Source organism: Tenacibaculum sp. XPcli2-G (assembly GCF_024124505.1).
GTDB classification, from domain to species: domain Bacteria; phylum Bacteroidota; class Bacteroidia; order Flavobacteriales; family Flavobacteriaceae; genus Polaribacter; species Polaribacter mesophilus.
In genome coordinates, this window is record NZ_JAMXSH010000007.1 from 57,672 (window position 1) to 107,279 (window position 49,608).

A 49,608-nucleotide genomic window follows, 5' to 3' on the forward strand; every position below is an offset into this window, starting at 1 on the left:
GTTTCGTGTGTAAAACATCAACGAATGGCTGGTTCTGATTTAGGAGATGATCATAAAACATTTTTTGCAGGAGATAAAGCGTTAAAAGCTAGTGGAGAAAAGAATACATCTAATCAATTTGAAGTAGGGGCAAAAGATAAAGGGATAGAAGAAGAAAGTGCCGTAGCAGTATAAAAAATCTTAGTTGTTTGTAAACTTCCTGTTATGTTTGGTTTGTTTCAATTGTTTGTTTGCATAGCAGGAATTTTACTTACTAATTTGATAGTATGAGTTTATAATTAGCAGTTGTAAATTTTATTTTGATGTAGTTAGCTCTCTTTTTAAAAGAGAGCTTTTTACTTTAATGAAAAAGCCTTTATAAGGGCTTTAATATTTTTGATTATCAATAGATTTAGTGATAGGAGTTATTACATCACCAGTGTGTTTGGTAGATTTTGTTTCGATAAGCATAATTAAACAATCTTCCGAAGAACTAACTCTGTGATTTACACCTTTAGGAACTACAAATAAATCACCTTTTTTCATCGTAAAACTAGGTTGATTTTCTATTTCCATTAAAAGACTTCCATCGATAATATAAAAAAGCTCATCTTCGTTTTCATGATTATGCCACGGAATATCTTCCCCTTTAATTTTGGCGAGTTTAACATATTCATTGTTAACTTCAGAAATTATTTTAGGAGAAAAGTATTTTTTTATTTTTTCAGCTTCCTGTAAGATGTTAATTGTTTGAGTAGTATCCATATCGTAAGTTATCAAGACTTTGTTTTTAATTCCATTTTAATATTACAACGTTCGTATGGGCAGTCTTCTTCCACAGGAATTTCTAAAAAGCCGAATTTTCTATAAATGTAAATAGCGTTTTCAAGTTTCGTGTTTGAGTATAAAACCAATTTATCAAACTGTTTGTCTTTTGCAAAATCAATACAATGTTGCATGAGTTGTTGTCCTATTTTGTAACCCCTGTGTTTTGGTGAAACAGCCATTTTTGTTAATTCATAAATATTAGGTTCACTCATAGGCATTAAAGCAACAGTACCTACAACTTCATTATTTAATTTAGCAAAGAAAATATGTCCTCCTTTGTCAATAATATATTTGTGAGGATTGCTTAAAACTTCCTCATCATAAGGTTCTACGTAGAAAAATGTTTGTAACCATTCAATATTCAGGTTATAAAAAGATGAGCTGTATTCTTCCTTAAACGTGGTAATTGCTATAGTATTTTGTGTTGTATTCATTTTTATGTGTTCTATAATAGCTTTGCTGAAAGACTTTTCATTAAACTTAGCCTCTAATTCATTTATAAGTTCAGTTAGTGATTCAGACTTTATATTAGTGTACTCTTTAATAGTGTGTTCAATGCTGTTCCATATAGGAGTTACATTTTCTATGAGTTGCTTTCCTTTGTTAGAAACAAAAACAACTTTTTTTCGCTTATCCAATTTGTCTTCTTTAAGGGAGATAAGTCCTTTTTTATGAAGCTTATTAATAGCTTGAGTAGTAGCAGGCTGCGATGTTTTTAAACTGTTGGTAATCTCAGTATTAGTAACACCATCTTTGTTTTTTATAATTTTAAAAGTAGGGAATAGGTAAGGGTCAAAATCAATATTAAACTCATCGTACACCAATTGTGTTTCGCGCATCATGTATTCGCTAGTCCTTTTTAACCTAGAACCTAATCCAATTTCTCCTAATCCTTTAAGTGCGTCCATTTTTAATAAATATAAGTACTTATATAAATACAAATATATGTTTTTTTTGATTTATAATCCTTGTGTATTATTATTGATAAATGTCTAGGTGATATTTACCATGGAAAATAATAAAAACATTTTTATATATTTGTAAATGAATTTTAATAACAAACAAAATGAAAAGAGATAAAATTATTTTTTATGTAGCTACAGGGTTATTAACATTATTAATGTTTTTTTCAGCAGGAATGTATTTTTTTAATCATGCAGAAGTAGCTAAAATGTTTACAGCATTTGGGTACCCAACATACATTATTTACCCATATGCAGTAGCTAAGCTGTTAGGTTTAATAGCTTTATGGTTTTTTAGAGGAAAGTTTTTAAATGAATGGGCGTATGCAGGTTTTTTCTTTGCATTTATTCTAGCTTTTTTTGCTCATTTTATGATTGGTGATGGAGAACAAACAGGAGCTGTAATAGCAATCGTACTATTAATAGTTTCGTATATTTATAGTAAAAAAATATAATGAGCAACAATCCAATAGCAACAGTTACTTTAACTGACCGAAATTACTTAGCAGAAGCAAAAATGAGAAATCATTTTGCTGTTATTGATGAGCCTTTAGACAAAGGAGGAGACGATAATGGACCAACTCCAGTAGAATATTTACTAACTGCAATTGGTGGATGTGTGTCTATTACTTTGAGAATGTATGCAGAGAGGAAAGGATGGGACTTAGGAAAAGTTACAGTAAATGTTAGCCAAAAAGAAGAATTAACTCCAGAAGGAATTAAAAAATCATTAGTAGAAGAAATTTCATTCGAAAAAGAAGTTACAGAAGAGCAGCATACTAAACTATTAGAAATAGTAGGTAAATGCCCAGTAGCTAAAATGGTGAAAGGTGAAACAGAAATTGAGTCAAAAATAACAACATAGATGAAAAAAATAATCGCTTTCGCAGGTAGTAACAGCAAAAAATCAATAAACAAACAATTAGTAACATATGCTTCTAGCTTATTAGGTGGAATTGAAGTTTCAGTATTAGATTTAAACGATTATCCATTACCTATTTATGGAATTGATAAAGAAATAGAAGAAGGTGTACCAGAAAATGCCGCAATATTTCTAGAAAAAATTAAAGAAGCAGATGGAATAGCTGTATCGTTAGCAGAACATAATGGTAATTTTACGGTAGCTTTTAAGAATATTATAGACTGGATGTCGCGTATAGAACAAAAAATATGGCATAATAAACCAATGCTATTATTATCAACTTCTCCTGGAGGTAGAGGAGGGGCGTCGTCAATGGCAATAGCTAAAAATGGTTTTCCTCATATGGGAGCAAATGTTATAGCAGATTTTTCTTTACCGAAATTTTATGATAACTTTAATGACGGAAGGATTGTAAATGAGGAGTTTAATGAAGAAATAAAAGAAGCAGTTACAACTTTCCAAAAAGCAGTATAAACATAAAATTTTAAGTTATGTCAGAAGCAAAGGAAATTGTAAAGAACTATAGTAATAATGATATTACTGTAGTTTGGAAGCCAAACAAATGTATCCATTCAAAAAAATGTTGGAAAGGTTTGATACAGGTTTTTAATCCACAAAATAGACCTTGGATTAAGATGGATGGAGCTACTACAGAAAGAATTAAAAAGCAAGTAGAGGAATGCCCATCAGGAGCTTTATCATACATTTCAAAAAGAGAAGGGAGTCAAGCAGCAGCTCATACAGAAACTAAGGTAGAAGCATTAGAAGATGGTCCTTTATTAATTTACGGAACTCTGCATGTAACTAATCCGGATGGTACAACAGAAAAGAAAAATAAAACAACTGCTTTTTGCAGGTGTGGGGCTTCTCATAACAAACCATATTGTGATGGTACACATGTAAAAGTTGAGTTTAAAGGGTAATTATGAAAGTACAGCAAGAAGACAATGATAAAAAAGGAGAGTTCTATATTGAAGTTGAAGGGAATAGAGCTGCTTTAATGACGTATACTTGGGCAGGTAAGGATAAATTAATTATAGATCATACTGAAGTAAATAACACTTTAAGAGGAAAAGGAGTAGGATATAAGTTGGTAGCAGCCTCGGTAAATTTTGCTAGAAGTAAAAATATCAAAATTCTTCCATTATGCCCATTTGCTAAATCAGTTTTTGATAAAAAGCCTGAATACTCAGACGTTTTAGCTTAAATAAAATTCCTTTTCAATATTTGTAAAGAATTTATATTCCTTGGTATATAAATGTGTGTTTTGTACTTTTGTACTCAAAATAAGGAGGTTAAAAATGAAGATAGTTTTATATGGTAGAAAAGGACATGCACATACAGTTGCATATAAAAACTTTTTAAAATCTGCAGAAGTACCATTTGAATATAAAGATGTTTCTGTTGATGATGAAGCAAAAGAACACACGAAAGAATTATATGAAGGTCAAGTTAAATATCCAACGCTATTTGTTGATGATGAAGTGTATCTAACACCATCATCAGATACTTTCAACAAATTAATGCAAGACTTAAAGTTAAAAGGATAATCTTATTTTAATAAAAAAGGCTAATAGCTAACAGCTAATTACCAAAGCAATGGGAGATATTTCAAAAGATATTAATTCAAAGTTTCCAAATAATAAAATTAAAGCGTTTATAAATATTAAATACACTGCTAACTGGATAAACAGTCAAGAAAATGAGTTTTTTAAGCAGTACAGTATTTCATCTCAACAATTTAATATTCTTCGTATTTTAAGAGGAGCAAAAGAAGCGATAAAAGTTCAAACAATAAAAGATAGAATGATTGAACGAGCTCCAAATGCTACGAGATTAATGGATAAATTATACGAGAAGAATTTAATAAATCGTGAAAGATGTAAGCATGATAGAAGAGTAGTTTATATAAGTATTACGCAACAAGGAAAAAAGTTATTAAAAGCAATAGATGATAAGTTACATTTAGATTTTATTGAAAATTTAACGGAAGAAGAAGCTACACAACTTAGTGGTTTACTAGATAAAATTAGACAATAGATTTTGTGTTTATAGTTAATAAAAGGGAAATATAGATTAAAAAATACGCCTTTTAAGAAATAGAAATTACATGAGTGTATAAAAAAGTTATTATCCTTTTAAAAATAAGAGGTTTATCTTGTGTTATAAGTAGTCTTTTACCTAGGTATTCCTAAATAATGCTTAGATATATTTGAGTTGATTAATTAACCCAAACTCAATTTTATGAAGACTTTAAAAAACCTAATGTTTGTAAGTATCTTTTTTATGGTATTTACATCATGTCAAAATGAAGAAACTGTATTATTAGACGAAACTCAAACAGAAACTTTAGATACTAAAGCAGCAAAATCAGCAGAAGACTTAAAGCTAGATTATCATGAAGATTACGGAGTAGTTAGAGCAGATGAATACCCAATGAATCCAAATGGGCTAGAAAAACCTACTTTAGATTTATTTTTAGAAAGAGGAAACCTTAAAAAAGAAGATTTAAAAAGTTACCGTATCGTAAAAGATGAATTTTCAGGTGTTGGTTTGGCAGAGCACAGAATGAAAGATGGTAATGTGATACAAGTACCTCATGAGTATCAAAGACAACCAGTTTACAGGTTTGAAGCCGAATTAAACGATGGAACCAAAGTTAGGATTATTATAATCATTATATGTTCAAATGGTTTAATCATAATATTTTGGTGGTAAAAATACCCTAAAAGCATAAAAAGACCCTATACATTGTATAGGGTCTTTTTGTATAAAAAAAATATAATAAAAAATATGTATCTTGCAATTTGTTATGCATGCATAATATTTTATAAAAATTCAACAATGAAATACAAACATATTTTTGAGCCGTTAGATTTAGGTTTCACTACTTTAAAAAATCGAGTGTTAATGGGATCTATGCATACTGGTTTAGAAGAAGAAAAAAATGGAATTAAACGCATTGCTTCTTACTATGCAGAGCGTGCACGTGGTGGGGTAGGTTTGATTGTTACAGGAGGAATTGCACCGAATATTCAAGGATGGACAGCACCTTTTTCTGCCCGTATGAGTACAAAAAAGCATGCCCGTGAACACAAAGTAATTACAGAAGCAGTTCATAAAGAGGGCGGTAAAATATGTATGCAAATTTTACACTCAGGACGTTATGGATACCACCCATTTAATGTGGCACCTTCAAAAATCAAATCACCAATAACGCCTTTCAAACCATTTGCATTAAAGCAATCGGGAATACGAAGAACAGTAAAAGACTTTGTAAACTGTGCTAAATTATCACAAGAAGCAGGATATGATGGTGTAGAAATCATGGGGTCTGAAGGATATTTAATTAATCAGTTTATAGTAACGAGAACTAATAAAAGAACCGACGATTATGGAGGTAAGTATGAAAATAGAATTCGTTTAGCAGTAGAATTGGTTCGTAAAATTAGAGAAGCTGTTGGAGAGAACTTTATCATTATCTATCGTTTATCGATGCTAGATTTGGTAGAACAAGGAAGTTCTTGGGAAGAAGTAGTACAGTTAGGAAAAGAAATAGAAAAAGCTGGGGCTACTATTATCAATACAGGTATTGGATGGCATGAAGCACGAATTCCTACTATTGCAACCTCAGTACCTAGAGCTGCGTTTACTTGGGTAACCAAAAAAATGAAAGAAGAACTATCTATTCCATTAGTTACTTCTAACCGAATAAATATGCCAGATATTGCTGAAAAAGTTTTGGCAGAAGGACATGCAGATATGATTTCAATGGCACGCCCATTTTTAGCAGATCCAGAATGGGTAAACAAAGCTAAAGAAGAAAGAATAGATGAAATAAATACTTGTATAGCTTGTAATCAAGCTTGTTTAGACCATGCATTTCAAAAGAAAGTAGCAAGTTGCTTGGTAAACCCAAGAGCATGTCACGAAACAGAACTTAACTATAATCTAACTTCAAAAAAGAAAAAAATAGCAATTGTAGGAGCAGGACCAGCTGGTTTAGCAGCTTCAACAGTAGCAGCTCAAAGAGGGCACGATGTAACCTTATTTGATGCCGATAAAGAAACAGGAGGTCAGTTTAATATAGCAAAACAAATTCCAGGAAAAGAAGAGTTTTATGAAACCATTCGTTACTTTAATAAGCAATTAGAATTGCATAAGGTAAATGTAAAGTTAAACACAAGGGTTACTGCTGAAGATTTATACAATGGTAATTTTGATGAGGTTGTTTTAGCAACTGGAATTACACCGAGAACCCCAAGAATAGAAGGGGTTGATCATGAAAAAGTATTGAGTTATATTGATGTTGTGAAATTAAAGAAACCTGTAGGTAAACGTGTTGCGGTTATTGGAGCGGGAGGAATTGGTTTTGACGTTTCAGAATATTTAGCTCATGAAGGAGAGAGTACTTCTCAAAATATAGATGCTTGGTTAAAGGAATGGGGTATTGATAAAACATTAAAATCACGTGCAGGAATAGAAGGTGTTACTCCTGAAGTTCATCCTTCACCAAGAGAAATATATATGTTTAAACGTAGTTCAGGAAAGTTTGGAGGAAATTTAGGAAAAACTACAGGATGGATTCATCGTTCAGTATTAAAAAGAAAAAAAGTACAATTTATAAATGAAGTACAGTATACAAAAATAGATGATGAAGGTTTACACTATGTTCAAAATGAAGAACAAAAAGTATTACCAGTTGATAATGTGATTATTTGTGCAGGTCAAGTTCCATTTAAAGAATTGTTAGAGCCATTAGAAGCCAAAGGAATGAAAGTACATGTAATTGGAGGAGCTGATGTTGCGGCAGAATTAGATGCAAAGAGAGCCATAAACCAAGGAAGTAGGTTAGCTGCTGAACTCTAGTATGTATATAAATTTAAAATCACTAAAAAGTCTTGCATTGGTAAGACTTTTTTTATGCGCAAAACTACAGTGAATAAGTCTAAATAATTACCGATATTTGTAGCTCACATTTTATTGAAAAAAGTAAATTATGGCAATGAACAAAAACACTGTCCTAGGTTGGGCAACGCTTATAATGGTATTAATGGGGGTTTTACTTATTGGATTAGCAGTATTTAAATATGATGAAATAGCAGGGTATGGATTTGGAGCTGTTGGTTTAGGTTTTTTTGCAAATGCATGGGTGTTTAATGCCCTAAAAGGAAGAGTTTAATTAAAGAAAATATAGAGAAATGAGCGACGATAAAAAAGTCATTTTTTCAATGAATAAGGTCTCTAAGACCTACCAAAGTACAGGAAAACAGGTTCTTAAAGATATCTATTTAAGTTTCTTTTATGGAGCTAAAATTGGTATTTTAGGTTTAAACGGTTCAGGTAAGTCTACTTTGTTAAAAATTATAGCAGGAGTAGAAAAAAACTACCAAGGAGATGTTACGTTCTCTCCAGGTTATAAAGTAGGATATTTAGAACAAGAACCTCAGTTAGACGAAGATAAAACCGTTTTAGAAGTTGTTAAAGAAGGAGTAGCAGAAACAGTTGCTATTTTAGATGAATACAACAAAATAAACGATATGTTTGGCTTAGAAGAAGTATATTCTGATGCAGATAAGATGCAAAAGTTAATGGATCGTCAAGCTGAACTACAAGATAAGATTGATGCTTCTAATGCATGGGAATTAGATACCAAGCTAGAAATAGCTATGGATGCGTTACGTACGCCAGAAGGAGATAAGAAAATAGGAGTATTATCAGGAGGAGAGCGTCGTCGTGTTGCTTTATGTCGTTTATTATTACAAGAACCAGAAATTTTATTATTAGATGAGCCTACCAACCACTTAGATGCAGAATCTGTACATTGGTTAGAGCATCATTTAGCACAATATAAAGGAACGGTAATTGCAGTAACACACGACCGTTATTTCTTAGATAACGTTGCAGGTTGGATTTTAGAATTGGATAGAGGTGAAGGTATTCCATGGAAAGGAAATTATTCATCTTGGTTAGACCAAAAATCTAAACGTTTAGCTCAAGAAAGTAAAACAGCCTCTAAGCGTCAAAAAACTTTAGAACGAGAGTTAGAATGGGTACGTCAAGGAGCAAAAGGTCGTCAAACAAAGCAAAAAGCACGTTTGAAGAACTACGAAAAGTTAATGAGTCAAGATCAGAAGCAGACGGAAGAAAAATTAGAAATATACATTCCTAATGGTCCTCGTTTAGGAACGAACGTAATAGAAGCTACAGGTGTTTCTAAAGCTTATGGAGACAAATTATTATACGAAAATTTAGAGTTCAACCTACCACAAGCCGGAATTGTAGGAATTATTGGTCCGAACGGAGCTGGTAAAACCACTATTTTTAGAATGATCATGGGAGAAGAAACTCCTGATGCGGGAAGCTTTAAAGTAGGGGAGACAGCTAAAATAGCTTATGTAGATCAGTCACATTCTAATATTGATCCAGAAAAATCTATTTGGGAGAACTTCTCTGAAGGTCAAGATTTAGTGATGATGGGAGGTAAACAAGTAAATTCAAGAGCTTATTTAAGTCGTTTTAACTTCTCGGGAAGTGAGCAAAATAAAAAGGTAGCAACCTTATCAGGAGGAGAGCGTAACCGTTTGCATTTAGCAATGACGTTAAAGGAAGAAGGTAACGTATTGTTATTAGATGAGCCAACAAATGATTTAGATGTAAATACTTTACGAGCTTTAGAAGAAGGTTTAGAAAATTTTGCAGGATGTGCTGTGGTAATTTCGCACGATAGATGGTTTTTAGATCGTATTTGTACACATATCTTAGCTTTCGAAGGAGATAGTCAAGTGTATTTCTTTGAAGGTTCTTTCTCTGATTATGAAGAGAACAAGAAGAAGCGTTTAGGAGGAGATTTAATGCCTAAGCGAATTAAATATAAGAAGTTAATCAGGTAAATAAAACATTTATAAAATAAAACTCGAAGCTATTAACTTCGAGTTTTTCTTTTTCAATAACAATCATCCCCTCAAATTGCAAAACTGTTTTAGTAGATAGTTTTCCATAGTAGTAGTTATTATGTTAATGTTTTGTTAGTAACAACTATTATGCCGAAATAAAAAATATTCAATAAAAATAGAATTAAATATTTTTTTTAAATGTTTAAGAGGATTTTAAATGTAAAAAAAACAAATAATTAACTAAGTTTAACAAAATTTAAAATTTGCTGTGATAAAAAAAACAATAAAAATAATTGTAATAATAGTAGTCCTATTTTCGGTCTTAATTTTGAGTCTGAACTATATAGCAGCAGGTAAAATTGAAAAAAAACTGACAGAAACCTTAGTTAAAAAACATATTAATTATACAGGAAAAGTAAAAGCTAATGTATTATTAGGTAATATTAGTATTGATGATTTTTTTTTAGAAAAAGATAGTATACATCTTAAAATAAATAACTTAAGTGTAAAAGGAGTTTCTTATTATGCTTACTTTATTAAAGATAAACTATCAATCGATAAAATAGTCTTAAATAGTTCTATTATAAAAGGAAAAATACCTAAAGATATATTAAATGCTAAGGAAAAAGATACCATACATAAAAAAAAGAGAATGCCAATAACTATTGATGAGTTAGAAATTAAAAATTCAGCTTTAGCTATTGTAAATGATAAAAATTACCCTATTACTATAGATAACTATAGGTTAAAACTTACAAAATTAGAATACTCAAAAGATTTAAAAACGACATTTCCTTTTCTATATGAAAAAATTTCATTGAAGCTTAATGCTTTTGATGCACAGGGTTCAGAAATTCAATCTTATAGCATAGCTAATCTTAAATTGGAGGATAATTTTCTTAAACTTGATAGTGTGAAAATTACTCCTCTTAAACCTAGAAAGAACTACATATATCATGTTCCTTATGAAAAGGATATATTAGATTTATTTATTAAAAAAATAGAAGTACCTAAAATAAAATTAACAAATAAAAAAAAGTTACTTTTTACTATTGACAAAATATTAATAAGTGATGGAGACTTTGGTGTGTACTTAGATGCAACAGTTCTTAATCATAGAAACAAAAGAAAAGACTTATATAGTAAGAGTCTAAGAGAACTACCAATTAATTTTGTAATTGATAGTATTAAAATAAAGGATACTAAAATTACTTATGAAGAGCTAACTAATAAGGAAAGAAAAGCAGGATTGGTAAGTTTTGAAAACATTGATGCAATTGTAACTAACTTGACAAATGTTAAAATAAAAGATAGCATTCCAACTACAATTGTTAAGATTAAAAGTGACTTTATGGGAACATCTCCTTTATCAATTGATTGGAGATTCAATATAGCAGATGTTAATGATGCTTTTACAATTAAAGGAAAACTTTATGAAGTAAGTTCAAAAAATATAAACTCATTTATAGAGCCTGCACTAAATATAAAGTGCGAAGGTAAAATAGATAAGCTGTTTTTTAATTTTTATGGTAATGATAATTTTTCTAATGGAGATTTTGCTATAGCATTTAAAAACCTTGAGTTGAAAATGCTCAATAAGCAAAAAGGAGTAAAAAAAGTAGTTTCTTGGTTAGCTAATTTATTTGTAAAAAATTCTTCAAAAAATAAATTAGAAAAGGTAGAAATAAAAAACTTTGAAAGAGATCAAACTCGTTCTTTTTGGAATTTTTTGTGGAAGAATGTAGAAGAGGGGTTAAGAAAATCACTTATTTAGCTAGAAAATAGGGCTCGTATTAAAAAGTAACTAGAATTCAAAGGAAGAGAGTTTCATTTATTATAATGGAATTATAAATACTTCACTATTAACAGTATTTTATTATGGATAATACTTGTATATGAACAATAGCTATAGGTACACTTCATAAAAATCAATAACAAAAAAGTAATTATAGAGAACAAAAGATAAGACATATAAAAAACAAAACCTCATTATTATATGAGGTTTAAAATATTATTTTTTAACTATGAAAAGCAGCGTTATGAACTAGCTTTCCACCACAACTCTTACATTGACCTGAATTATCTGAACCAATAGTACAACCGTTAGAACAAGTATAATGATATTGTCCTGCTGCATTTGGACCAGAAGTGGGGGGCGTTACAGGTGTTGATATTGGTGAGTTCGAAGTTTTGTTTTGGGTATTATGAAAGCCTTGGTTATGAGCAAGAGGAGTTTTACAAACAGGGCAAGAGGTGCCTTGAACACTTGAAGTTCCTCCTTTACATTTGTTAGGGCATATATAATGTGCACCTCCAATAACATTAGTAGAAATATTTCTAGTATTTGGAAGTTTTGGTATAGGACGTTCGTTTAAGGGAACCGTTAATGGGTTTAAAGGAGTTTTTTTTTCTTCTGTTTTACAAGAATAAAAACAGCATAATAAAACGAATATTGGGAGTATTTTTTTCATATTCAAATATAAAAAAACCTCGCCAAAAATGACGAGGTTATAGTTATATAAAGTTTGAGAATTTTATAAGTGGATTACTTCATCATAAGCGTCAGCAACAGCTTCCATAACAGCTTCACTCATAGTTGGGTGTGGATGAATTGCTTTTAATACTTCATGACCAGTAGTTTCTAATTTACGGCCTAAAACAGCTTCAGCAATCATATCGGTAACACCAGCACCAATCATATGGCATCCTAACCATTCACCGTACTTAGCATCAAAAATAACTTTTACAAATCCGTCAGGAGTTCCAGCAGCTTTAGCCTTACCAGATGCAGAGAAAGGGAATTTACCAATCTTTAATTCGTAACCTTTTTCCTTTGCTTGCTCTTCAGTTAAACCAACAGAAGCAATCTCAGGAGTAGCATAGGTACAACCAGGAATGTTTCCATAGTCAATAGCTTCAGTATGTAAGCCAGCTATTTTTTCAACACAAGTAATTCCTTCTGCTGAAGCAACGTGTGCTAATGCCGGACCAGGAGTTACATCTCCAATCGCATAGTATCCTGGAATGTTCGTTTGGTACCAGTCGTTTACTAAGATTTTATCTCTATCAGTAATAATTCCAACATCTTCTAAACCGATGTTTTCAATATTTGTTTTAATTCCAACAGCAGATAAAATGATATCAGCTTCTAAAACTTCTTCTCCTTTTTTAGTTTTTACAGTTGCTTTTACCCCGTCACCAGACGTATCAACAGACTCTACAGAAGAACTTGTCATTACTTTAATTCCCGCTTTTTTGAAAGAACGCTCCATTTGTTTAGAAACATCTTTATCTTCAACAGGAACAATTGTTGGCATAAATTCAACAACAGTTACATCAGTTCCCATTGAGTTATAGAAGTGAGCAAACTCAACTCCAATAGCACCTGAACCTACAACGATCATCGATTTAGGTTGTGTTGGTAAGCTCATAGCCTCACGATACCCGATAACTTTTTTACCGTCTTGAGGTAAACTTGGTAACTCACGAGAACGAGCTCCAGTAGCAATGATAATATGATCTGCCGAATACTCAGTTACTTTACCATCTTTATCAGTAACATCTACTTTTTTTCCAGGTTTAACCTTTCCAAAACCGTCGATGATATCAATTTTGTTTTTCTTCATTAAGAACTGAACACCTTTGCTCATTCCTTCAGCAACACCACGACTACGTTTAATAACAGCTTCGAAATCTTTATCGATAGCTTCTGCTTTTAAACCATACTCATCAACATGTTTTAAATAATCATATACTTGTGCAGATTTTAATAATGCTTTGGTAGGAATACATCCCCAGTTTAAGCAAATTCCACCTAAGTTTTCCTTTTCAACTACAGCGGTTTTAAACCCTAATTGAGATGCTCTAATTGCAGTTACATAACCTCCAGGACCACTTCCAATTATTAGTACGTCGTATTTCATGTTGTTTACTTTTTACTTGTTGTTTGTTAATTTATTACATTCTTTCAGGAACTTGAATTCCTAATAATTTGAATGCAGATTTTATAGTGTCAGCTACTTTTTTAGATAACTGAACTCTAAATACTTTTTTATCTTGATTTTCTTCTCCTAAAATGGATACATTTTGATAGAATGAGTTGAACTCTTTTACCAAGTCGTAGGTATAATTAGCAATCACAGCAGGCGAATAATTACTTGCTGCTTGCTGAATGACTTCAGGATATTGTTCTAATTGTTTGATTAATTCTTTTTCTTTCTCGTGTAATTCTACCGATACTTTAGCTGAATAATCAAAGTCGGCTTTACGCAAGATAGACTGAATTCTTGCATACGTATATTGTACAAACGGACCTGTATTTCCTTGGAAATCTACCGATGCTTGTGGGTCAAACAAAATCCTCTTTTTAGGGTCTACCTTTAAAATGAAGTATTTTAAGGCTCCTAATCCGATAATTTTATATAATTCCTCTTTTTCCTCAGTAGAATACCCTTCTAACTTACCTAACTCTTGCGAAATTTCACGAGCAGTGTTTGTCATTTCATCCATTAAATCATCGGCATCAACTACAGTACCCTCACGAGATTTCATTTTTCCTGAAGGTAAATCTACCATTCCGTAACTTAAATGGAATAATTGTTTCGCCCAAGAGTATCCTAATTTTTGTAAGATTAAGAATAACACTTTGAAATGATAATCTTGTTCGTTACCTACGGTATATACCATTCCGTTTACATCAGGAAAATCTTTAGAACGTTGAATAGCAGTTCCAATATCTTGTGTCATATATACTGCAGTTCCGTCTGAACGTAACACTAATTTTTCATCTAGTCCTTCGTCAGTTAAATCACACCAAACAGAACCGTCTTCTTTTTTGTAGAAAACTCCGTTTTGTAAACCTTCCTCAATAATATCTTTTCCTAATAAATAGGTGTTACTTTCATAGTATAATTTATCAAAGTTAACTCCGATGTTTTCATAAGTAACGTCGAAACCTTTGTATACCCATCCGTTCATCATTTCCCAAAGAGCAACAACTTCCTTATCACCAGCTTCCCACTTACGTAACATTTCTTGTGCTTCAACAAATAAAGGAGCTTGCTTTTTAGCATCGTCTTCAGAAACACCAGAAGCGACTAGGTTGCTAATTTCTTTTTTATATTCTTGATCGAATTTTACATAGTAATTTCCAACCAGTTTATCGCCTTTTAATCCAGTAGATTCAGGAGTTTCTCCTTCTCCAAATTTTTTCCAAGCCAACATAGACTTACAAATATGGATACCACGATCGTTGATAATTTGTGTTTTGTAAACCTTATGTCCCGCAGCTTTTAAAATTTCTGCAACTGAATATCCTAACAAAACATTACGAACATGTCCTAAGTGCAAAGGTTTGTTCGTGTTAGGAGAAGAATACTCCACCATACGTGCATCTGTTTTGTCTTCTTTTACAAAACCATACCTTGCATCTGATGCAATTTCATTAAAAAAGTTTACGTAGAAAGAATCATCAACAACTAAGTTTAAAAAACCTTTTACGACATTGTAGCTAGTAATTTCGTTGATGTTCTCGACTAAATATTTTCCTAAATCTTCACCAATTTGAACAGGATTTCCTTTTTTGTACCGTAGTAATGGGAAGACAACTACTGTAATGTCACCTTCAAAATCTTTACGGGTTGCTTGAAATTCTACACTAGGAATTTCTACATCATACAAGGCTAAAAATCCTTCTTTTACTTTCGTTTCTATTAACGATTGAATATTCATTGGTTCTTTTTAATTGTCGCACAAAATTAGTGTTTTTAATTTTTTCTTCCCACGATTTGCCTTATGATTTTTTAAGACAGAATAATGTATGACTTCAAAGGTGCTTTCGTACCTTTGCACCATGGATAAAGACCTTGAAAACTTACCAAAATTAGCCAAAGACGCTTTACAAGAAAATAAGAAGTATTTTCAACGATTAAAAAAGCGTACCCCTAAACGCTTAGATTTATTAATGCAAGAATTGCATGAGGAAGAATTTGAGCGTACCGACTGTTTAGAATGTGCTAATTGTTGTAAAACGACTTCACCAATTTTTACTGAAAAAGATATAGAGCGCATTGCAAAACACTTAAAAATGAAGGTGATTGATTTTACTAATCAATATTTACAGCGAGATGAAGATAATTTCATGGTCTTACAATCTGCTCCGTGTACTTTTTTAGATGAATCAGATAATACGTGTTTTATTTATGATGTGCGTCCAAAAGCTTGCTCAGAATATCCACATACCAATCGTAAAAAGTTTATCCAATTAGCAGATTTAACTATTAAAAATACGGAGGTCTGTCCTGCAACTTACCGAATAGTAGAGGAGTTGAAAAAGAGATTACCACAATCGGGAAGTTCTAAGAAATAAGTTTTTATAGATATTTTTTTCTATTTTTAGGAAAAATATATCATAGTGGAAACTCTTATACATTATTTTGAAACGATTCCTTCTAGTCATAGAAGTATTATTTTAGTTGGCGGAATTACTTTCTTTTGGTTATTGGAAGGCGCTGTACCATTATTTAGTTTTAAATACAATAAATGGAAACACGCATGGCCTAATTTATTTTTTACTGCAACTACGGTAATTATCAATTTTGTATTGGCATTCTTATTATTAAAGACAGCCGATTGGGTGCAAGCAAATGACTTTGGATTAATCAACTGGCTACCCGAAATGCCATTGTGGTTGTACGTACTGTTAGGTGTGTTGTTTTTAGATTTCTTCGGAGCATATTTAGCACATTTAGTTGAACATAAAGTAAAACCTTTGTGGATGGTACATTTAGTTCACCATTCTGATCATAAAGTGGATACCACAACAGCAAACAGACATCACCCGATAGAAAGTGTAATTCGTTTTACATTTACTTTAGTAGGTGTTTTTTTAGTCGGGACTCCAATAGCTATAGTAATGTTGTACCAATCAATATCGTTAGTGTTTACGCAGTTAACACATGCTAATATAAAAATGCCTAAAAAGTTAGATAAGGTATTGAGTTATGTGATTGTATCACCCGATATGCACAAAGTACATCATCATAATTTATTACCTTATACAGATTCTAACTACGGAAATATCTTTTCTATTTGGGACCGTTTATTAGGAACGTATATGGAGTTAGATAGAGAAAAAATAGTGTATGGAGTAGATACATTTCCAGATGAAGAAAAAAACTCTAGTTTAAAAGAGTTGTTAAAACAGCCGTTTCAAGGCTATCGAAAACCTACGAATTTAAAGGAGTTATAAGAAGAAAAGGAACTGTAATTTTAAAAATTTTACAGCTCCTTTTTGAGATAATTATGCAGTGAACTTTGTTATTGCTGAGGCAGTAACTTCTGCGTTAGGTGTACAATGAATACCAGCGTCTGGATAAGAAGCATCTATTGTAGAATCATAAAGTGCACCTGTTTTATCCCAACATGTATATTGAAGATTTCCAGTATAAAGACCTCCTTGAGTTTCTTTTAATTGAGTGTTATTTAACTCATTAACACCTTTTTGTAGTAAAATATTTTTTAACATAATTTAAAATTTATTTGGTTAATAATTTTTCAGTTTATATGGGGGTACCCATGCCATAATTAGTACCATTTGTTGGAGCTTTATAAGTGTTATCGTACGCATAACAAGAAGTAGTTGGAGATGAAAGGTCTACAGGAGATAAAAAAAATGTACTACCTGAGTTGTTTCGAAAACACTTCCATGTAATGTGTGATCTAGCTTTGTCAATGTTAACTATATGACCACCTACTAGTTCCTTTTGTTCAACTGTGTTTAATTTTTGAACACCGTTTAACTTTAAAATGCTTTTTTTCATAATAATATAAATTTGATTGTTAATAATATTAAAAGTTAAAGAATAACAGTTTTTATAAAAAATTAGAATACTTCTAGTAATCTCACAATACTTAACGTTCTCATTTTATATTGAAAATAAAAGAAGGTTATCTACCTTATTGAATTACAGGTTGACAATATTCATACCCTTGAAAGTCTTCAACACCAGGATTTCCAACGTTATAAATAATATCATATTGAGAAGTAATTCTGTTCCAACATCTCCATGACACTACAGTTTTAAGAGGAGTAAGAGGAGTTGTATTTGCCATTCCTCCATTTAGAGGAATTTTAGCTCCACCATATATGTTTTTTTGTTTTTTTTTAGATAATAGCTGAAAACTTTTTAAGTTTAAAGTGCTTTTTTTCATAATAATATAAATTTGATTGTTAATAATGACTCAAACCTAAAAAGTTTTTAAAAAAGGTTACGAATTAACTTTGTAAAGGATAGGAATTAATTTATAAAGAGGTATTTTTTAGGTTAAAAAAGGGTTTTGCCTGTGTTTTAAATAGCTGTTTAACTGGTGTTTGTGTTTTTTAGTTCATGTAAATTTGATTTCATAATTAACCCCGAAAACTATTATTTTATGAAACAACTACAAAACTTTGTATTAGTAAGCGTCGCCTCTGATACTACAAGCATGGCAAAAAGAAGACACTGCAAACGAACTGTTAAACAACAAAAACTTAGAGTTAAAAGAGATTTTCTCGAAACTTAGGGAAGGGAATAACGATGAAGATAATGGTATGATAGCATTCAGAAATGAAGGCGAGTCATTACGATTGGTATTTTCTAGAAGTTTAGAAGAAGATTTCATTATCTCAGAAGATATATCTCTAAGAGACTATATTGCAAAGGAATTAGGTAAAACTAATATTACTTTACAAGCAAATAAATACGTTGTAGATTATTCTCGTTTTAAAAACGAAGAGGTTTTAATACCTCTAAAAAAAAATAAAAAACTAACTAATCAAACGAATAAATTCTTAGTAGATGCTAAGGATTTCAAAAAATAAGAAAAAATGAAAAAACAAAATTTTTTATGGATGGCAGTAATGTGTTTTACATTACTTTTTAGCTGTCAAAGTGAAGAAATAATTGAAAATGAATCAAAAAAAGAAGAATTACAATTAGCAAAAGGAAGTACAGTAACTATTAATCATACGTACGATTATTATGGAAAACAATTTAAAATATCTTATGTATATAATGAAGAAAGTGGAGAAGTATTGAAGGCAGATGGAGATATAGATTTTGCTCAAGAAATTTTTGGTAACGAAGAAAAAGCTCCAAAATCATTGTTTTTTAATAATCCAGAAGAAGGAAGCACTGATATTGAAGTAAAAGTTTTCGATAATACAGAAGACTTAAAAAAATACACCTCAAAAGTAGCAGAAGGTTTCCCAGGAGATCAAGTTTCAACAGAAGGGAAGTCATCAAAATGTAATAGCTATGATGTGTATGGCTCGGGTAACTTTTATTTCTATAAACATGCCTACTATAACACAGAAATGACAGGCATGAGAAGGCAAAAACGCTATTATTACAGAGACCATTGGGTTGGGTCAGGAAATAACGACCAATTATCTTCTTTAAAAATTAGAAAACCAACTTATAGACGACAAGTAGTATATTTATACCAACACTCTTGTTATGGAGGAAAAGTTATAGGCTTTTATTCACCAACAGGTTATTTAGGGTTAAACGTAGGGAATCTTAAATGGTACACCATGTCTGGTTGGTGGTGGTGGAAGAAGTCTTGGAACGACCAGGTTTCTTCTACATCAGGCTGGGCTTGGTAATAAAATAAACGATATCGTATTTAGTTGCTTGTAAAATAATAAAAGAACCTCAGAAGATTTTTCTTCTGAGGTTTTATAATTGTTTTTGGTCTTTATGTTTCTCAATCAACTCCAATACTTTCTTCCCTCTGGCTTTACAACCTTTACTTTCATGAATCACTTTTGTTCGAATAATATGTTCCAGTTCAGGATGTACCCAGTCTTTTTGTAAACCAAATAAATATAAAGTATTCATGGTGTAGGCTTTAACTGCTATTTTTTGATCGGTAATTAACCAATCGAATCCAGTTTCTATAATTAAATCGATATCAGTTTCTGTTAACTGTTCTTTTATACCATTGGTTGTTTTTGAGGAAAAAGCAGTTGCTAAATGTTCACAAATTTTAGCACAAGGTCTTATAGCGCTATCAAAGTGTACTCTATATATATTTTTTGTAAAAATAGGGAGATAAGGAATAATATATTCAATTCCATTATGTGTACAAATCCATTCCAGTACCCAAGCAGCTTTAATAGATAGTTTATTATCAACATCGAAAGTAACATCAACTAAAAACTTTACTAATTCAGGTTGCTTTAATACAATATTTGCAGCATTATTTCTGTTTACTCTAGCAGGATTATCAACATTTTCTAGCACAGAAATTAAAAAATCAAGACTCATATTGGTATGGTTTATGTAAATTTGAATTGTAAAAGAAATTATAGTATGATAAATATAAAAAGGATATTTTCAACAACACTTTTGTTATCGGTATTTTTTATAACAGCTACTCAAGCACAAAAAATAAATAAATTTGATACTAATGGAAAGAGGCATGGAGTTTGGAAAAAATATTATGATGATAATAAAAACAAAATAAGATATTCAGGAGAGTTTAAAAATGGAAAAGAGATAGGTACATTTAATTTTTATGAACCTAATTCTTACGGAATTCCTTCTATGACTAAAGAGTTTTCTGCCAAATCCGATAGTGCCTTTGTGCAATTTTTTACGCCTAACGGAAAAATAAAAACAAAAGGATGGATGATAGGAAAAAAACGAGTAGGAAAATGGACGTATTATTTTTCAGACGGAAAACTTTTTTCAGAAGAAGAATATACTAACGGTAAATTAGATGGAGTTTTAAAAAACTACTATAGAAATGGTAAGTTAACTGAAGAAAGTATTTATAAAGATGGTAAGAAAAATGGACTTTCTAAGATTTTTACTGAAGAAGGAGTGATGATTGAAGAAGTGTATTATGTAAATGGTAAATTAGAAGGAGAAGGGAAATACTACGATTTAAAAGGAGATTTAAAAGAAAAAGGGATGTATAAAAATGGTAAGAGAGATGGTAAATGGCAATTTTACATGGATGGAGAAGTAGTTACCGACAAGAGAAAGAAAAAAGCGTTTTCAATTCCTAAAAATTAAATTATAAATATTAATAATTTAAATAACACTAGAAAAGAAAATAAACTGAGCCTTATCAGAGATTAGAATTCATCAATTTTAGTAATGAAGCCATCAATTATTTCCATAATATAAACATTTTTTATTTCGTAAATTTGTAGCTTCAAAAGTATAAGATGAAAAGAGTAGTAGTAGGACTTTCAGGAGGCGTAGATAGTAGTGTAACAGCGTATTTACTAAAAGAACGGGGATACGAAGTTATTGGATTGTTCATGAAGAACTGGCATGATGATTCAGTAACCATTTCTAATGAATGTCCATGGTTAGAAGATAGTAACGACGCCATGATTGTTGCAGAAAAATTAGGAATTCCATTTCAAACAGTTGATTTAAGCGAACAATACAAAGAGCGTATTGTTGATTATATGTTTAATGAATATGAAAAAGGACGTACACCTAATCCTGATGTATTATGTAATCGAGAAATTAAGTTTGATGTGTTTATGGATATCGCGTTAAGTTTAGGAGCTGATTATGTAGCAACAGGGCATTACTGTAGAAAAGCAGAAGAAATAATTGATGGAAAGCCTGTATACAAGTTATTAGCAGGAAAAGATACGAATAAAGATCAATCATACTTTTTATGTCAATTATCACAAGAACAACTGTCAAAGGCATTGTTCCCAATTGGAGAATTGACAAAACCAGAAGTTCGTGAAATAGCCAAAGAAGCAGATTTAATTACAGCTGATAAAAAAGACAGTCAAGGCTTGTGTTTTATAGGAAAAGTAAGACTTCCAGATTTTTTACAACAAAAACTACAACCGAAAGAAGGAGATATTGTCCGAATTCCAGATGAATTTGAGCAGTACAATCGTTTAGTTCCAGAATTTGAGAATAAAGAAGCGGAGTTAGCATATTTTTCAACGAAGTTCTCTTATAATAAAGAAGATGGAAAAGTAGTAGGTAAACATCAAGGCGCACATTATTTCACCAAAGGACAACGTAAAGGGTTAGCAGTTGGAGGTACCAAAGAACCATTGTTTGTGATTGAAACCGATGTAGATACCAACATTATTTATACAGGAGAAGGAAAAAATCACCAAGGATTGTATCGAAGTGTATTATTTGTATCAAATGAAGAATTGCACTGGGTACGTGAAGATGTAGCTTTACAAACTGGTGAGTCTATGGAGGTAGAAGCACGTATTCGTTACCGACAACCGTTAGAAAAAGCTACTCTGTATAAAGTAGATAACGGAATTTATGTTGAATTTGAAAATCCACAATCGGCTATTCAAGAAGGGCAGTTTGTTGCTTGGTATAAAAATGAAGAGCTATTAGGTTCTGGTGTGATTTCTTAAAAAGGGAAAAAATAAAACTATGAAAAAGATATTCTTATTATTGTTGGTGTTCATAAATATTAATGGATATTCACAGAAAGACTCTATTATAAACTATTTAGACGAGAAAGGTAATATAATCAACAATAAGGAGAAAGCAATGTCTTTTGAAATTATTACTAAGAGTGCAGATTCATTATGGTTGGTAAGGAAGTATAAACGTAGCGGAAAACTATATAATTATACACATTATCTAACAAAGGAGAAAAAGATTAAAATAGGAGAGTCAGTTTCGTTCAATAAAAATGGAAAAATATCAGCATTAACTTTCTACAATAAAAAAGGTAAAAGAAATGGGAGAATACAAACATGGTTCGATAATGGGAATAAGGATATTGAAGGAGTTTATATAGATGGTAAGAGAGAAGGAGTATGGAAAATTTACCATTATAATGGTAAATTGGCAGGTAGAGGAATCGCCAAAAGCGATTCGATAATTAAAACAACTTATTATAATGACAAGGGAGAAAAGATTGATGATTTAAAAAACATTATAAAAGAAAAGAGACCAACTTTTAAAGGGGGTAAGGATAAATATTACAAGCAACTTAAAAAGTTAACAAGTAAGATAAGTTACAAAGTTAAAGGTCAGATTATAGTTGAATATGTAATTGATATAAAAGGAGCAGTAAGAGATGTTACCATCAATGAAAAGGTTCCTAAAAAGTTAGAAAATGAAATTGTTCGTTTTTTTGAAAACTTAAAAGGGTGGGAGCCAGCGATACATATGAATAGAAAGATTCCTTTCAACTTTTCTCAACCATTAAACTTCAGAGGATAAAAATGCAAAACAGAATTACCAAACTATTTAATATACAGTATCCAATTGTTCAAGGTGGAATGATTTGGGTTTCAGGATGGAAGCTAGCTTCTGCAGTGTCAAATGCAGGTGGATTAGGGTTAATTGGAGCAGGATCTATGTATCCAGAAGTACTTCGTGAACACATTCAAAAATGTAAAAAAGCAACCGATAAGCCTTTTGGGGTAAATGTGCCAATGTTGTATCCTGATATAGAGAAAATCATGGATATTATTGTTGAGGAAGGGGTGAAAATTGTGTTTACTTCCGCAGGTAATCCAAAAACATGGACCTCTTTTTTAAAGGAAAAAGGAATTACGGTGGTGCATGTAGTAAGTTCAGTAAAATTTGCCTTAAAAGCAGAAGCAGCTGGAGTAGATGCTGTGGTATGTGAAGGATTTGAAGCAGGAGGTCATAACGGACGAGAAGAAACTACTACGTTTACGTTAATTCCTATGGTTAAAGAACAAGTGAAAATTCCAGTAATTGCCGCAGGAGGTATCGGATCGGGTAGAGGAATGTTAGCAGCAATGGTGTTGGGAGCAGACGGAGTGCAAATAGGAAGTCGTTTTGCAGCTACGGTAGAATCTTCAGCACATGATAACTTCAAGAAAACTATTGTAGATGTAAAAGACGGTGGTACACAACTAACGTTAAAGGAATTAGCTCCTGTACGTTTGGTAAAAAACAAGTTCTTTCAAGAAGTACAGGAATTATATCAACAAAACCCAACGGTAGAACAATTAAAAGAATTGTTAGGACGTGCGCGTGCTAAGAGAGGTATGTTTGAAGGAAACTTGGACGATGGAGAACTAGAAATAGGTCAAGTAGCAGGGCTTATCCATGAAATTAAACCAGCAAAAGAAGTGTTAGAAGCAATTGTAGAAGAATATCAGCAAGTGAAAAAAGAACAGTTGTTTTAATCGCAGAGCGATTGCCAAAAAAAATAGAAACGTCATTCCGACGAGGTAGGAGTAGGAATCTTATAAAGATGAGTTATAAACATGCTCTTCTCGTACTAACGAATGAAAATTAAGGTAAAACAAAATAATAATGCTTAAACAATTAATCAGTATTCTGTTTTTAATTATAGGCATTTACCAGCTATTTAAGTTAGTTAATTTAATTGAAAGCAATAAGGAGTCTTTTAAGATATTTATAGGTTATAGTAAAAATAAGTTATCCTAACCAAAAGGTTCAGAGATGTTCTTCAAGTTATTTTTTAGATACTTTCTACTTTTTTTAATTAGCATGTTTATATTTGGTCAACTTGTTTAGCTTTTCCTAAAGGAGACGAGAATTAGTAATTAGATTTTTTTAATCAGTACTTTACAAGAATAAATCTAATACTATTTTCAACACTTTTGAGAACTAACAAATTTCTCTTTAATAATTTGTGCCACAGGTTTATTTTCAATCTTACTTTCAAGCCAAGAAAGGATGTCTAAATATAAAAAAGCTCTTTTTTCATAAGGATGATTCTCATAAACCTTAAGGCGACTATGTACTTTTTTTAACTCCTTTTTTATTTGGTGCGGATATACATCTCCCAATGCTTTTATAGAAGAAATAAACTCTTTTTGAACCTCTTGTAAATTTTCCATTTTTAGTAAAAAACGATAGGTATCTTTAAACTGTCGCTCCAAATCATAATCCAAGCCACATTCGTAATGAGCAATTAAAGAGAGTACTCTAGCAAAACACTGTAAGTCGTTAGCTACCTGAATATTTTTAGGTTTAATGATCTTATTTAAATATAAAATACACTCTTTGTTTTTTCCCATTCCAAAGTACAAACAAGCAATTTTATAGTAAAATACCACGATATGATGATTATCAAGACGACTCTTATAACTATTAATCTTATCATTAATAATAGTCACTAAATATTCACCCTCAGAAAAACTACCCTCTAAGAAGTGTAAGTGCAATTTGTTAGCATAATAATATAGAAAAGTTAAGATTTCAGTATTGCTATTTTGCGGAATACTTTTTTCTTTAATTTCCTTTTCAAAAACAGAAAGCTCTTCTTTAAACTTATCATAATGTTTTATAAAAAATAAGCTTTCTAATAAGTAGTTTTTTCCTTTTAAATAAAAAACAGGATGCAAAGAAATATTCTTAGTATCATGCTTAAATAAATCTACCCATTTATTAGCATACTTATAACTCTGTAAAAAATCTTGAGTTAAAAAGCTATGCCACAAATGTGCTTTGTATAACCATAACTTTTCTCTAAAACCCAATTCTTCATACGTATATTCAGGAAGCTTAGAGTAAAAATAAGTATTTACTCGTTGTAGCTCCTCGTCATTTTTTACGTAGCCATTTTTCAGCAACGTTCCATAGAGTTGTAGCGACAAGTTTGACAATTTACTGGCGGTAACATTTTGCATACTAAGCTCTTTTGCTTGAATAGTTAATTCGTCAGAACGTGTATCAATACTTCGGGTTATATACTGACTTTCAATAACCTTTTCAAGCTCAACAATTTCATAGGCAACATTCTTTTCTTCATTTTCAACCGCCATATTCTTTGCTTTGTCAAGCAACTTTAAACTTTGCTTGTACAACCCTTTTTGATATAAAACAGTAGCAAAATCTAATTGTTCACGTATTTGAATTCGAATGTTTTTATGAGCAGGATTCATACGGAGACTAGTAAGTATTTGCTTGTATAAATGCGCTTTTAAGTTAGATAATTGCTGTTTACTAACCACACCGCTATCTATAATGGTCTTTTCGTTATAACTCTTTTGTTTTTCAAGCAATTTAAAAAGCGCAAAAAATTTAGCATCTACATTACCTCCTAAACGACCAACATATAAATTAAACTGACGTTTTTCTGACTTTGATAAAGACTTTATCAAAACAAACAAAGCGTCATTTTGTTGATTGGAGAATGTAATTTTTTTGCGCATAACTTTTTGTTTTTCAGTATTTTGTTTTTGTTTTTTGTTGTTTTGATATCGTAACTAACCCATTAAAAAAGAGCTTGCTAGAAAAGCCAATATATACATTTGGTTTTTATTTTGATAATCATAGTTAGATTTATGCAAAGCGATAAAATTCAAATTTTCGATACCACATTACGAGACGGAGAGCAAGTCCCAGGATGTAAATTAGATACCCAACAAAAACTAATTATTGCTGAAAGACTCGATTTTTTAGGAGTTGATGTAATAGAAGCGGGTTTCCCTGTATCAAGCCCAGGAGATTTTACATCAGTACAAGAAATAGCTAAATTAGTTAAAAATGCTACTGTTTGCGGATTAACAAGAGCCGTTAAAAAAGATATTGAAGTAGCAGCAGATGCTTTAAGGTTAGCTAGCAAGCCTAGGATTCATACGGGGATTGGTACCAGTGATTCACATATTCAGTATAAATTCAATGCATCGAAAGAAGAAGTAATTAGGCGAGCAAAAGAAGCTGTTTCGTATGCTAAAAACTTTGTAGACGATGTAGAGTTTTATGCAGAAGATGCAGGTAGAACCGATAATGCTTTTTTAGCCAAAGTTTGTGAAGAAGTTATAAAATCAGGAGCAACAGTATTGAATATTCCTGATACTACAGGATATTGTTTACCTGAAGAATATGGAGCGAAAATCAAGTATTTAAAAGAGAATGTAAAAGGTATTGAAAATGTAATTATTTCATGCCATTGTCATAACGATTTAGGATTGGCTACAGCAAATTCTATTGCAGGAGCTATCAATGGAGCACGTCAAATAGAATGTACGGTTAACGGAATAGGAGAGCGAGCAGGAAATACAGCACTAGAAGAGGTGGTGATGATTTTAAAGCAGCATCCATACTTAAACCTTCAAACAGATATCAATACCAAATTACTGTACGATACAAGTATGATGGTTCGTGAACGCATGGGAATGCCTGTACAACCTAACAAAGCCATTGTAGGAGCAAATGCTTTTGCACATAGCTCAGGAATTCATCAAGATGGAGTTATCAAGAATCGTGAAACCTATGAAATTATCAATCCAGCAGATGTAGGAGTTACAGAAAGTGCTATTGTATTAACCGCAAGAAGCGGAAGAGCAGCCTTAGCATATCGCGCAAAAAAAATAGGATATGAGCTAACTAAAATTCAGTTAGATACAGCTTATAAAACATTCTTACAGTTTGCTGACAGACAAAAAGAAGTAATAGATGAAGACATTCATCAGATTATGAAACAAGTAAATAAAATTTCAAAAATAGCCATAGCTTAATGGGAAAGACATTATTTGATAAAGTATGGGATGCGCATGTGGTAGACACTGTTAAAGACGGACCACAGATTTTATATATAGACAAACACTTAATTCACGAAGTAACCAGCCCGCAAGCATTTAATGAGTTAAAAGAGCGTAAGATTCCAATTGCACGACCAGACAAAACAGTAGCAACAGCCGATCATAATACGCCAACCGTAAATCAACATTTACCAATCAAAGATGAACTGTCAAGGAATCAACTAGAGCAGTTAACACAAAACTGTAAAGAAAATGACATTACTTTATATGGTTTAGGACATAGATACAACGGAATTGTGCATGTAATGGCTCCCGAGTTAGGAATTACGCAACCAGGAATGACCATGGTTTGTGGAGATAGCCATACATCAACACATGGTGCTTTTGGTACTATTGCCTTTGGTATTGGAACAAGCCAAGTAGCCCAAGTATTTGCAAGCCAATGTTTGTTGTTAGAAAAACCTAAAAGTTTACGTGTAAATGTAAACGGTAAGTTGAAAAAAGGAGTGTTGCCTAAAGATGTAATCTTGTATATCATAGCACAATTAGGAACAAATTCAGGTACAGGATACTTCTGCGAATATGGAGGAAATGTGTTTGAAGAAATGTCTATGGAAGGACGTATGACTGTGTGTAATATGAGTATTGAAATGGGAGCAAGAGGTGGTATGATTGCTCCAGATGAAACTACTTTTGAGTATGTAAAAGGACGTGAGTTTGCACCAAAAGGAGAAGAGTTTGATAAAAAAGTAGCCTATTGGAAAACATTAAAAACAGATACAAACGCAGTATTTGATAAAGAGTATTCGTTTAATGCGGAAGACATAGAACCAATGCTCACTTACGGAACTAACCCTGGAATGGGTATAAAAATTTCAGAGAACATTCCCCAATTTGATGATGCTTCCTTTGAAAAGTCATTACAGTATATGAACTTTAAAAAAGGAACATCATTAATAAATACGCCCGTTAACTATGTATTTATAGGAAGTTGCACAAATTCAAGAATAGAAGATTTTAGAGTTGCAGCAGACTATATAAAAGGAAAGCAAAAAGCAGCGAATGTAAATGCGTGGTTAGTACCAGGTTCACAACAAGTGGCAAAACAAATAAAGCGAGAAGGTTTGCAAGAAGTTTTTGAAGCAGCAGGATTTCAATTACGACAACCTGGATGTTCAGCGTGTTTAGCTATGAATGACGATAAAATACCAGAAGGAGAATACTGTGTATCAACTTCAAACAGAAACTTTGAAGGACGTCAGGGACAAGGAGCAAGAACCATTTTAGCAAGTCCGTTAATGGCTGCAGCAACAGCAGTAGAAGGAAAAATTACTGACTTTACAAAACAATTAAACTAATGGAGAAATTTGTTAAACTAATAGATACCGCTGTACCACTATCAACCGAGAATATAGATACCGATCAAATTATACCCGCACGATTTTTAAAATCAACCAATAAAGAAGGATTCGGAGATAATGTATTTAGAGATTGGCGTTACAAAAAGAACGGAAGTATAAATGAAGACTTTGTCCTAAATAACCCAAATTATGCAGGAAGTATCTTAATAGCAGGAGATAATTTTGGTTGTGGTTCAAGTAGAGAACATGCTGCATGGGCATTAGCGGGTTACGGATTTAAAGTAGTAATTAGTAGTTTTTTTGCGGATATATTTAAAGGAAATGCACTTAATAACGGAATATTACCAGTACAAGTACCCAAAGAATATTTAGCAAAACTGTTAAAAAAAGTAACGGAATTACCAGACACAACTATTATAGTTGATTTAGAAAATCAAAAACTAAAAACCCCTATAGGTAATGTAGATTTTGAAATAAACCCGTACAAAAAACTATGTATGATAAATGGTTATGACGATATAGATTTTTTAATCAGTAAAAAAGATACAATAACGGCTTTTGAAGCAACAATGATATAAAAAGTAAAAAGATGAAGTACAATATAGCGGTAATACCAGGAGATGGAATAGGACCAGAAGTAACAGAGCAAGCAAAAAAAGTGCTTAGAGCTGTTGGTAATGTGTTTGATCACACATTCTTATTTAAAGAAACATTAATGGGAGCCTGTGCTATTGATAAAACAGGAAACCCGTTGCCAGATGAAACCATTGAGCTGTGTAAAAAGAGTGATGCTATTTTATTTGGTGCTATTGGAGATCCAAAATACGATAATGACCCTACAGCAAAAGTACGTCCAGAACAAGGATTGTTACGTTTACGAAAAGAGCTGGAGTTGTTTTGTAATGTACGTCCAGTAAAAGCATATGATACGTTACTTCAAAATTCACCGTTAAAGAAAGATAGAATCGAAGGAACCGATATTACTATTTATAGAGAACTGACTGGAGGAATCTATTTTGGAATTAAAGAATTAAGTGATGACGGACAGCATGCTTTTGATGGTTGTTCATACACTGTAGAAGAAATTGAAAGAATGGCGCATTTAGCTTTTCAGGCAGCTCAAAAAAGACGTAAAAAATTAACATTGGTAGATAAAGCCAACGTATTAGAAACGTCAAGGCTGTGGCGTAAAACTGTTGGAGATTTAGCAACTCAATATCCTGACGTTGAAGTAGACTATTTATTTGTTGATAATGCAGCGATGAAGTTAATTTTAAACCCAAAAGATTTTGATGTTATTTTAACCGAAAACCTTTTTGGAGACATTCTTTCTGACGAAGCAAGTGTTATAGGAGGTTCTATAGGTTTGTTAGCTTCCGCTTCAGTAGGAAAAGAAAATGCATTATTTGAGCCTATTCATGGATCTTTTCCTCAGGCTAAAGGAAAAGATATTGCCAATCCGTTGGCGTCTATTTTATCTACAGCAATGTTATTAGAGCATTTAGGTTTGATGCAAGAAGCGAAAGTAGTAGAAGTAGCCGTTCAAAAATCATTGGAATTAGGAATTACTACAGAAGACATCAATTCAGAAAACCCATTTTCGACTAGTAAGGTAGGAGATTTTATTGCAGACTATATCTATAATCAAGAAGATAGCGATATGAATTTCCAAAACATACACATGGGACAAAGCACTATTATATAAGTTAACACCGTACATTAACTATAAACTTCCTTTAACTACCGTAGTTAAAGGAAGTTTTGTTTGTAAGTATTTGGTAGTGTGTTGGTTAATTGTTTAAAAACTCACCTCATTGTTTGATATTTAATATTTTATGATTTTTCTGTTTAAATATTCTTTTTTTTAACGTTTTTTTTGATTTTATTTTAAATGTATGAATCTAAAGTGTAGATTTACAGTGAATTATAAAACCCTTCATATCATGAAAAAAACAAAGTTAGCCCTAATTATGGGCTTGTCTGTAGGTGTGTTCTTCACCTCATGTTCAAGTGAAAACGAACAAGTTAAAGAGTCGGATGTTATAGAGCAATCTAGCGATAATCCAGGACTTAAACCTGTACCTCAAGAGGTTGTTGATGCTGCAGCTAAATTAGAGTTAAATGTAGATCATATTCGTTATGATAATTTTTACTTTCCTGACGGAACATCAGAAGTGCGCATATTTTTAGAAGAAGATGTAGTAATGACAGAACAAGAGTTGTTTACTTTAGCAAAGGCTAAGGATGATAATCAATCTGGACGTCAATACTCAACCAATAACTTAGTATCTCAAGGTAGAAATATTTCTATTATCGGATATACAGGTGGTGGTGGATATGGTCTTTCTAGTAAAGAGCAAACAGCACTACAATGGGCGGTAGACAATTACAATAATTTAAGCGGAGTATCTATTAGCTTTACTTTAAGTTTTGGAACTGATTATTCCAATAAAGATATGGTAGTATACCGTAATCCAAATCAATCTGGATCAGGTGGTAGCGCAGGTTTTCCAAGTGGAGGTTTACCTTACAAGTGGGTGCAAATCTACGGATTATCAGGGTACACAACAAATGTAAACGAGCATGTAATTACACATGAAATAGGACATTCAGTAGGATTTAGACATACTGATTGGTTTAGCCGTCAAAGTTGTGGACAAAACACTAACGAAGGAACTGCTGGTGTAGGAGCTAACCATGTATCTGGTACACCAACAGGATACGATTCAACTTCAGTTATGTTAGCTTGCTTTAGCTCTAACGAAGACGGAGAGTTTAATGGTAACGATATTACAGCATTACAAAACATGTACTAAGAAATAACTAACCTTAATACATATTTTTAAACCACCGAATTAAAGTCGGTGGTTTTTTATTGTTTATATTCCTTAGTTTATCATTTATTTTCCTGAGTTTATAAAAAAGACGTTTTAAAGAATGTAAGCCTTAAATACTTTTGAGGTATCTAATTATAAAACATACCATGATGAACCCAAAAAGAGAACTTATTTTTTTAAGAACATTTGCAGTAAGTATAACAGCACTAATAGGAGTTTTAACTACTGTAGCCTTTAAAAATAAAGGAAATACACAATTTGATACCATTGACGTAAAAAGAATTAATATTATTGAAAATGACGGAACGGTAAAAATGCTTATTACTAACGCAGCAAACTTTCCTGGCAAAGGCGATAAGATTAATGGGAGAGTATATCACGAAAGAAAAAAGAGAGCAGGAATGCTTTTTTACAACGAAGAAGGTATAGAGTGTGGTGGATTTATTTATGATGGTAAAAAAACTGAAAAAGGACATAGTTCAGGATTATCATTAACGTTTGATCAGTATGATGGAGACCAAGTAATGCAACTCATAACTACCGATGCTAAGAAAAATGGGAAAAGATACAAAGCAGGTAGGTTAGTGTTTAATGATCGAGGAGACAACGAAACCCAAGAAATGTCCCTAAAAATAGGAGAGGAATTAAAAGCAATCAATGATTTGGAAGAGAGAAGAGCTAAGTTTAAAGAATATCAACAAAAAGGAATGATAGGAGGAGTACCTAGGGTAGCTTTAGGACAAACACTAGGAAAACAAAATGGATTGTTTTTATATGACACTAATGGAAAAACAAGAGCTAAGTTCATTATAGACGAGGATAATAAAATAAAACTAGAAGCCTATGATGAGAAAGGAAACACAGTAAGTACTTGGCCAGAAGATAAATAGAAATACTAGAGTTTGCGGTGAGATTCTTCTAAAGATTTCATCGCAAATTTGATATATTTGTGAGTACTGATATGAAAACAAACACATCCTTTTTTAGAGAAAATGCTACATTTTTAATCTTTCTCTTTACCTTTTGCTTAATATTTATTTTAAAAAATCAATTTGGGAATTCAGATTCTTGGAAAGATTTTATCTTTTACCCTGATGCTCCTTTTTGGTATTTCTTTAAAGCAGTTTTTATTTTTTGGTGGATTAGTTTTATTAAAAAGAGTATTAATAAAAACTCAAAAAAGCAGACTTCATTAAGTAGGAGATATGTGCGTTTTTTTGGAATAGGCTTGTTAACATATTTAGTGATAGGAAATAGTTTTGGATTAATTGTAGCGTTCATTTTTGATACCTATTCCAGAAACTTTGGTTCTGTTTATCATATAATATACGTCAATATAAACTCTGTAATTGACTTTATTATTTTTGGTGGATTTTCATTAGCCTACTTGTATTACAAAGAAAATTTAGCGTATCAAAAACAGGTAGCTGCCTATGAAATAAGTAAAGCTAAAAACGAGATTACACAATTAAAAAACCAATTAAACCCTCACTTTCTATTCAATAATTTAAATGTTTTAGATCAGCTTATTGATGAAGACACGGAAAGAGCTTCTCTGTTTTTAAATCGATTTTCAGAGTTATATAGGTATAGTTTACATAGTGCAGATAAGCAATTGGTTTCATTAAAAGAAGAGTTGTTTTTTGCTGAAGGATATTTTAAGCTAAAGGAAGAAAAATATCAGGGGTATTATCAACTACACATAGCACCAGCATTGTATACAAAAAATAGTGTAGTGCCACCATTTTGTTTACAAGTTCTTATAGAAAATGCCATTACTCATAATAAAGGAACCTTTGAATTTCCTGTACAAATTACCATTGCAGAGGATAATGGAATTAAAGTAACGAATAACAAAGCGTTGTATTCTAAAAAAAGAAAAGGTAATGGAGTGGCATTGGCTAACCTATCAAAACAATTTGAATTGCTTGCTGAAAATACTATTAAGATACGCGAAACTGAAAAAGAGTTTGAAGTTGTTTTACCATTAATACTACCTCATAAACCTGTTTAGAAATGATAAAAGCACTTATAGTTGAAGATGAGTTACCTGCTAGAAAAAAGCTGAAGAAGTATATAGAAAGTTATCATAAACCTATTACTGTGGTAGAAGAGTTTGAAACGGTAGAAGAGGTGCTTCAGTTTTTTGAATCAACTTCTGATATTGACTTGATTTTTTCTGATATAGAGCTACGAGACGGTAATGTTTTTGATGCCTATAAAAAGCTAGCAATTCAAACACCAATTATATTTATAACAGCCTACAACCAGTTTTGGATGCATGCTTTTGAAACCAGTGGAATAGAGTATTTATTAAAACCGTATTCGTTTGAACGGTTTGAAAAAGCGGTAGGCAAGTACTCAAGCTTAAAAAACTCAATGAAGGTTGAAAGCGATCATAATGTTTTACAAAAATTAGATGCTTACTTAGCAAATCAAACAGCTCAAGCTCCTAAAAACTATCAAGATTTTATCGCTGTTAAATCCTCTCAATATACCTATTTCTTAAAGGTGGATGAGGTAATGTATTTTCAAGCAGATTATGGAATTGTAACTGCATACGATACAAGTAACAAAAAACATGTATTAAATCAATCTTCTTTAAAAGTATTAGAAGAAATGATAAATCCTAGTGTGTTTTTTAAAATTAATAGAGGCGAACTACTCAATAGAAACTATATAGAAAAGATAAGTAGGTACAATAAAAATGTTGTGGCTATTAATCTAAAAAACAGCCAAACAGTTTTAAAAACCAGTCAAAACAAAACAGCAGAGTTTACAAAATGGTTAGGGTTATAAAAGCTAGAAGATTTAAGAGGTGTTTATTGGTCACAATTTAGTGTTCAAAACCCTGCAATTTGATTGCAGCACTTTCAGTAATAAAAAAAATCAAGTTCTTTTGTGTATTGAAAAACTTATAGGAGAGGGAGGGTTTTCTTAAAAGAGAAATGAATTCAAGTAATTCTAATTTTATATTAGAATAAACAAGGGGGAATTTCAGTCCCCAGTGTAAAGAAACCTCTGTACTTTCAGTACAGAGTGATTTAGTCCCTAATTTTAGTTAGTAAAATGTATAAAGAGAGTAAACTTTATAAGAGTTGAAGAATAAGTACGCTCAAAATTTATGTTATTGAAAAGGAAGTTGGTTTATTACTCTATAGTGTTTTCGTTTATAAAACTATAACCATCATCCATTAACTTTTTTAAGAAATCGTCGAAACTATCAGCAATTACTTTTAATTCGTCAGGATCGTGTAAAAACCGTATTATTTGCCCTTTTTTTCCTGTTGACGAAGGACTAAAATCTATAAACAACTGAGAGGTTCCACCATTATTCATACAGTCTGAAAAATGAAGCCATCTAGTATTGGAATCAGCTTTATTTATGATTTTATCATCAATTTCAACACCTTCGTATGCTCTTTCAATATACTCAGAGTAGTGGCGGACTACATTTTTGTTTTGTATTATTTCTTCAGAGGATAATAGGTAATAAGGGTATTCGGAAACATCAGAACCTAAAACAAAAAATGAAATTGTTTCATCAGCATATTTTCTCCAATAGGTTCCATCTACATATTTCAGAAAGTCTATTAATGTTTTTGGTGTGTCTGGAAAAATTTGCGTTAATTCATCAATATGATTTTTTTTAGCTCCTTGTATATTTTTTTCAAAATATCCCCAGCTTTCTTTTCCATTGTGCTTTAAATAAGCATTTTTAAGTCCTTCTAAGTACTCTTCTAATATTCTGCTCATAGATTTTTTTTAGAGTTTTTGTTTTGATAGTTGTTATAACGTTTCATCAAATTTTAGTTTTTTATTCTTCATAGCATCTTGCCAACCATGCGGAAAAATTCCATGACTATTTTCATTTATACTATGGATAATATCTGTTACGCTATTTTGTATTTCTTTAGGTAATTTATAGAATAATTTATCAACTTGAGTATTTCTTTCATAATCAAGAGTACCATTTTGATGTCTAATAGCTCTTTTTTTGCCGTGGTGATATATTAAAATTTTTATTCGGCCATCACCTTTTCCATTCATTCCAAGTGTTCCGTATACTATTACGGGCTCAATAAGTCCGTCATTGTCAAAATCTTTTAGTTTTAGATATTTAGTCCAAAAATAAATGGCGTGCTCTTTAGGTACTTCGTTATCTTTTGGAAGTATAAAATCATTTAATTTCCATTTTGTACTAAACAGACCGTTTTTATAGGAAAAGCAATATGCCTTTATAGCATCGGAACATTTTTTACTTCCTTTACAGTTAAGGTTGTTTTCTATCATAACTATAAAGTGTTTTCCTTCTCTGTCATTATACTCGTAAGTCTTATAAATAGTATTCTCAATTTCTAGTTTCGTTTTTACACTATTGGTAAAAATTGAGTAGACTTCTTTCTTGGTTAATAATTTACTTGAAGTAATTAAACTTTGACTAAAGCCTATGCTTGATAGGTAAAGTACGAAAATTAGAGATAAAATAGATTTCATTTTTTTCTTTATAATAATAGTTGATATTTTTTGAATAAATTATTATGAGTAATTCTCAACAATACATTGTCTTTCTAAGAAGTCTAAAGAAATATAATGCAGATAAGTTTTATAACTTTATAAGTTGTAATTTTAAAGCCTAAAATATATTAATTACAAAAAAACTCGCCAATTGGCGAGCTTGATGTTTTTAAAAAAGTTTAGCAGAAAAATTACTTCATTTCAGCAATAAACTCTTTGTTCATTTTCACATAATCAGCATTTCCAGCTTTTTCAGCACCTGCTAATGAAGCTTTAGCAGCTTTAAGAGCTCCTTTTTTATCACCAGCTTTAGCTAAGATTAAAGATTGTTGACGTAAGTACCAAAAGCGAGGTTGGTCTTTAGTCATGTCAACCGCTTTGTTAATCCAATTTTTAGCTTTGTTAATGTCTTTTCCTTCTTGTAAATAGTAAACAGCAGAAGAAAAATAATCGTTAGCAGAAGGACCTCCCATTACTTGAGCAATGCTTTTTTCTACCGCTTTATCAGTAGGAGTATTGAATTTTACACCAACGTAAGCATTTTCCCATAAAATACCTAATACGGCAGAATCGTTTGTTAAATTGTCAAAAGAAATTGTAAACGTTTCAATTTTCATAGGCATAGCTTCAACTTTTGCAGTCGTAGATACAGCTACTTTAGAGTCATCCCACTTTTTTGGAGTTCCCCAGTTATTAGTATCAGAATAAAAAATTACTTCCCAAGAATCTTTTCCTGGTTTTGTATACAAAGCATATGTGCCTTTTTTTAATATTTTACCGTCAATAGTAACATCATCGCTAAAACTAACTTTAGTATTTTGATTAGCTCCTGTTCTCCAAACTTTTCCATAAGGAACCAAATCTCCAAAAATAGTTCTTCCTTTCATACTAGGTCTAGAGTACTCAACTGTTACACCTGTTAAACCAACATTTTGCTCTAATTTAGCAGAAGGACTAGGTGCTGGGGTTTTTAATTGCGCATTAATACTTGTTGAAATTGCAACAACAAATAAACTTAAAAGTATTTTTTTCATGATAAAGGTTTATTTAGAGTATAAAATTACCATCTTATATTATGGTAAAATGTTAACAAAAACTTAAATTTATTGTTTATAAACATGTTTAATCGTAATATTGCAATGTTATAATAAAACGATAAAAATGTTAACAAAAAAATTAAGCTTTTTAGATAAAAATTTAACGTTATGGATTTTTGTAGCTATGATGTTAGGAGTTAGTATAGGATATATATACCCTGAAATATCCGGTAAAATAAATGCATTAAGTACTAACTCAACTAATATACCCATTGCAATTGGGTTAATTTTAATGATGTACCCTCCTTTAGCAAAAGTGAATTATGCGTTATTACCAAAAGTGTTTACAAATAAAAAAATACTACTAACTTCACTTTTACTTAATTGGGTAATTGGCCCTGTTTTAATGTTCTTTTTAGCGTTACTTTTTTTACATGATTATCCAGAGTATATGACTGGGTTAATTTTAATAGGTTTAGCTCGGTGTATAGCTATGGTTTTGGTTTGGAATGATTTAGCTGAAGGAAGTAGTGAGTATGGAGCAGGTTTGGTAGCTTTAAATAGTATATTTCAAGTATTTGCTTATAGTTTTTATGCGTGGATGTTTATTACTATTTTGCCCCCTTATTTTGGCTTTGAAGGTGCCGTAGTAGACATATCTATTTTAACAATTGCAGAAAGTGTAGCTATTTATTTAGGTATACCATTTATTATGGGAATTTTAAGTAGATATATTTTAGTGAAGTTAAAAGGTGAAGAATGGTATAATACCAAATTCATACCATCTATATCTCCATTAACTTTAATAGCTTTATTATTTACTATAATAATAATGTTTTCCTTAAAAGGAGAGTTAATAGTTAAAATACCTTTAGATATTTTATTAATAGCAGTTCCTTTATTACTGTATTTTGCTCTTATGTTTATTATCGGCTTTTTTATAACCAAAGCTACAGGAGCTACTTACGACAAAACAACAGCTGTAGCTTTTACTGCGGCAGGTAACAATTTTGAGTTAGCAATTGCTGTAGCAATTGCTGTATTTGGATTAAACTCAGGAGAAGCTTTTACAGGAGTAATAGGGCCTTTAGTAGAGGTTCCAGCATTAATTTTACTAGTAAAAGTATCTTTTTGGCTGAAGAAGAAATATTTTAGTAAAAATTAAATAGAGATTAAAATATCTTACATCCTTAAATAAAAAAATTAATACTTAGAAGTATTGATTTTTTTATTTAAGAACTATAATACAATTAAGAGTATTTCTTCTTCCTCCAGTAATTAAACCCAAAGCCAAACAGAGCTAATAAAACTAAGGGAATACCAATATTCATAAATTGCCAAAAACGTTTTTCAGTAAAAGCACGTTGTTTATCCAATAAGTTAATTTGAATGGTTTTATTGCGTAATTGGATCAATCCAGAATCGTCTAATAAATAATCAATAGCATTGATTAAAAACTCTTTATTACCAAACTGTTCTCCTGTCCATTTATCTAAGGACAAATCGTGAGGTTTTCCTTTTAAAATCTGATTTCTACCTACATCACCATCAGCAATTACAATCATTTTATTGTTTGTACTCTCAGCTTTAAAATCAGGAGCGTCAAAAGGTTTCATTCTGTTTTTATAAGCAGAAGGAATGTTACCTTCTATAAGAACAGCTAATAATTGTGGACCTGAAGCAAATTCATTTTCTTTTGGTTCTTTGGCGATACTTTGTAACTCAATAAAGTTGGGAGTTCCTGTTTGTTTGGTAAGTACAGAAGTTACTAATAACGGAGTCTTTTTTAAGTTTCCTTTCAAAGTATCTATTTGAGTAGCAAAACGAAAACGAACAGGTGCAACATTTTTAGTAATCGGGTGGTTCGGATTGCCACTAACTAGTGGATGATAAAACCAATTTAAGTGTTGAAACTGTGTTTGATTTCCTACATTTCCTGTGGCTAACGGAATTTTAGCTGAATATAAATCTTGAATGAGTTTATTGTTTACACGAACTTGATACCCAAACAATAAATCCGTTAAATTCAAATCACGAGGAAATGCTAACATTTTTCCTTCATTGTATAAACTATCAGTATCCGCATAGTTATTATCTAGCATCCATAAACTTTTACCACCGTTTGCTATAAACTGATCAACGGTAAGCTTTTCCTCTTCTGTAAAACGCTCGGTAGGTTTAGCAATAATTGCTAAATCGTATGCTCTTAAGTCTTTTAAGGTTTTTTGCGGATTATTAGCAACACTATCTAATGTAAACTTAGCTAAACGATATTTTTTACCAACTTCACTTAACAAACTATATTGATAAATATCTTGCAACTCACCATTACCAGCTAATACCGCTATTTTTTGTCTTTCTTTTAAAGTAACATTATGTAATGCATTAGCAAAAGAATACTCTAACTTTTCAACAGCATTTTGTAGCTGAGCTTCTTGTGTCTTGGCAATTGAGTTAGGAAGTAAAGAAATTAACTCTACTTTTTTACCATAAGTGATTTCAGCCCAAGGAAAAATAATAGCTTCAGATAACTTTCCATCTTCTTCTACAGTTAACTGACTAGGCATCATTCCTCTTTTTACCAAACGTTCACGAATATTATCAGGGTTGATAAAACGGAAACGAATATTGGCGTTTTTAGCTTGTAATTCTTCTAAAAACTGGAGTGTCTCTATTTGTAAACGTTTAAATTCCGCAGGAAAATCACCTTCTAAGAATACATGAATGGTTAGTGGAGTATCTATTTTATAAATAAGACGTTCACTTACTTTAGATAAGGTATAACGTTTGTCTTGTGTTAAATCGAAACGTTTGTAAACTGAATTAGCGATGTAATTAACAATTAACAGTCCGATAAGGGCTAATGCAATATGTTGTAATTTCTTATTCATTTTTTAACTGTTGTTTAGTGATGAATAAAAAGAAGAATGTAACACTGATAAAATAAATTAAATCACGACTATCTACTACACCACGACTAATGCTTTTAAAGTGTTCGTTAATACCAAATTGCCGTAAGGTGTATCCTGAATTTCCTAAAGAAGAACCTACAGCATCAAAACCATAGAATAAAGCAAAAGTGATAAATACACTTAAAATAAATGCCACAATTTGATTTTTGGATAGGGTAGAAGTAAATAATCCAACAGCTGTATAAGTTGCTGCTAAAAATAATAAACCTAAATACGAACCTATAGTACTACCTACATCTAAATTTCCAACAGGACTTCCTAATTGATATACAGTAAATGTATAGGTTAATGTTGGTAATATGGCGATGACAACTAACAAAAGAGAAGCGAAAAACTTACCCAGTACAATTTGCCAATCGGTAAGCGGTTTCGTTTTTAGAATTTCAATAGTTCCACTATTAAATTCATCAGCAAAACTTTTCATTGTAATAGCAGGAATCAGGAATAAGAACAACCATGGAGCTAAATAAAAAAAGCTATTTAAATCGGCAAACCCCGCATTTAAAATGTTGAAATTGTCTTTAAATACCCATAAAAATAAGCCATTTACAAGTAAAAATACCCCAATAACCAAATAGGCAATGGGAGAGGCAAAAAATGAGTTAAATTCTTTCTTTAGTAGTGGTAACAATGTATAACTATTTTAGTTGTTTATAATATTTAGTTATTTTCAGATAGGTATTGACTAAGGTAGCGATTCAACTTTATCTACACTCCAAACAAGTGGTTTATCATTAAATAGTATTTTGGTTTGTGCCCAAATTCCTTTAAATAAATCAGAATTTCTGTAGTTTTCTAAATCTTGCTCAGTATTCCAATAACTATAAGTGAAAAATATATTTGGATTCGTTTTGTCTCTATACAACTCTAATAAACGGCAACCAGGTGAATTTCGTATAAACTCTTTTTTGGAATTAAAGTTGTTTAAAAATTCTTTAATTTTTTCTGGCTGAAAGCTCATTTTTACAATTCGTACAAACATATATTTAATTAATAGGTGTAAATTCTGGCTTAATAGGGTTTTCAAACTCAACAGTAATAGTGTCGCGATATTCCAAACCAAGTAGGGTAGAAGCGCCACCAACCGTTTCTAAATTACTTCGGTAAATAGCAATTTCTAAAAAGCCAGCAGAATTAAAAATAGCGAGCTTTTCACCATCATACTGTCGTTTATCAGTTACCGAAAAATCAACAATTTCGTTATATCTGCTGTAAATTTTAGAAAAAGTATAACGTCTAGCCGTAACTTTATAATCACGGCCTTTTCCAATAGTATTAAATTGTTTTTTACTAATGTTAGTAATTACATTTCCATAATTATCAATGTAAATAACACCACCTGCAATAATAGTTTGTTGCTCGTTTACTTTAGGCTTAATTTCAACAATCTTTTTATACGTGTCAACCTCTCTACCAATAACGCTTAAACTACCACCACGAGCAATATGAGAAGCTACTTGCACAAAAACGTCTAGCACAGGAAAACTACTCTCAATACGATCGTGAATATTAATTTCAAAAATTTTAGTAGGTTTAATTTCAGAAGCAATCATTGAAATTAGTCCGTTATCAGGACAAATAAAATAATGATTATCCAATTCTAAGGCAATATGCTTATTGTCCACACTTAATTCTGAATCTACCCCAATAACATGAATTGTTTTATCAGGAAAGCTTTTATAAGCATTCTTTAAAATATAAGCAGTTTCAGTAATGTTGAAAGGAGAGATTTCATGCGTAATATCAACAATCTTAGCATCAGGTAACTCAGAATAAATAGCTCCTTTTACAGCCCCTACAAAGTGGTCTTTCGTTCCAAAATCAGTAGTTAATGTAATAAGAGACATTAATTTAGGTGTTTGTTAATTAATTTGTGAAAAATTATGCTGAAATTTTAAACAAAACTACGTAATTCAAGAAAAATAATCATTATTTTTAGTGTGAATAATATTAAAACTTTTATCATTTGAACGAACGCGTAATTGAATTAACAGAAATCAACCCAAACGATTTTTTTGGAGCTCAAAACAGCACTATTACTCAGTTAAAAAGCTTCTTTCCTAAAATAAAAATAGTTGCTAGAGGAAATAAACTTAAAATTTTTGGTGAACCTGAATTATTAAATGAATTTGAAAAGCGATTAGAAATGCTTATCAAATACTTTAATAGATACAACAAGCTAGATGAAAATAGTATTGAGCGAATTTTAACGTCAACAGGAAAGGAAGAAGAAATACGAAAATCTGGAAATGCAAAAGACGTTCTAGTACACGGTGTTAGTGGAAAGTTAATAAAAGCTCAAACAGCTAATCAGCGTAAAATGGTTGAGTTAATGCAAAAAAATGATATGTTATTTGCTGTAGGACCTGCGGGTACTGGTAAAACATACACAGCAGTTGCTTTGGCTGTAAAAGCATTAAAAGAAAAAGAAGTAAGACGAATTATATTAACAAGACCTGCGGTGGAGTCAGGTGAAAACTTAGGATTTCTTCCTGGAGATTTAAAAGAGAAGTTAGATCCATACATGCAACCTTTATATGATGCCTTACGCGACATGATTCCGCATGAAAAACTTGAATCACATCTAGAAAAAGGAGTCATACAAATAGCACCTCTGGCTTTTATGCGTGGTAGAACTCTTGACAATGCTTTTGTAATTTTAGATGAAGCACAAAACACAACGCATTCACAGATGAAGATGTTTTTAACACGTATGGGAATGCACGCAAAGTTTATTATAACCGGAGATCCAGGTCAGATAGATTTACCAAGAAGACAAGTTTCTGGATTGAAAGAATCGTTATTAGCGTTAAAAGATATTGAAGGAATTGCGCAGGTGTATTTAGATGACAAAGATGTAATCCGCCATCGATTAGTTAAAAAGATTATTACAGCTTACAAAAGCATAGAAACGGAATAGAGTATGTTAAAAAACTTGGGATTTCAAGAATATTTATCGGTAGGGTATATATTTTTGATTGCTTTAGGCTTAGTTAGTGATACCATTTTTTATCGTTATCTAGATATAGATTATTTACAATACATAACTATCACAGATACACTTTTGTCTCCTATTTCATTATTAGCTAACAATTGGGCGTTGTCAGTAATTCTTATAGTATTTTCCATGTCTTTGTATTTCCTTATTAAAAACTCAGTTAAAATAGAAAAAATACTAAAGAGAGTAAAATGGTTGAAAAAGAGAATTGAAGCAAATAAAAAAGCAAAAAGAAAAGAGTACGACAACAAGTCAGCTTTTATAGTTTCTGTTTTTATTATGGTGTTTTCTTTATTGTTAGGGTTTAGGCTAGGAATGGGGATAAATTATAAAAAACGTTTAGCAGAAGGTAGGCTTAAGAATAATATGACATTAGTTTTTAAAGATGATTCTCAACTAAAAGCTAAAAAAATAGGTCAAAATAGTGCTTATATTTTTTATGTAGAAGAAGGGAATACATTCGTAACTGTAACACCTATTTTAGAAAATATAAAACAAATAAAAACTATTCAAAAAGAAGAGTAGAATACTTACATTTGCGGGCAACAACACAACAATATACTAATGAATACAATTAACGAAACAAATTTCCAGTTTCAAGGGCAAAAAGAAGTTTATAAAGGAAAAGTAAGAGAAGTATATAATATCAATGATGATTTATTGGTAATGATAGCTTCTGATCGTCTTTCCGCTTTCGATGTAATCTTACCACGCCAAATTCCTTTTAAAGGACAAATTCTAAATCAAATTGCTACAAAAATGATGAACGATACTGCGGATATTGTTCCAAATTGGTTATTAGCGAATCCAGATGAAAATGTAGCAGTAGGTCATTTATGTGAACCTTTTAAAGTAGAAATGGTAATCCGCGGATATTTATCTGGTCATGCAGCTCGTGAATATGCAGTAGGAAAAAGAATGCTTTGTGGAGTAGCAATGCCTGAAGGAATGAAAGAAAATGATAAATTCCCAGAGCCAATTATTACACCATCAACAAAGGCAGATAATGGAGAACACGATGAAGATATTTCTCGTGAAGATATTTTAGCAAAAGGAATTGTTTCAGAAGAAGACTATTTAGTATTAGAAGATTACACAAGAAAGTTATTTCAAAGAGGGACTGAATTAGCTGCTAAAAGAGGATTGATTTTAGTAGATACCAAATATGAGTTTGGAAAAACTAAAGATGGTAAAATTGTATTGATAGATGAAATCCATACACCAGATTCTTCTCGTTATTTTTATGCTGATGGGTATGCTGAGCGTCAAGAAAAAGGAGAGAAGCAAAAACAATTGTCAAAAGAGTTTGTACGTCAGTGGTTAATTGAGAACGGTTTTCAAGGAAAAGAAGGACAAGGAATTCCTGAAATGTCTGATGAAAAAGTTATTGAAATTTCAAACAGATACATTGAATTATACGAACAAATTACAGGGGAAACTTTTGTAAAAGCGAATACAGAAAACGTACTCGAAAGAATAGAGAAAAATGTAAAAACATTTTTACAAAATAGATAAAAAAGAGAGGCTCAAGCCTCTCTTTTTATTTAAAATTATCTTAAAAGAATCCCATTAACAAACAAGCATTTATATTTTTTGTAACTTACACGATACAAACAAAAATTAGCAAAAATGCCAAATTATACATTAAAAATTAACGGAAAGTCGGTATCCTTTGAGGCAGATGCTGATACACCATTGTTGTGGGTTTTACGAGATGAACTCAATATGGTTGGAACTAAATTCGGTTGTGGAATAGCACAATGCGGAGCCTGTACTGTTCATGTAGACGGAACAGCAATGAGAAGTTGTCAATTACAAATTTCTATGTTAGACGGTGAAGAAATAACAACCATTGAAGGGCTATCAACTGAAGGAGATCATCCGTTACAAGAAGCTTGGAAAGAAGTAGATGTTCCACAATGTGGTTACTGTCAAGCAGGTCAAATTATGACAGCAGCTTCCTTTTTAAAAGAAAATCCAAAACCTTCTAAAGAAGAGATAAGAGAAGCAATGCAAGGTAATATTTGTCGTTGCGCTGCATACAATAGAATAGAAAAGGCAGTTGCATTGGCTGCAGATAAAATGTCTTAAAAACTTTCAATCATGAGTACACAAGAAAAAAACTTTACGTTTAGCAGAAGAAATTTTTTAAGAACTTCTGCATTAGCTAGTGGTGGTATTATGATTGGATTTAATCTATTTACTGCCTGTAAACCTAATGTAAAACCATCTGTAGATGTAGAAAACTTAAATTTCAACGATTTTAACGCATTTATAAAAATATCTGATGAAGGCTATGTAACTATTTACTCTCCAAATCCAGAGATAGGTCAAGGGGTAAAAACTTCAATGCCTATGATTATTGCAGAAGAGTTAGATGTAGAATGGGATAAAGTACATGTTGCACAAGCTCCTTTAGATACCAAAAACTATACACGACAGTTAGCAGGAGGTAGTCAATCAATTCGTCATGGCTGGACAGCGCTTAGAGAAACAGGAGCAACTACAAAACAAATGTTAATTAATGCGGCAGCAGTAAAATGGGGAGTAGATGCAACTACTTGTTCAGCTTCAAAAGGAATTATTACAAATGCAAAAGGTGAAACGTTAGGATATGGTGAAGTAGTAAAAGAAGCTGCTACTTTAGAGGTGCCAGAAAACGTCGCTTTAAAAAAGCCATCTGAGTTCTCCATTATTGGTAAAAATGCTATAAATGTTGATATAGAAAAAATAGTAACAGGAAAACCTTTATTCGGTTTAGACTATAAAGAAGAAGGTATGTTGTTCGCATCTGTAGTAAGACCTCCTTCTTTTGGACAAGAGTTAGAGTCATACGATGCAGCAGAAGCAAAGAAAGTGTCAGGAGTAATAGATGTTATAACAATAGGAGAGAAAGCAAGAAACTTTATTGAGTCAGGAAAAGCTAATTGGACGTTTAAGTTAACGAAAACGGATAAAGTAGTTGTACTAGCAGAAAATACATGGGCGGCAATTAAAGGAGCAAAAGCAATTAAAACTGTATGGAAAGATAATTCTGAGTTAGAAGATACAAAACTTCATAATGAAAAGCTAACAAAATTATTAGAAGCGAGTGATTTAGATGTAAGAAGAGAAGACGGAAATGTGAAAAAAGCTTTTGCAGAAGCAGATAAAGTTATCGAACGTACCTATCATTCACCTTTCTTACCACATAACTGTATGGAACCAATGAACTTTTTCGCAAGTGTAACACCAGAAAAAGTACACCTAGTTGGTCCTGTACAAACACCAGAATATGCAGCAATGGTTGCAGCAGAAATGTTAGGGCGTAATTTGGAAGAAGTTCATGTAGAAATGACCCGAATGGGAGGAGGTTTCGGAAGAAGATTATATGGAGATTTTGTTTATGAAGCGTTGGAAATATCTGATAAAATACAAAAACCAGTAAAAATGGTTTCAACGAGAGAAGACGATGTAACTAGCGGGACATATAGGCCAGCAATTAAATATAGAATCGCAGCATCAATAAAAGACAGAAAAATAACAGGATACCATTTGAAAGAAGCAGCCGTAAATGATAATATGTACGGATTAATACCACATTTTTTTCCTGCAGGATGTATTCCAAACTATAAAGTATCAACGGGAAATTACAAGAGTAATATTAGTACAGGAGCTTGGAGAGCACCATATACTAACTTTTTAGGCTATGCAGAACAAAGTTTTTTCGATGAATTAGCGGAAGAATTAGAGATAGATGCGGTGCAGTTACGTTTAGAATTGTTAGAAAATGTAAAAGCCACAGAAGATAAAAGAATAGAGTACTCAGGTAAACGAATGCAAGACACTATAAAGTTAGCAGCAGAAAAAGGGAGCTGGGGAAAATCTAAAAAAGGAGTTTATCAAGGTTTTTCAGCTTATTACAGTCATAATACCCACGTAGCTGAAGTTGCAGAGGTAGAGCTAAAAGATGGAGTACCGGTTGTAACAAAAGTAGTTACAGCGGTTGATTGTGGTATAGTTGTTAATCCAACAGGAGCTATAAACCAAGTAGTAGGAGGAGTTATTGATGGTATTGGACACGCAATGTATGGAAACTTAACTTTTAAAGAAGGAGTACCTTCAAGTAGAAATTTTGACAACTATAAGCTTATAAGAATGAATGAAACACCTAAAGTAGAAGTTCATTTTGTGCAAAATGAATTATCACCTACAGGTTTAGGAGAACCAGGCTTACCACCAGCAGGAGGAGCAGTTGCGAATGCAATACATAAAGCTTTAGGAAAAAGACTATATAAACAACCTTTTGTAGAGGAATTAAAATCGAACATTTTATCTTAAAAATCAAAGAGCTTTATAGGTATGCCAAAGTAGTATGTTTGTTATTTATTGAAAATGAAACACTCGGTAATTTTTGAAAATCTGTTAAAAAGCACTACTTTCGCAACCTATAAAAATCAAAAATAACAATGGTTAAAGATTTATTTGAAAGAATTAAAGGAGATAAAGGACCTTTAGGAAAATGGGCGGATAAAGCAGAAGGATATTATGTGTTTCCTAAATTAGAAGGACCAATCTCTAACCGCATGTCTTTCAATGGAAAAAAAGTAATAACTTGGAGTATTAACGACTACTTAGGATTAGCAAATCATCCAGAAGTGTTAAAAGTAGATGGAGAATCTGCTGCTACAGATGGTATGGCTTACCCTATGGGAGCTCGTATGATGTCAGGTCACACTAAATACCATGAACAATTAGAGCAAGAATGTGCTGAATTTGTTGGTAAAGAAGCAGCTTATTTAGTAAATTTCGGATACCAAGGAATGGTATCAGCAATTGATGCCTTAGTAGGAAAAGACGATATCATAGTATATGACATGGATACACATGCATGTATTATTGATGGAGTTCGTTTACACGCAGGAAAACGTTTTGTATATCGCCATAACGATATAGAGAGCTGTGAGAAAAATTTGAAGCGTGCCACCAAAATGGCAGAAAAAACAGGAGGTGGAATTTTGTTAGTTTCTGAAGGTGTTTTCGGTATGCGAGGAGAACAAGGGCGTTTAGCAGAAATTGTAGCCTTAAAAGAAAAATATAACTTTCGTTTATTAGTAGATGACGCTCATGGGTTCGGAACATTAGGAGAAGGAGGAAGAGGAACAGGGTTTGAACAAGGAGTACAAGACGGAATAGATGTATATTTTGCAACATTTGCAAAATCTATGGCAGGAATTGGAGCATTCTTTGCAGGAGACAAAGATATTGTTCAATACCTACAATATAATATGAGATCACAAATGTTCGCTAAATCATTACCAATGCCGATGGTAAAAGGAGCATTAAAACGTTTGGATATGATTCGTACCATGCCTGAACTAAAAGAAAACCTTTGGAAAATAACCAATGCGTTACAGTCAGGTTTACGTGAAGCAGGTTTTGATTTAGGAACAACACAAACATGTATCACACCAGTATACCTAAAAGGAGAAATTCCAGAAGCCATGGCAATGGTAAATGATTTACGAGAAAACCATGGAGTGTTTTGTTCAATTGTAGTATACCCAGTGATACCAAAAGGATTAATAATATTAAGATTAATTCCAACAGCACGTCATACAATTGAAGATGTAAATGAAACAATTGAAGCTTTTTCTGCAATTCGTGAAAAGTTAGAAAACGGAACTTATAAACAAGTAGCAGCTTCAATTATGGCAGAATAATAAGAAACTGAAAAAAAATAATAAAAGCTCATGAAATACTTCATGAGTTTTTTTGTTTTAAAAGAGAAATGATACATTTGAAGTACCTTTACTTATTAAAAATCAAATGAAAAAACTACTATACATATACCTACTATTATTCGCAGCAGCATTAAGTGCGCAAATTAAGGATACACTACCAAACTTTAATGATGAATATATATTGATAAGAGAAGGGGATAGTTTAATGATAAAGTTAAACGAGGTAACGGTACTTCCAAAGCATAAGTTTAAAGAAAAAAAAGATATTCTTTATTATTATTGGCTTCGAAAAAAAGTATTCAAAGCATATCCTTATGCAATTTTAGCAGCAAAAAGAGTAGATAGTGTAAACTCACGTTTAGCTAGAATTAAATCAAAAAGTAAAAAAAGAAAGTATATAAAAAGAATTCAAAAGTATTTAGAAGAAGAGTTAACAGCTCCCTTAAAAAAGTTAACAAGAACAGAAGGAAGAATTTTGTTAAAACTAATTCATCGTCAAACGGGAAAAACAGCCTTTGCTAATGTAAAAGAGTTAAGAAGTGGTTGGAAAGCTTTTTGGTACAATACCACAGCAAATTTATTTAAACTATCATTAAAGTCAGAGTATAAACCTGAAGCGGAAAACGAAGATTATTTAGTAGAGGACATTATACAGCGCGCATATATAGAAGAAAAGTTGGAGTATCAAGAGCCTAAATTACGAAAGAACTATTTAGTAATTGTATCCAAAAGTAGAGGATATGTTGATGTATCCGAGTATAAAAAGATGTTTTCGAAGATGCGAAAGAAGCGAAAACGAAAGAAAAAGTAAAAAAATAAAGAATTCAAATTCTTACTAAAGTTGATAATTAAGTACTGTAATAGTTATATGTACTTCCATGTTAGAAGCATTAAGATAGTAATAAATATAGTAAACAAAGGTAGGAGAGAAGTATAGGATAAAAAACTTCAGGGTGTAACTAATTATATAATAACGTATTAATAAATATTTTAAAAAAAAGGTTTAAAAAGTGCTTGTTAAGTGGGAAAAGGTATCTATATTTGCACCCGCTAAGGGAAAAACGCAAGTGTTTTAAAG

General features: G+C 31.7%; 54 protein-coding genes (1 of these 54 cut by a window edge). 37 read left to right on the top strand and 17 right to left on the bottom strand.

The window, feature by feature from the left end; translation table 11 throughout:
- Nucleotides 1–174: the 3' end of an isocitrate lyase gene (locus tag NH341_RS14340; RefSeq protein ID WP_173361011.1), read on the top strand. 1,458 nt of this gene lie to the left of the window's left edge; the window shows 174 of its 1,632 coding nt (coding positions 1,459–1,632); its start codon lies off the left edge, out of view; it ends in the stop codon at nucleotides 172–174.
- Nucleotides 175–366: 192 nt separating this feature from the next.
- Here the strand turns inward: NH341_RS14340 and NH341_RS14345 are convergent, their stop codons facing one another.
- Entirely contained in the window at nucleotides 367–759 is a 393-nt protein-coding gene (locus NH341_RS14345; protein WP_253057328.1) for a cupin domain-containing protein, read from the bottom strand.
- Nucleotides 756–1,715 (bottom strand): helix-turn-helix domain-containing GNAT family N-acetyltransferase, encoded by a 960-nt coding sequence (locus NH341_RS15405; protein WP_349265533.1) that lies wholly within the window; start codon nucleotides 1,713–1,715, stop codon nucleotides 756–758. The genes NH341_RS14345 and NH341_RS15405 overlap by 4 nt, the downstream gene beginning before the upstream one ends.
- Nucleotides 1,716–1,873: 158 nt before the next feature.
- On the opposite strand from NH341_RS15405, the gene NH341_RS14360 reads away from it, so the two are divergent.
- From NH341_RS14360 to NH341_RS14415, 12 genes are all read left to right on the top strand, one after another.
- On the top strand, nucleotides 1,874–2,224 hold the full coding sequence (locus NH341_RS14360; RefSeq protein WP_047789103.1) for a DoxX family protein: 351 nt from the start codon (nucleotides 1,874–1,876) through the stop codon (nucleotides 2,222–2,224).
- Complete coding sequence (locus NH341_RS14365; RefSeq protein ID WP_253057330.1) at nucleotides 2,224–2,634, top strand: OsmC family protein; 411 nt, start codon at nucleotides 2,224–2,226, stop codon at nucleotides 2,632–2,634. The genes NH341_RS14360 and NH341_RS14365 overlap by 1 nt, the downstream gene beginning before the upstream one ends.
- On the top strand, nucleotides 2,635–3,165 hold the full coding sequence (locus tag NH341_RS14370) for an NADPH-dependent FMN reductase (RefSeq protein ID WP_073183765.1): 531 nt from the start codon (nucleotides 2,635–2,637) through the stop codon (nucleotides 3,163–3,165).
- A 17-nt stretch (nucleotides 3,166–3,182) separates the two neighbouring features.
- Nucleotides 3,183–3,614, top strand: coding sequence for a (4Fe-4S)-binding protein (locus NH341_RS14375; RefSeq protein WP_253057332.1), 432 nt, complete (start codon nucleotides 3,183–3,185; stop codon nucleotides 3,612–3,614).
- 2 nt (nucleotides 3,615–3,616) lie between these two features.
- Nucleotides 3,617–3,898 (top strand): GNAT family N-acetyltransferase, encoded by a 282-nt coding sequence (locus NH341_RS14380; RefSeq protein WP_253057334.1) that lies wholly within the window; start codon nucleotides 3,617–3,619, stop codon nucleotides 3,896–3,898.
- 94 nt (nucleotides 3,899–3,992) lie between these two features.
- Nucleotides 3,993–4,241, top strand: coding sequence for a glutaredoxin domain-containing protein (locus NH341_RS14385; protein WP_047789098.1), 249 nt, complete (start codon nucleotides 3,993–3,995; stop codon nucleotides 4,239–4,241).
- 49 nt (nucleotides 4,242–4,290) lie between these two features.
- Nucleotides 4,291–4,731, top strand: a complete 441-nt coding sequence (locus NH341_RS14390; RefSeq protein ID WP_253057336.1) for a MarR family winged helix-turn-helix transcriptional regulator — start codon at nucleotides 4,291–4,293, stop codon at nucleotides 4,729–4,731.
- Nucleotides 4,732–4,935: 204 nt separating this feature from the next.
- Complete coding sequence (locus NH341_RS14395; protein WP_253057338.1) at nucleotides 4,936–5,409, top strand: hypothetical protein; 474 nt, start codon at nucleotides 4,936–4,938, stop codon at nucleotides 5,407–5,409.
- Between the two features lie 126 nt (nucleotides 5,410–5,535).
- On the top strand, nucleotides 5,536–7,560 hold the full coding sequence (locus NH341_RS14400) for an NADPH-dependent 2,4-dienoyl-CoA reductase (protein WP_253057340.1): 2,025 nt from the start codon (nucleotides 5,536–5,538) through the stop codon (nucleotides 7,558–7,560).
- Nucleotides 7,561–7,696: 136 nt separating this feature from the next.
- Nucleotides 7,697–7,873: a CAL67264 family membrane protein gene (locus tag NH341_RS14405; RefSeq protein ID WP_239180883.1), complete on the top strand. Its 177-nt coding sequence runs from the start codon at nucleotides 7,697–7,699 to the stop codon at nucleotides 7,871–7,873.
- A 19-nt stretch (nucleotides 7,874–7,892) separates the two neighbouring features.
- On the top strand, nucleotides 7,893–9,584 hold the full coding sequence (ettA, locus tag NH341_RS14410) for an energy-dependent translational throttle protein EttA (protein WP_047789093.1): 1,692 nt from the start codon (nucleotides 7,893–7,895) through the stop codon (nucleotides 9,582–9,584).
- A 331-nt stretch (nucleotides 9,585–9,915) separates the two neighbouring features.
- A complete protein-coding gene (locus NH341_RS14415) occupies nucleotides 9,916–11,361 on the top strand; it encodes a hypothetical protein (protein WP_253057342.1) in 1,446 nt (481 codons plus the stop codon).
- A 244-nt stretch (nucleotides 11,362–11,605) separates the two neighbouring features.
- Here the strand turns inward: NH341_RS14415 and NH341_RS14420 are convergent, their stop codons facing one another.
- From NH341_RS14420 to argS, 3 genes are all read right to left on the bottom strand, one after another.
- Nucleotides 11,606–12,058 (bottom strand): hypothetical protein, encoded by a 453-nt coding sequence (locus NH341_RS14420; RefSeq protein ID WP_047789091.1) that lies wholly within the window; start codon nucleotides 12,056–12,058, stop codon nucleotides 11,606–11,608.
- 63 nt (nucleotides 12,059–12,121) lie between these two features.
- On the bottom strand, nucleotides 12,122–13,510 hold the full coding sequence (lpdA, locus tag NH341_RS14425) for a dihydrolipoyl dehydrogenase (protein ID WP_073183753.1): 1,389 nt from the start codon (nucleotides 13,508–13,510) through the stop codon (nucleotides 12,122–12,124).
- Nucleotides 13,511–13,544: 34 nt separating this feature from the next.
- Nucleotides 13,545–15,317 (bottom strand): arginine--tRNA ligase, encoded by a 1,773-nt coding sequence (gene argS, locus NH341_RS14430; protein ID WP_159614810.1) that lies wholly within the window; start codon nucleotides 15,315–15,317, stop codon nucleotides 13,545–13,547.
- 121 nt (nucleotides 15,318–15,438) lie between these two features.
- Here argS and NH341_RS14435 point away from each other — a divergent pair, with 121 nt between their 5' ends.
- Together NH341_RS14435 and NH341_RS14440 are read left to right on the top strand one after the other, a co-directional pair.
- Nucleotides 15,439–15,954, top strand: coding sequence for a YkgJ family cysteine cluster protein (locus NH341_RS14435; RefSeq protein WP_047789088.1), 516 nt, complete (start codon nucleotides 15,439–15,441; stop codon nucleotides 15,952–15,954).
- A 45-nt stretch (nucleotides 15,955–15,999) separates the two neighbouring features.
- A complete protein-coding gene (locus NH341_RS14440; RefSeq protein ID WP_253057345.1) occupies nucleotides 16,000–16,836 on the top strand; it encodes a sterol desaturase family protein in 837 nt (278 codons plus the stop codon).
- A gap of 51 nt (nucleotides 16,837–16,887) precedes the next feature.
- Here the strand turns inward: NH341_RS14440 and NH341_RS14445 are convergent, their stop codons facing one another.
- The 3 genes from NH341_RS14445 to NH341_RS14455 form a co-directional block, all read right to left on the bottom strand.
- Complete coding sequence (locus NH341_RS14445) at nucleotides 16,888–17,112, bottom strand: hypothetical protein (RefSeq protein ID WP_159491458.1); 225 nt, start codon at nucleotides 17,110–17,112, stop codon at nucleotides 16,888–16,890.
- A 34-nt stretch (nucleotides 17,113–17,146) separates the two neighbouring features.
- On the bottom strand, nucleotides 17,147–17,407 hold the full coding sequence (locus NH341_RS14450; protein WP_073183742.1) for a hypothetical protein: 261 nt from the start codon (nucleotides 17,405–17,407) through the stop codon (nucleotides 17,147–17,149).
- A gap of 136 nt (nucleotides 17,408–17,543) precedes the next feature.
- Entirely contained in the window at nucleotides 17,544–17,798 is a 255-nt protein-coding gene (locus NH341_RS14455) for a hypothetical protein (RefSeq protein ID WP_253057347.1), read from the bottom strand.
- Between the two features lie 379 nt (nucleotides 17,799–18,177).
- Here NH341_RS14455 and NH341_RS14460 point away from each other — a divergent pair, with 379 nt between their 5' ends.
- On the top strand, nucleotides 18,178–18,447 hold the full coding sequence (locus NH341_RS14460; RefSeq protein ID WP_253057348.1) for a hypothetical protein: 270 nt from the start codon (nucleotides 18,178–18,180) through the stop codon (nucleotides 18,445–18,447).
- Between the two features lie 6 nt (nucleotides 18,448–18,453).
- On the top strand, nucleotides 18,454–19,233 hold the full coding sequence (locus NH341_RS14465) for a hypothetical protein (protein WP_253057349.1): 780 nt from the start codon (nucleotides 18,454–18,456) through the stop codon (nucleotides 19,231–19,233).
- A 73-nt stretch (nucleotides 19,234–19,306) separates the two neighbouring features.
- On the opposite strand, the gene NH341_RS14470 is transcribed toward NH341_RS14465, so the two are convergent.
- Complete coding sequence (locus tag NH341_RS14470; RefSeq protein ID WP_159491454.1) at nucleotides 19,307–19,897, bottom strand: adenylosuccinate lyase; 591 nt, start codon at nucleotides 19,895–19,897, stop codon at nucleotides 19,307–19,309.
- Nucleotides 19,898–19,942: 45 nt separating this feature from the next.
- Here NH341_RS14470 and NH341_RS14475 point away from each other — a divergent pair, with 45 nt between their 5' ends.
- The 4 genes from NH341_RS14475 to NH341_RS14490 all read left to right on the top strand — a co-directional run bounded on the left by NH341_RS14475 (nucleotide 19,943) and on the right by NH341_RS14490 (nucleotide 23,754).
- The gene (locus NH341_RS14475; RefSeq protein ID WP_253057351.1) at nucleotides 19,943–20,650 is read left to right on the top strand and encodes a toxin-antitoxin system YwqK family antitoxin; all 708 of its coding nucleotides are present in this window, start codon (nucleotides 19,943–19,945) and stop codon (nucleotides 20,648–20,650) included.
- A gap of 155 nt (nucleotides 20,651–20,805) precedes the next feature.
- Nucleotides 20,806–21,993 carry a tRNA 2-thiouridine(34) synthase MnmA gene (gene mnmA / locus NH341_RS14480; RefSeq protein ID WP_253057353.1) on the top strand — a complete coding sequence of 396 codons (1,188 nt, stop codon included), beginning with the start codon at nucleotides 20,806–20,808 and terminating at the stop codon, nucleotides 21,991–21,993.
- A 19-nt stretch (nucleotides 21,994–22,012) separates the two neighbouring features.
- A complete protein-coding gene (locus tag NH341_RS14485; RefSeq protein WP_159614826.1) occupies nucleotides 22,013–22,813 on the top strand; it encodes a toxin-antitoxin system YwqK family antitoxin in 801 nt (266 codons plus the stop codon).
- A 2-nt stretch (nucleotides 22,814–22,815) separates the two neighbouring features.
- Nucleotides 22,816–23,754 carry a nitronate monooxygenase family protein gene (locus NH341_RS14490; RefSeq protein ID WP_253057355.1) on the top strand — a complete coding sequence of 313 codons (939 nt, stop codon included), beginning with the start codon at nucleotides 22,816–22,818 and terminating at the stop codon, nucleotides 23,752–23,754.
- 432 nt (nucleotides 23,755–24,186) lie between these two features.
- On the opposite strand, the gene NH341_RS14495 is transcribed toward NH341_RS14490, so the two are convergent.
- The gene (locus NH341_RS14495) at nucleotides 24,187–25,752 is read right to left on the bottom strand and encodes a hypothetical protein (RefSeq protein WP_239180849.1); all 1,566 of its coding nucleotides are present in this window, start codon (nucleotides 25,750–25,752) and stop codon (nucleotides 24,187–24,189) included.
- A 132-nt stretch (nucleotides 25,753–25,884) separates the two neighbouring features.
- Here NH341_RS14495 and NH341_RS14500 point away from each other — a divergent pair, with 132 nt between their 5' ends.
- The 8 genes from NH341_RS14500 (at nucleotide 25,885) to NH341_RS14535 (ending at nucleotide 34,081) form a co-directional block, all read left to right on the top strand.
- The gene (locus NH341_RS14500; protein WP_239180851.1) at nucleotides 25,885–27,060 is read left to right on the top strand and encodes a 2-isopropylmalate synthase; all 1,176 of its coding nucleotides are present in this window, start codon (nucleotides 25,885–25,887) and stop codon (nucleotides 27,058–27,060) included.
- A complete protein-coding gene (gene leuC, locus NH341_RS14505; protein WP_239180853.1) occupies nucleotides 27,060–28,442 on the top strand; it encodes a 3-isopropylmalate dehydratase large subunit in 1,383 nt (460 codons plus the stop codon). Before NH341_RS14500 ends, leuC begins: the two co-directional genes overlap by 1 nt.
- Nucleotides 28,442–29,023, top strand: a complete 582-nt coding sequence (gene leuD / locus NH341_RS14510; RefSeq protein WP_239180855.1) for a 3-isopropylmalate dehydratase small subunit — start codon at nucleotides 28,442–28,444, stop codon at nucleotides 29,021–29,023. The genes leuC and leuD overlap by 1 nt, the downstream gene beginning before the upstream one ends.
- An 11-nt stretch (nucleotides 29,024–29,034) precedes the next feature.
- Nucleotides 29,035–30,150: a 3-isopropylmalate dehydrogenase gene (gene leuB, locus NH341_RS14515; protein WP_239180857.1), complete on the top strand. Its 1,116-nt coding sequence runs from the start codon at nucleotides 29,035–29,037 to the stop codon at nucleotides 30,148–30,150.
- Nucleotides 30,151–30,388: 238 nt separating this feature from the next.
- Entirely contained in the window at nucleotides 30,389–31,261 is an 873-nt protein-coding gene (locus tag NH341_RS14520) for a M57 family metalloprotease (protein WP_253057357.1), read from the top strand.
- 167 nt (nucleotides 31,262–31,428) lie between these two features.
- Complete coding sequence (locus NH341_RS14525) at nucleotides 31,429–32,172, top strand: hypothetical protein (RefSeq protein ID WP_201285026.1); 744 nt, start codon at nucleotides 31,429–31,431, stop codon at nucleotides 32,170–32,172.
- A 71-nt stretch (nucleotides 32,173–32,243) separates the two neighbouring features.
- A complete protein-coding gene (locus NH341_RS14530) occupies nucleotides 32,244–33,296 on the top strand; it encodes a sensor histidine kinase (protein ID WP_253057359.1) in 1,053 nt (350 codons plus the stop codon).
- A 2-nt stretch (nucleotides 33,297–33,298) separates the two neighbouring features.
- Nucleotides 33,299–34,081, top strand: a complete 783-nt coding sequence (locus tag NH341_RS14535; RefSeq protein WP_253057360.1) for a LytTR family DNA-binding domain-containing protein — start codon at nucleotides 33,299–33,301, stop codon at nucleotides 34,079–34,081.
- Between the two features lie 351 nt (nucleotides 34,082–34,432).
- Here NH341_RS14535 and NH341_RS14540 read toward each other — a convergent pair whose 3' ends face one another.
- From NH341_RS14540 to NH341_RS14550, 3 genes are all read right to left on the bottom strand, one after another.
- Nucleotides 34,433–35,038: an SMI1/KNR4 family protein gene (locus NH341_RS14540; RefSeq protein WP_159614844.1), complete on the bottom strand. Its 606-nt coding sequence runs from the start codon at nucleotides 35,036–35,038 to the stop codon at nucleotides 34,433–34,435.
- Nucleotides 35,039–35,071: 33 nt separating this feature from the next.
- A complete protein-coding gene (locus NH341_RS14545) occupies nucleotides 35,072–35,779 on the bottom strand; it encodes a M949_RS01915 family surface polysaccharide biosynthesis protein (protein WP_173360991.1) in 708 nt (235 codons plus the stop codon).
- Nucleotides 35,780–35,991: 212 nt separating this feature from the next.
- Nucleotides 35,992–36,834, bottom strand: a complete 843-nt coding sequence (locus NH341_RS14550) for a DUF2911 domain-containing protein (protein WP_159614850.1) — start codon at nucleotides 36,832–36,834, stop codon at nucleotides 35,992–35,994.
- Nucleotides 36,835–36,961: 127 nt separating this feature from the next.
- Between NH341_RS14550 and arsB the strand changes: the two genes are divergently transcribed.
- Nucleotides 36,962–38,002 carry an ACR3 family arsenite efflux transporter gene (arsB, locus tag NH341_RS14555; protein WP_047790600.1) on the top strand — a complete coding sequence of 347 codons (1,041 nt, stop codon included), beginning with the start codon at nucleotides 36,962–36,964 and terminating at the stop codon, nucleotides 38,000–38,002.
- An 85-nt stretch (nucleotides 38,003–38,087) separates the two neighbouring features.
- Here the strand turns inward: arsB and gldG are convergent, their stop codons facing one another.
- Genes gldG through NH341_RS14575 form a run of 4 tightly spaced genes read right to left on the bottom strand, consistent with a single transcriptional unit; the run spans nucleotide 38,088 to nucleotide 41,656 of the window.
- Nucleotides 38,088–39,728, bottom strand: coding sequence for a gliding motility-associated ABC transporter substrate-binding protein GldG (gene gldG, locus NH341_RS14560; RefSeq protein WP_159614852.1), 1,641 nt, complete (start codon nucleotides 39,726–39,728; stop codon nucleotides 38,088–38,090).
- Nucleotides 39,721–40,440 carry a gliding motility-associated ABC transporter permease subunit GldF gene (gldF, locus tag NH341_RS14565; protein ID WP_159614854.1) on the bottom strand — a complete coding sequence of 240 codons (720 nt, stop codon included), beginning with the start codon at nucleotides 40,438–40,440 and terminating at the stop codon, nucleotides 39,721–39,723. The genes gldG and gldF overlap by 8 nt, the downstream gene beginning before the upstream one ends.
- A 54-nt stretch (nucleotides 40,441–40,494) precedes the next feature.
- Nucleotides 40,495–40,791, bottom strand: a complete 297-nt coding sequence (locus NH341_RS14570; RefSeq protein WP_159614856.1) for a putative quinol monooxygenase — start codon at nucleotides 40,789–40,791, stop codon at nucleotides 40,495–40,497.
- A gap of 4 nt (nucleotides 40,792–40,795) precedes the next feature.
- Entirely contained in the window at nucleotides 40,796–41,656 is an 861-nt protein-coding gene (locus tag NH341_RS14575) for an S-adenosyl-l-methionine hydroxide adenosyltransferase family protein (protein ID WP_047790604.1), read from the bottom strand.
- A 119-nt stretch (nucleotides 41,657–41,775) separates the two neighbouring features.
- On the opposite strand from NH341_RS14575, the gene NH341_RS14580 reads away from it, so the two are divergent.
- From NH341_RS14580 to NH341_RS14610, 7 genes are all read left to right on the top strand, one after another.
- Entirely contained in the window at nucleotides 41,776–42,729 is a 954-nt protein-coding gene (locus NH341_RS14580; protein ID WP_159494859.1) for a PhoH family protein, read from the top strand.
- A 3-nt stretch (nucleotides 42,730–42,732) separates the two neighbouring features.
- Nucleotides 42,733–43,332: a hypothetical protein gene (locus NH341_RS14585; RefSeq protein WP_239180875.1), complete on the top strand. Its 600-nt coding sequence runs from the start codon at nucleotides 42,733–42,735 to the stop codon at nucleotides 43,330–43,332.
- 39 nt (nucleotides 43,333–43,371) lie between these two features.
- The gene (locus tag NH341_RS14590) at nucleotides 43,372–44,322 is read left to right on the top strand and encodes a phosphoribosylaminoimidazolesuccinocarboxamide synthase (protein ID WP_047790607.1); all 951 of its coding nucleotides are present in this window, start codon (nucleotides 43,372–43,374) and stop codon (nucleotides 44,320–44,322) included.
- Between the two features lie 114 nt (nucleotides 44,323–44,436).
- Nucleotides 44,437–44,898: a (2Fe-2S)-binding protein gene (locus NH341_RS14595; RefSeq protein ID WP_047790608.1), complete on the top strand. Its 462-nt coding sequence runs from the start codon at nucleotides 44,437–44,439 to the stop codon at nucleotides 44,896–44,898.
- Between the two features lie 12 nt (nucleotides 44,899–44,910).
- Nucleotides 44,911–47,127 (top strand): xanthine dehydrogenase family protein molybdopterin-binding subunit, encoded by a 2,217-nt coding sequence (locus NH341_RS14600; RefSeq protein WP_253057361.1) that lies wholly within the window; start codon nucleotides 44,911–44,913, stop codon nucleotides 47,125–47,127.
- Nucleotides 47,128–47,255: 128 nt separating this feature from the next.
- The gene (locus NH341_RS14605) at nucleotides 47,256–48,509 is read left to right on the top strand and encodes an aminotransferase class I/II-fold pyridoxal phosphate-dependent enzyme (RefSeq protein ID WP_047790610.1); all 1,254 of its coding nucleotides are present in this window, start codon (nucleotides 47,256–47,258) and stop codon (nucleotides 48,507–48,509) included.
- A gap of 106 nt (nucleotides 48,510–48,615) precedes the next feature.
- The gene (locus NH341_RS14610) at nucleotides 48,616–49,341 is read left to right on the top strand and encodes a DUF4294 domain-containing protein (RefSeq protein WP_167713755.1); all 726 of its coding nucleotides are present in this window, start codon (nucleotides 48,616–48,618) and stop codon (nucleotides 49,339–49,341) included.
- Nucleotides 49,342–49,608: the final 267 nt, after the last annotated feature.

What these genes read in the sequence shown, in the direction of transcription:
- NH341_RS15405 (WP_349265533.1), bottom strand. Translation starts at nt 1,715, where the DNA reads ATGGACGCACTTAAAGGATTAGGAGAAATTGGATTAGGTTCTAGGTTA.
- NH341_RS14360 (WP_047789103.1), top strand. Translation starts at nt 1,874, where the DNA reads ATGAAAAGAGATAAAATTATTTTTTATGTAGCTACAGGGTTATTAACA.
- NH341_RS14365 (WP_253057330.1), top strand. Translation starts at nt 2,224, where the DNA reads ATGAGCAACAATCCAATAGCAACAGTTACTTTAACTGACCGAAATTAC.
- NH341_RS14370 (WP_073183765.1), top strand. Translation starts at nt 2,635, where the DNA reads ATGAAAAAAATAATCGCTTTCGCAGGTAGTAACAGCAAAAAATCAATA.
- NH341_RS14375 (WP_253057332.1), top strand. Translation starts at nt 3,183, where the DNA reads ATGTCAGAAGCAAAGGAAATTGTAAAGAACTATAGTAATAATGATATT.
- NH341_RS14380 (WP_253057334.1), top strand. Translation starts at nt 3,617, where the DNA reads ATGAAAGTACAGCAAGAAGACAATGATAAAAAAGGAGAGTTCTATATT.
- NH341_RS14385 (WP_047789098.1), top strand. Translation starts at nt 3,993, where the DNA reads ATGAAGATAGTTTTATATGGTAGAAAAGGACATGCACATACAGTTGCA.
- NH341_RS14390 (WP_253057336.1), top strand. Translation starts at nt 4,291, where the DNA reads ATGGGAGATATTTCAAAAGATATTAATTCAAAGTTTCCAAATAATAAA.
- NH341_RS14395 (WP_253057338.1), top strand. Translation starts at nt 4,936, where the DNA reads ATGAAGACTTTAAAAAACCTAATGTTTGTAAGTATCTTTTTTATGGTA.
- NH341_RS14400 (WP_253057340.1), top strand. Translation starts at nt 5,536, where the DNA reads ATGAAATACAAACATATTTTTGAGCCGTTAGATTTAGGTTTCACTACT.
- NH341_RS14405 (WP_239180883.1), top strand. Translation starts at nt 7,697, where the DNA reads ATGAACAAAAACACTGTCCTAGGTTGGGCAACGCTTATAATGGTATTA.
- ettA (WP_047789093.1), top strand. Translation starts at nt 7,893, where the DNA reads ATGAGCGACGATAAAAAAGTCATTTTTTCAATGAATAAGGTCTCTAAG.
- NH341_RS14420 (WP_047789091.1), bottom strand. Translation starts at nt 12,058, where the DNA reads ATGAAAAAAATACTCCCAATATTCGTTTTATTATGCTGTTTTTATTCT.
- lpdA (WP_073183753.1), bottom strand. Translation starts at nt 13,510, where the DNA reads ATGAAATACGACGTACTAATAATTGGAAGTGGTCCTGGAGGTTATGTA.
- argS (WP_159614810.1), bottom strand. Translation starts at nt 15,317, where the DNA reads ATGAATATTCAATCGTTAATAGAAACGAAAGTAAAAGAAGGATTTTTA.
- NH341_RS14435 (WP_047789088.1), top strand. Translation starts at nt 15,439, where the DNA reads ATGGATAAAGACCTTGAAAACTTACCAAAATTAGCCAAAGACGCTTTA.
- NH341_RS14445 (WP_159491458.1), bottom strand. Translation starts at nt 17,112, where the DNA reads ATGTTAAAAAATATTTTACTACAAAAAGGTGTTAATGAGTTAAATAAC.
- NH341_RS14450 (WP_073183742.1), bottom strand. Translation starts at nt 17,407, where the DNA reads ATGAAAAAAAGCATTTTAAAGTTAAACGGTGTTCAAAAATTAAACACA.
- NH341_RS14455 (WP_253057347.1), bottom strand. Translation starts at nt 17,798, where the DNA reads ATGAAAAAAAGCACTTTAAACTTAAAAAGTTTTCAGCTATTATCTAAA.
- NH341_RS14460 (WP_253057348.1), top strand. Translation starts at nt 18,178, where the DNA reads ATGATAGCATTCAGAAATGAAGGCGAGTCATTACGATTGGTATTTTCT.
- NH341_RS14465 (WP_253057349.1), top strand. Translation starts at nt 18,454, where the DNA reads ATGAAAAAACAAAATTTTTTATGGATGGCAGTAATGTGTTTTACATTA.
- NH341_RS14470 (WP_159491454.1), bottom strand. Translation starts at nt 19,897, where the DNA reads ATGAGTCTTGATTTTTTAATTTCTGTGCTAGAAAATGTTGATAATCCT.
- NH341_RS14475 (WP_253057351.1), top strand. Translation starts at nt 19,943, where the DNA reads ATGATAAATATAAAAAGGATATTTTCAACAACACTTTTGTTATCGGTA.
- mnmA (WP_253057353.1), top strand. Translation starts at nt 20,806, where the DNA reads ATGAAAAGAGTAGTAGTAGGACTTTCAGGAGGCGTAGATAGTAGTGTA.
- NH341_RS14485 (WP_159614826.1), top strand. Translation starts at nt 22,013, where the DNA reads ATGAAAAAGATATTCTTATTATTGTTGGTGTTCATAAATATTAATGGA.
- NH341_RS14490 (WP_253057355.1), top strand. Translation starts at nt 22,816, where the DNA reads ATGCAAAACAGAATTACCAAACTATTTAATATACAGTATCCAATTGTT.
- NH341_RS14495 (WP_239180849.1), bottom strand. Translation starts at nt 25,752, where the DNA reads ATGCGCAAAAAAATTACATTCTCCAATCAACAAAATGACGCTTTGTTT.
- NH341_RS14500 (WP_239180851.1), top strand. Translation starts at nt 25,885, where the DNA reads ATGCAAAGCGATAAAATTCAAATTTTCGATACCACATTACGAGACGGA.
- leuC (WP_239180853.1), top strand. Translation starts at nt 27,060, where the DNA reads ATGGGAAAGACATTATTTGATAAAGTATGGGATGCGCATGTGGTAGAC.
- leuD (WP_239180855.1), top strand. Translation starts at nt 28,442, where the DNA reads ATGGAGAAATTTGTTAAACTAATAGATACCGCTGTACCACTATCAACC.
- leuB (WP_239180857.1), top strand. Translation starts at nt 29,035, where the DNA reads ATGAAGTACAATATAGCGGTAATACCAGGAGATGGAATAGGACCAGAA.
- NH341_RS14520 (WP_253057357.1), top strand. Translation starts at nt 30,389, where the DNA reads ATGAAAAAAACAAAGTTAGCCCTAATTATGGGCTTGTCTGTAGGTGTG.
- NH341_RS14525 (WP_201285026.1), top strand. Translation starts at nt 31,429, where the DNA reads ATGATGAACCCAAAAAGAGAACTTATTTTTTTAAGAACATTTGCAGTA.
- NH341_RS14530 (WP_253057359.1), top strand. Translation starts at nt 32,244, where the DNA reads ATGAAAACAAACACATCCTTTTTTAGAGAAAATGCTACATTTTTAATC.
- NH341_RS14535 (WP_253057360.1), top strand. Translation starts at nt 33,299, where the DNA reads ATGATAAAAGCACTTATAGTTGAAGATGAGTTACCTGCTAGAAAAAAG.
- NH341_RS14540 (WP_159614844.1), bottom strand. Translation starts at nt 35,038, where the DNA reads ATGAGCAGAATATTAGAAGAGTACTTAGAAGGACTTAAAAATGCTTAT.
- NH341_RS14545 (WP_173360991.1), bottom strand. Translation starts at nt 35,779, where the DNA reads ATGAAATCTATTTTATCTCTAATTTTCGTACTTTACCTATCAAGCATA.
- NH341_RS14550 (WP_159614850.1), bottom strand. Translation starts at nt 36,834, where the DNA reads ATGAAAAAAATACTTTTAAGTTTATTTGTTGTTGCAATTTCAACAAGT.
- arsB (WP_047790600.1), top strand. Translation starts at nt 36,962, where the DNA reads ATGTTAACAAAAAAATTAAGCTTTTTAGATAAAAATTTAACGTTATGG.
- gldG (WP_159614852.1), bottom strand. Translation starts at nt 39,728, where the DNA reads ATGAATAAGAAATTACAACATATTGCATTAGCCCTTATCGGACTGTTA.
- NH341_RS14570 (WP_159614856.1), bottom strand. Translation starts at nt 40,791, where the DNA reads ATGTTTGTACGAATTGTAAAAATGAGCTTTCAGCCAGAAAAAATTAAA.
- NH341_RS14575 (WP_047790604.1), bottom strand. Translation starts at nt 41,656, where the DNA reads ATGTCTCTTATTACATTAACTACTGATTTTGGAACGAAAGACCACTTT.
- NH341_RS14585 (WP_239180875.1), top strand. Translation starts at nt 42,733, where the DNA reads ATGTTAAAAAACTTGGGATTTCAAGAATATTTATCGGTAGGGTATATA.
- NH341_RS14590 (WP_047790607.1), top strand. Translation starts at nt 43,372, where the DNA reads ATGAATACAATTAACGAAACAAATTTCCAGTTTCAAGGGCAAAAAGAA.
- NH341_RS14595 (WP_047790608.1), top strand. Translation starts at nt 44,437, where the DNA reads ATGCCAAATTATACATTAAAAATTAACGGAAAGTCGGTATCCTTTGAG.
- NH341_RS14600 (WP_253057361.1), top strand. Translation starts at nt 44,911, where the DNA reads ATGAGTACACAAGAAAAAAACTTTACGTTTAGCAGAAGAAATTTTTTA.
- NH341_RS14605 (WP_047790610.1), top strand. Translation starts at nt 47,256, where the DNA reads ATGGTTAAAGATTTATTTGAAAGAATTAAAGGAGATAAAGGACCTTTA.
- NH341_RS14610 (WP_167713755.1), top strand. Translation starts at nt 48,616, where the DNA reads ATGAAAAAACTACTATACATATACCTACTATTATTCGCAGCAGCATTA.